Origin of the sequence: Sorangium aterium (assembly GCF_028368935.1) — a bacterium.
Classification (GTDB): Bacteria; Myxococcota_A; Polyangia; order Polyangiales; family Polyangiaceae; genus Sorangium; species Sorangium atrum.
In genome coordinates, this window is sequence record NZ_JAQNDK010000003.1 from 1,383,334 (window position 1) to 1,440,017 (window position 56,684).

The 56,684-nt window shown below is 72.7% G+C and carries 48 protein-coding genes and 1 pseudogene (2 of these 49 only partly in view); 35 read left to right on the forward strand and 14 right to left on the reverse strand.

Annotated elements, in window-relative coordinates; translation table 11 throughout:
- Window positions 1-143 carry the 3' portion of an ABC transporter permease gene (locus POL72_RS29395; RefSeq protein ID WP_272099315.1) on the forward strand. It extends 970 nt beyond the left edge of the window, so only the last 143 of its 1,113 coding nucleotides appear in the window; its start codon lies beyond the left edge, outside the window; the stop codon is at window positions 141-143.
- A 15-nt stretch (window positions 144-158) separates the two neighbouring features.
- On the opposite strand, the gene POL72_RS29400 is transcribed toward POL72_RS29395, so the two are convergent.
- The 3 genes from POL72_RS29400 to POL72_RS29410 form a co-directional block, all read right to left on the reverse strand.
- Entirely contained in the window at window positions 159-3,260 is a 3,102-nt protein-coding gene (locus tag POL72_RS29400; protein ID WP_272099317.1) for a response regulator, read from the reverse strand.
- A 181-nt stretch (window positions 3,261-3,441) separates the two neighbouring features.
- Window positions 3,442-5,499 carry a serine/threonine protein kinase gene (locus POL72_RS29405; RefSeq protein WP_272099318.1) on the reverse strand — a complete coding sequence of 686 codons (2,058 nt, stop codon included), beginning with the start codon at window positions 5,497-5,499 and terminating at the stop codon, window positions 3,442-3,444.
- A 139-nt stretch (window positions 5,500-5,638) separates the two neighbouring features.
- Window positions 5,639-6,874 carry an SPFH domain-containing protein gene (locus POL72_RS29410; RefSeq protein ID WP_272099320.1) on the reverse strand — a complete coding sequence of 412 codons (1,236 nt, stop codon included), beginning with the start codon at window positions 6,872-6,874 and terminating at the stop codon, window positions 5,639-5,641.
- A gap of 298 nt (window positions 6,875-7,172) precedes the next feature.
- On the opposite strand from POL72_RS29410, the gene POL72_RS29415 reads away from it, so the two are divergent.
- Both POL72_RS29415 and nikR read left to right on the forward strand, forming a co-directional pair.
- Complete coding sequence (locus POL72_RS29415) at window positions 7,173-8,291, forward strand: hypothetical protein (protein ID WP_272099322.1); 1,119 nt, start codon at window positions 7,173-7,175, stop codon at window positions 8,289-8,291.
- A gap of 14 nt (window positions 8,292-8,305) precedes the next feature.
- Window positions 8,306-8,728: a nickel-responsive transcriptional regulator NikR gene (nikR, locus tag POL72_RS29420; RefSeq protein WP_272099324.1), complete on the forward strand. Its 423-nt coding sequence runs from the start codon at window positions 8,306-8,308 to the stop codon at window positions 8,726-8,728.
- 138 nt (window positions 8,729-8,866) lie between these two features.
- Here nikR and POL72_RS29425 read toward each other — a convergent pair whose 3' ends face one another.
- Entirely contained in the window at window positions 8,867-9,694 is an 828-nt protein-coding gene (locus POL72_RS29425; RefSeq protein WP_272099326.1) for an SPOR domain-containing protein, read from the reverse strand.
- Window positions 9,695-10,013: 319 nt separating this feature from the next.
- On the opposite strand from POL72_RS29425, the gene POL72_RS29430 reads away from it, so the two are divergent.
- The 9 genes and pseudogenes from POL72_RS29430 to POL72_RS29465 all read left to right on the forward strand — a co-directional run bounded on the left by POL72_RS29430 (window position 10,014) and on the right by POL72_RS29465 (window position 23,065).
- Entirely contained in the window at window positions 10,014-10,637 is a 624-nt protein-coding gene (locus tag POL72_RS29430) for an RNA polymerase sigma factor (protein ID WP_272099328.1), read from the forward strand.
- Window positions 10,634-11,905: a tetratricopeptide repeat protein gene (locus POL72_RS29435; protein WP_272099330.1), complete on the forward strand. Its 1,272-nt coding sequence runs from the start codon at window positions 10,634-10,636 to the stop codon at window positions 11,903-11,905. Before POL72_RS29430 ends, POL72_RS29435 begins: the two co-directional genes overlap by 4 nt.
- Window positions 11,906-13,051: a hypothetical protein gene (locus POL72_RS29440; protein ID WP_272099332.1), complete on the forward strand. Its 1,146-nt coding sequence runs from the start codon at window positions 11,906-11,908 to the stop codon at window positions 13,049-13,051.
- Between the two features lie 79 nt (window positions 13,052-13,130).
- A complete protein-coding gene (locus POL72_RS29445) occupies window positions 13,131-13,634 on the forward strand; it encodes a hypothetical protein (RefSeq protein WP_272099334.1) in 504 nt (167 codons plus the stop codon).
- Window positions 13,635-13,882: 248 nt separating this feature from the next.
- The gene (locus POL72_RS29450) at window positions 13,883-18,019 is read left to right on the forward strand and encodes a hypothetical protein (RefSeq protein WP_272099336.1); all 4,137 of its coding nucleotides are present in this window, start codon (window positions 13,883-13,885) and stop codon (window positions 18,017-18,019) included.
- A 366-nt stretch (window positions 18,020-18,385) separates the two neighbouring features.
- Window positions 18,386-20,404 carry a potassium transporter Kup gene (locus POL72_RS29455; RefSeq protein WP_272099337.1) on the forward strand — a complete coding sequence of 673 codons (2,019 nt, stop codon included), beginning with the start codon at window positions 18,386-18,388 and terminating at the stop codon, window positions 20,402-20,404.
- A gap of 83 nt (window positions 20,405-20,487) precedes the next feature.
- Window positions 20,488-21,891, forward strand: coding sequence for a Kelch repeat-containing protein (locus POL72_RS29460; protein ID WP_272099338.1), 1,404 nt, complete (start codon window positions 20,488-20,490; stop codon window positions 21,889-21,891).
- A gap of 361 nt (window positions 21,892-22,252) precedes the next feature.
- Window positions 22,253-22,585, forward strand: a pseudogene (locus POL72_RS51895) (putative quinol monooxygenase); the annotation flags it as partial.
- 33 nt (window positions 22,586-22,618) lie between these two features.
- Window positions 22,619-23,065 (forward strand): hypothetical protein, encoded by a 447-nt coding sequence (locus POL72_RS29465; RefSeq protein ID WP_272099339.1) that lies wholly within the window; start codon window positions 22,619-22,621, stop codon window positions 23,063-23,065.
- A 130-nt stretch (window positions 23,066-23,195) separates the two neighbouring features.
- Here the strand turns inward: POL72_RS29465 and POL72_RS52330 are convergent, their stop codons facing one another.
- Complete coding sequence (locus POL72_RS52330; protein ID WP_272099341.1) at window positions 23,196-23,360, reverse strand: SUMF1/EgtB/PvdO family nonheme iron enzyme; 165 nt, start codon at window positions 23,358-23,360, stop codon at window positions 23,196-23,198.
- Between the two features lie 169 nt (window positions 23,361-23,529).
- Window positions 23,530-24,540, reverse strand: coding sequence for a helix-turn-helix transcriptional regulator (locus tag POL72_RS29475; RefSeq protein ID WP_272099343.1), 1,011 nt, complete (start codon window positions 24,538-24,540; stop codon window positions 23,530-23,532).
- Between the two features lie 188 nt (window positions 24,541-24,728).
- Between POL72_RS29475 and POL72_RS29480 the strand changes: the two genes are divergently transcribed.
- Complete coding sequence (locus POL72_RS29480; RefSeq protein WP_272099345.1) at window positions 24,729-25,682, forward strand: SDR family oxidoreductase; 954 nt, start codon at window positions 24,729-24,731, stop codon at window positions 25,680-25,682.
- Between the two features lie 13 nt (window positions 25,683-25,695).
- On the opposite strand, the gene POL72_RS29485 is transcribed toward POL72_RS29480, so the two are convergent.
- Genes POL72_RS29485 through POL72_RS29495 form a run of 3 tightly spaced genes read right to left on the reverse strand, consistent with a single transcriptional unit; the run spans window position 25,696 to window position 28,371 of the window.
- On the reverse strand, window positions 25,696-26,133 hold the full coding sequence (locus tag POL72_RS29485) for a 23S rRNA (pseudouridine(1915)-N(3))-methyltransferase RlmH (RefSeq protein ID WP_272099347.1): 438 nt from the start codon (window positions 26,131-26,133) through the stop codon (window positions 25,696-25,698).
- Between the two features lie 7 nt (window positions 26,134-26,140).
- Window positions 26,141-27,034: a ribosome silencing factor gene (rsfS, locus tag POL72_RS29490; protein WP_272099349.1), complete on the reverse strand. Its 894-nt coding sequence runs from the start codon at window positions 27,032-27,034 to the stop codon at window positions 26,141-26,143.
- A gap of 56 nt (window positions 27,035-27,090) precedes the next feature.
- On the reverse strand, window positions 27,091-28,371 hold the full coding sequence (locus POL72_RS29495) for a glutamate-5-semialdehyde dehydrogenase (RefSeq protein ID WP_272099351.1): 1,281 nt from the start codon (window positions 28,369-28,371) through the stop codon (window positions 27,091-27,093).
- A 447-nt stretch (window positions 28,372-28,818) separates the two neighbouring features.
- On the opposite strand from POL72_RS29495, the gene POL72_RS29500 reads away from it, so the two are divergent.
- The 12 genes from POL72_RS29500 (at window position 28,819) to POL72_RS29555 (ending at window position 40,115) form a co-directional block, all read left to right on the forward strand.
- Entirely contained in the window at window positions 28,819-29,115 is a 297-nt protein-coding gene (locus POL72_RS29500) for a hypothetical protein (protein ID WP_272099352.1), read from the forward strand.
- Between the two features lie 69 nt (window positions 29,116-29,184).
- Entirely contained in the window at window positions 29,185-30,759 is a 1,575-nt protein-coding gene (gene guaA / locus POL72_RS29505; RefSeq protein ID WP_272099353.1) for a glutamine-hydrolyzing GMP synthase, read from the forward strand.
- Between the two features lie 2 nt (window positions 30,760-30,761).
- Window positions 30,762-31,079 carry a PEGA domain-containing protein gene (locus POL72_RS29510; RefSeq protein ID WP_272100034.1) on the forward strand — a complete coding sequence of 106 codons (318 nt, stop codon included), beginning with the start codon at window positions 30,762-30,764 and terminating at the stop codon, window positions 31,077-31,079.
- 217 nt (window positions 31,080-31,296) lie between these two features.
- Window positions 31,297-31,674 (forward strand): hypothetical protein, encoded by a 378-nt coding sequence (locus POL72_RS29515; protein ID WP_272099355.1) that lies wholly within the window; start codon window positions 31,297-31,299, stop codon window positions 31,672-31,674.
- Window positions 31,671-32,489: an RNA polymerase sigma factor gene (locus POL72_RS29520; RefSeq protein ID WP_272099357.1), complete on the forward strand. Its 819-nt coding sequence runs from the start codon at window positions 31,671-31,673 to the stop codon at window positions 32,487-32,489. Before POL72_RS29515 ends, POL72_RS29520 begins: the two co-directional genes overlap by 4 nt.
- Window positions 32,490-32,684: 195 nt before the next feature.
- Window positions 32,685-32,855: a hypothetical protein gene (locus tag POL72_RS29525; RefSeq protein ID WP_012236312.1), complete on the forward strand. Its 171-nt coding sequence runs from the start codon at window positions 32,685-32,687 to the stop codon at window positions 32,853-32,855.
- A gap of 324 nt (window positions 32,856-33,179) precedes the next feature.
- Window positions 33,180-34,886, forward strand: coding sequence for a serine/threonine-protein kinase (locus POL72_RS29530; RefSeq protein ID WP_272099360.1), 1,707 nt, complete (start codon window positions 33,180-33,182; stop codon window positions 34,884-34,886).
- Window positions 34,887-34,953: 67 nt separating this feature from the next.
- Window positions 34,954-35,937, forward strand: coding sequence for a hypothetical protein (locus POL72_RS29535; RefSeq protein WP_272099362.1), 984 nt, complete (start codon window positions 34,954-34,956; stop codon window positions 35,935-35,937).
- 272 nt (window positions 35,938-36,209) lie between these two features.
- Window positions 36,210-37,583: a 3-deoxy-7-phosphoheptulonate synthase class II gene (locus POL72_RS29540; protein WP_272099365.1), complete on the forward strand. Its 1,374-nt coding sequence runs from the start codon at window positions 36,210-36,212 to the stop codon at window positions 37,581-37,583.
- Between the two features lie 73 nt (window positions 37,584-37,656).
- Window positions 37,657-38,367: a hypothetical protein gene (locus POL72_RS29545; protein WP_272099367.1), complete on the forward strand. Its 711-nt coding sequence runs from the start codon at window positions 37,657-37,659 to the stop codon at window positions 38,365-38,367.
- Window positions 38,368-38,667: 300 nt separating this feature from the next.
- A complete protein-coding gene (locus tag POL72_RS29550; protein WP_272099368.1) occupies window positions 38,668-38,991 on the forward strand; it encodes a ribosome-binding factor A in 324 nt (107 codons plus the stop codon).
- Entirely contained in the window at window positions 38,988-40,115 is a 1,128-nt protein-coding gene (locus POL72_RS29555) for an RtcB family protein (protein WP_272099370.1), read from the forward strand. Before POL72_RS29550 ends, POL72_RS29555 begins: the two co-directional genes overlap by 4 nt.
- 9 nt (window positions 40,116-40,124) lie before the next feature.
- On the opposite strand, the gene POL72_RS29560 is transcribed toward POL72_RS29555, so the two are convergent.
- Window positions 40,125-42,566 (reverse strand): S8 family serine peptidase, encoded by a 2,442-nt coding sequence (locus POL72_RS29560; RefSeq protein ID WP_272099372.1) that lies wholly within the window; start codon window positions 42,564-42,566, stop codon window positions 40,125-40,127.
- Between the two features lie 613 nt (window positions 42,567-43,179).
- Between POL72_RS29560 and POL72_RS29565 the strand changes: the two genes are divergently transcribed.
- The 4 genes from POL72_RS29565 (at window position 43,180) to POL72_RS29580 (ending at window position 47,364) form a co-directional block, all read left to right on the forward strand.
- A complete protein-coding gene (locus tag POL72_RS29565) occupies window positions 43,180-43,827 on the forward strand; it encodes a class I SAM-dependent methyltransferase (protein WP_272099374.1) in 648 nt (215 codons plus the stop codon).
- A complete protein-coding gene (locus POL72_RS29570) occupies window positions 43,827-44,789 on the forward strand; it encodes an NAD-dependent epimerase/dehydratase family protein (RefSeq protein ID WP_272099376.1) in 963 nt (320 codons plus the stop codon). The genes POL72_RS29565 and POL72_RS29570 overlap by 1 nt, the downstream gene beginning before the upstream one ends.
- Before the next feature lie 57 nt (window positions 44,790-44,846).
- Window positions 44,847-45,521, forward strand: a complete 675-nt coding sequence (locus POL72_RS29575) for a glutathione S-transferase family protein (RefSeq protein WP_272099377.1) — start codon at window positions 44,847-44,849, stop codon at window positions 45,519-45,521.
- A gap of 106 nt (window positions 45,522-45,627) precedes the next feature.
- Complete coding sequence (locus tag POL72_RS29580; RefSeq protein ID WP_272099379.1) at window positions 45,628-47,364, forward strand: cation:proton antiporter; 1,737 nt, start codon at window positions 45,628-45,630, stop codon at window positions 47,362-47,364.
- Between the two features lie 59 nt (window positions 47,365-47,423).
- Here the strand turns inward: POL72_RS29580 and POL72_RS29585 are convergent, their stop codons facing one another.
- Window positions 47,424-48,362 carry a DMT family transporter gene (locus tag POL72_RS29585; RefSeq protein ID WP_272099381.1) on the reverse strand — a complete coding sequence of 313 codons (939 nt, stop codon included), beginning with the start codon at window positions 48,360-48,362 and terminating at the stop codon, window positions 47,424-47,426.
- A 287-nt stretch (window positions 48,363-48,649) separates the two neighbouring features.
- Here POL72_RS29585 and POL72_RS29590 point away from each other — a divergent pair, with 287 nt between their 5' ends.
- Both POL72_RS29590 and POL72_RS29595 read left to right on the forward strand, forming a co-directional pair.
- On the forward strand, window positions 48,650-49,540 hold the full coding sequence (locus tag POL72_RS29590) for an MlaE family ABC transporter permease (RefSeq protein WP_272099383.1): 891 nt from the start codon (window positions 48,650-48,652) through the stop codon (window positions 49,538-49,540).
- A gap of 15 nt (window positions 49,541-49,555) precedes the next feature.
- Window positions 49,556-50,413 carry an MlaE family ABC transporter permease gene (locus tag POL72_RS29595; RefSeq protein WP_272099385.1) on the forward strand — a complete coding sequence of 286 codons (858 nt, stop codon included), beginning with the start codon at window positions 49,556-49,558 and terminating at the stop codon, window positions 50,411-50,413.
- Between the two features lie 27 nt (window positions 50,414-50,440).
- Here the strand turns inward: POL72_RS29595 and POL72_RS29600 are convergent, their stop codons facing one another.
- Window positions 50,441-51,181, reverse strand: coding sequence for an ABC transporter ATP-binding protein (locus tag POL72_RS29600; protein WP_272099386.1), 741 nt, complete (start codon window positions 51,179-51,181; stop codon window positions 50,441-50,443).
- 199 nt (window positions 51,182-51,380) lie between these two features.
- On the opposite strand from POL72_RS29600, the gene POL72_RS29605 reads away from it, so the two are divergent.
- Complete coding sequence (locus POL72_RS29605) at window positions 51,381-52,403, forward strand: MlaD family protein (protein ID WP_272099388.1); 1,023 nt, start codon at window positions 51,381-51,383, stop codon at window positions 52,401-52,403.
- Between the two features lie 126 nt (window positions 52,404-52,529).
- Here POL72_RS29605 and POL72_RS29610 read toward each other — a convergent pair whose 3' ends face one another.
- Entirely contained in the window at window positions 52,530-52,745 is a 216-nt protein-coding gene (locus POL72_RS29610; RefSeq protein WP_272099390.1) for a biotin/lipoyl-binding carrier protein, read from the reverse strand.
- Window positions 52,746-53,230: 485 nt separating this feature from the next.
- Between POL72_RS29610 and POL72_RS29615 the strand changes: the two genes are divergently transcribed.
- From POL72_RS29615 to POL72_RS29625, 3 genes are read left to right on the forward strand one after another with little or no spacing between them, the layout of a single operon-like run.
- Complete coding sequence (locus tag POL72_RS29615) at window positions 53,231-53,995, forward strand: hypothetical protein (protein ID WP_272099391.1); 765 nt, start codon at window positions 53,231-53,233, stop codon at window positions 53,993-53,995.
- A gap of 19 nt (window positions 53,996-54,014) precedes the next feature.
- Complete coding sequence (gene pyrF / locus POL72_RS29620; RefSeq protein ID WP_272099393.1) at window positions 54,015-54,794, forward strand: orotidine-5'-phosphate decarboxylase; 780 nt, start codon at window positions 54,015-54,017, stop codon at window positions 54,792-54,794.
- Window position 54,795: 1 nt separating this feature from the next.
- Window positions 54,796-55,542, forward strand: coding sequence for a TrmH family RNA methyltransferase (locus tag POL72_RS29625; protein ID WP_272099394.1), 747 nt, complete (start codon window positions 54,796-54,798; stop codon window positions 55,540-55,542).
- A 474-nt stretch (window positions 55,543-56,016) separates the two neighbouring features.
- Here the strand turns inward: POL72_RS29625 and POL72_RS29630 are convergent, their stop codons facing one another.
- Window positions 56,017-56,684: the 3' portion of a cysteine desulfurase family protein gene (locus tag POL72_RS29630; RefSeq protein WP_272099396.1), read on the reverse strand. The gene runs 505 nt beyond the window's last position; the window shows 668 of its 1,173 coding nt (coding positions 506-1,173); its start codon lies beyond the right edge, outside the window; the stop codon is at window positions 56,017-56,019.

Genomic DNA, 56,684 nt, shown 5'->3' on the forward strand with positions numbered 1-56,684 from the left:
CGGTCGAGGCGCTCCAGAACCGGGACGGCCCGCTGATCGTGGGGACGGTGCTCTTCTCCGCGGCCACGATCGTGCTCGCCACCGTCGCGCTCGATCTCGCGGCCCTGGCGCTCGATCCCCGGCTCAGGTCGCGGTCGCGCTGAGCGCGGGCCGCACGCTCACTGCATGCCGGCGAGCGCGCGGCACTCGGCGCCGAGCGAGGACTCGGGCGAGGAGAGCTCGGCGCACTTGCGGAACGAGGCCCGCCCACCGCGCCCGGCTGCCTGCTCTGCAGCGCCGCGCAGGTGCCACGCCGCGGCGCTCCCCGGGGAGGCGGCCGTGAGCTGCTGCGCGAGCTGCACCGCCCTGCCGGTCTGCCCCGACTCCAGGGCGCGCATCACGCGCGCCGAGAGCGGCCCGCCTTCCTCGTCCGGCGCGGCTGGCGCGGGCGCGGCCGACGCGGACGCGGGCGGGGCAGCCGTGCGCTCCGGCTCCCGCGCCGGTGCGGCGGCCTGGCTCGCGGTCGCCGCCGCGCTCGGCGGCGCCGCGTGGGCGGCCGGCGCGTGCTCGGAAGGCGCTCCGACCGGCGCGATGGGTTTCGCCCGTGCGCTCGCCGAGGCTGGCGCGGCCGGCTGGCCCGCCGGAATGTCGGCAGGGGTCGTCGTGGAGAGCCCCGCCGCCGAAGCGGCGGCCGGCTCTCCCTCCGGCTCCGGCGCGGCCGGAGCCGCCGCGGTCGCGGCCGCGGAGCGCTGCCCGACCAGCACCTCCTCGGGCGAGGGCGCATGGACCGGCGCCGCTGGCACGGGGCGCCCCGTCTGGCCGACCAGCCACACGCCGGCGGCCCCGAGCGCGAGCGCCGTGACCAGGCCGGCGGCGATCCGCGCGATGCGGGCCCGGCGCTCTTCGTGGTGGGGCCCGAAGAGCGTGGCCTCGACGGCGCCGGCGGTCGTATCGGCGTCCTCGCCCGAGCGATGGTCCTGCGCCGCCATCCCCTCCGGCGCGACGGCCCCGCTGCCGAGGAAGAAGCGCTCGCTCTCGCTGATCGGCCCGGGATCGCCCGGGGGCGCGTCGTCCTGCGCCGCCGCGAGGCTCGCCGCCGGGGCGGCGCCGGCCGGCGCGGCGTTCGGCAGCGGCGGAGGCACTGCGATCGGGCGCGCCTCCGCGGCTTTCGCTTCGACGGGCGGCGGCGCCTGCGCCCGCTCCGCCCCGCGCGGGACGGCGACGGGCGGCGGCGCATCGCTCGGCGGGCGGGGGCGCAGCGTGGGGCTCGTCGAGGCCGCCGCGGCGCGCTCCTCGCCGGCGGGCGGCGCAACGCCTGTCGCCGCCGCTGGCGCGGACGGCGCCGACGCAAGCGCAGTCGGCGCCGCGGGCTCGGGCTGCGCCGCTGCAGGCGCCTCGGGCGCCGCTGCAGGCGCCGCGGGGGGCATAGAGCGAACGCGCTGCTCGGCGGGAGCGGCCGCGGCAACGGGCCTGTCGCTCCTCGTGGAGCGCTGCTTCTGCGCGAAGCTGCGCGGCGTCACGAGCGGTCGCGTGAGCGGGGCCTCATCGCTGCTCGCGAGCGTGGTGTCCTTCTCGAGATCGATCTCCGCGCGCGACCGCGTAACCCGCGCGGCCTCGGCACCCGATGCGGCGTTCCGCGGCGGCTCCGACGGCGCTCGGCCACCCGCCGCACCGGGGTGCGCCACGGCGTTCCGCGGCGGCTCCGACGGCGCTCGGCCACCCGCCGCACCGGGACGCACCACAGCGTTCTGCGGCGGCTCCGACGGCGCGCGGCCACCCGCCGCGCCGGGGCGCGCCACGGCGTTCCGCGGCGGCTCCGACGGCGCGCGGCCCGCTGTCGCACCGGCGCGCGCCGCCGCGGCCGACACGGTGCTCCGCGGCGGCTCCGACGGCGCGCGGCCACCCGCCGCGCCGGAGCGCGCCGTCGCGGCCGACACGGCGCTCCGCGGCGGCTCCGACGGCGCACGCGCCCCCTCCGGCGCGGACCGCGCCACGGCGGCGCTCGCGCTGGCCGCTCGGCCGACCGCCCCTGGCCCGTGCACCGCGCTGCGGGTCGTCACGGGGCGCCCGGGGGCCTCCGCGTCCGGGTCCCCCGCCGGCGAGTGCAGCTCGTGACCGGGCCGGGAGCGCGGGAGCACCGCGGGGGAGACCCGGGTCGAGAGCGGCGCCGGGACCACGGCGGCGTCCTCGAGGTCGTCCGAGCCGGCGTTCCCCGGGCTCCCGTCGGGGTAGTTGGAGCGCCGCGCGCTCGACGGCGACGAGAGCGGCGAGAACTCGTCGTGGAACGCCGTCTCCGGCTCGCTCGGCACCACGTCGTCGGGCGGGAGCGCCGCCGCGGGCACCAGCAGCCCCTCGAAATAGAGCTTCGAGATGGTCGAGAGCGTCGAGAGATCCTCGAACGGGGACGCGTCGACCACCTGCATCAGCGTGCGCTTGCCGTCGAACAGGCGCAGGATCCCGTTCAACTCGTCGGGGATCTCGTTCAGCCGCTCCAGGAGCTCTTCGCTGTCGACCTCGAAGACGGTCGCGAGCGACGGCAGCGCCTCGAGGAGGCGGCCCCACTCGTCGACGCGGCGCATCCCCTCCATGAGGAGGCCCTGCGTCGACGTCTCGATCCCGTCGGGGTTGTCGACCTTGCAGAACTCGACCTCGAACGTCCCCTCGTTCCACAGCAGCGCGCGGTAGACGGCCTCCTCGCCGCAGAGCCGGCCGAGCGTCGCGTCGACGACCTTGCCCTCGCGGAAATAGACCTGCGCCTCGTTGTCCGCGTGCGACAGGTGGACGATCCCGCTCTTCCGGCTCACCTCGAACGTCTGCAGCAGATCCACGACGTTCATGTCGAGGATCGACCCGGAGAACCTCGTCCGCCCCGTCGTCGAGAAGTGGCGCGTCGTGATCCCCTCGCGCGTCCGCCGCGCGAGGAGCAGCGTCACGCGCGCGATGAGCTCGCGCACGAAGATCGGCTTGGTGAGGTAGTCCTCGACGCCGAGCTCCAGCCCGCGGATCTTGTCCTCGATGGACCGCTGGCTCGTGAGGAAGACGACAGGGATCGAGGCCCAGTCGGCGTGCTCCTTCATCTTGCGGACGAGGGCATATCCGTCCACGTTGGGGAGGCGCGTGTCGCTGAGGACGAGGTCCGGCGTGGAGACCTCGAGCTTCGCGAGAGCGTCCGCTCCGTCCTTCGCGGTGGTCACGCTGTAACCGGCCTTTTTCAGGCTGACCTCGAGGACCCGAACGCTGCGCGGATCCGCGTCGACCAGGAGGAGCTGTTGCTTGGCCACTAGAGGTTTCCGCCTCGCGAAGGATGGCGAGCCAGAACGGACGCTGTCAAGCGCTCCGCCCTGAGCGTCGCCGCTGCCGTCGATCGCTTGTCCCGCGGCCGCGGGCCCGGCGCTCGACGTCGTCCATCGTGCACACAGGACGGCGGGGAAGGCCAGGTTTCGTCGCGCGCCGATCGGGCGATCAGCGCTTCCAGGGATCGACGATATCGCCGGTTGCTTGCGGCCTTACCATGGAGGCCGTGGGCGCCGTGGTCGCCGCCGGACGGCCCGTCGCCGCGGTCGGCTTCGCCGGGATCGGGACGGCTGTGCCCTGGGTGCGGGGCGGCTCCTGCGCGAGCGGCGCGGGCGCAGCCGTCGCGGCCGCGGTCGCGACCGCGGGCGGCTCGTCGATCGCCCTGGCAGGCGCTGTCTCCGCCGGGAGGGCGCCGGGAGCGCCGGCGGAGGCAGCCTCGGGCGGCTCCTCGGCCGCCGCCTCGGGCGCCGAGGCGCGCAAGGCGCGGACGCCGAGGGCGATGACGATGGGCACGAGGACCGCCGCGAGCGCGATCGCCACGCGCGCGGCCATCGAGAGCGGCTCGGACGGCTCCGCGGGCGCCTGGACCGGGGCGAGCATCTCCTCGTGCGCGCGCGGCCGTATCGACTCGTGCGCTCGCGGCCGGATCGACTCGTGCGCGCGCGGCCGGATCGACTCGTGGCGAGGCAGCTCGCCCGGGGGCGCGACGGAGACCCCGCGGCCCGGCGGATCGAGGGCGAGCTCGATGGCCTCGACGAGGTCGGCCATCGAGGAGAAGCGCTCCTCGGGGTTCTTGGCGAGGCAGCGCATGACGATCGGGCCGAACGCGCCGAGCGTGGTGGCGTCGGGCATCACCTGCTCGAGCGGCTCGGGCGACATGTACATGTGCTTGGTCAGCACGCCCATGTACGTGTCCGCCTCGAAGGGGACGCGCCCCGCGAAGCACTCGTACATGAGGACCCCGAGCGCATAGATGTCGGCGCGGGCGTCGATGCGCTTCCCCTCCGCCTGCTCCGGGCTCATGTAGTGCGGCGTCCCGAACACCATGCCGATGCGCGTGAGCCGCTTGCCGCCGGTCACCTTCGCCACGCCGAAATCGAGCAGCTTGACGAACTCCTGATCGCCGTTGCGGACGAGGTACACGTTGTCGGGCTTCAGGTCGCGGTGGATGACGCCCGCGGCGTGCGCAGCCCCGAGCGCCGCGGCGCACTGGAGCATGATCTGCCCGACCCTGTCGGCCGGCAGCGTCTTCTCGGTGCGCAGCAGCGACGCGAGGGAGGTCCCGGAGAGGAACTCCATGACGAAGAACGGCAGCTCTGCCTGCCCCGTCTCGACCTCGATCGCGCCGAAGTCGCTCACGGCGACGATGTTGGGGTGGCCGATCGCCGCGGCCGCCTTGGCCTCCTGGATGAAGCGGGCGACGAGCTCGGCGTCCTGCGCGATGTCGTGCCGGAGCACCTTGAGGGCGAAGAGGCGGCCGAGCGACTTGTGGCGCACCTCGTACACCGTCCCCATCCCCCCTTCACCCACGACCGCCTGCACCTCGTAGCGGCCGTCGATGGTGCGCCCGAGCATCGGATCGGCCGACGGGTTCCAGTCGGGCGCGTCGGCGAGCGGGTCGCCGTCGAACGGGCAGAAGCGGGAATCGCCGGAGAAGGTCTGCTTGCAGGTCGGGCAGCGCCGCGCGCGCGGGGTCTGCTTCGCCCTCCCCCGGCGCGCCGGCCCGTCGAAGCGCGCCGGCAGCGGCGGGATCGCCGGGCGCGCGTCGACGGGCGCTCGCAGCGTATCCGCGCGCGGCGGCACGTCGCTGCGGAACGCCGCATCGCTGCGCGGCGGCACGTCGCTGCGGAACGCCGCATCGCTGCGGAACGGCACATCGCTGCGCGGCGGCACGTCGCCGCGCGGCGGCACATCGCTGCGGAACGGCACCTCGCTGCGGAACGGCGCATCGCTGCGCGGCGGCACGTCGCCGCGCGGCGGCACATCGCTGCGGAACGGCACCTCGCTGCGGGGCGGCACATCGCTGCGCAGCGGCGCGTCGCTTCGGGCTGGCGGCACATCGCTGCGCGCCGGAGGCAAATCGCTTCGGGCTGGCGGCACATCGCTGCGCGCCGGAGCCTCGGCAAATGGCTCGTCTCCGTGCAGCCGCGGGATGTCTTCCCGATGGAACAGCTCGGCAGCCTCGGACTCGCCGGCGGTCATCTCGGGCTGAGCATCCCCGGCCATGCGGAGCGTCACTGGCACCCCATCGAGTCTAGCCGAAAGCGCGCTCAGTGGTTCGGATCAGATGGCGCCAGTTTGGCGACCGCCGTGGAGCGCCCCCCCGAGGGTCGCCGCGCGCGGCGGACAGCGCGCCTGGAAGGACTCAGATCTCTTCCAGAATCTTCGCCTTGCGGGCCTGGAACTCCTCGTCGGTGATGAGGCCCTTGCTCTTGAGCTCCCCGAGGCGCTCCAGGCGCTGCTCGATCGACGGCGCTGCGGCGGGGGCAGCCTGCGGCGCGCCCGGATAGCCCTGCGGCGCGCCCGGATAGCCCTGCGGCGCGCCCGGATAGCCCTGCGGCGCGCCCGGGTAACCCTGCGGCGCACCCGGCTGCTGCATGTGCGGCGGCACGAACTGAGGCTGGCCCTGCGCCGCGAGCGCGGGGTTCATCGCCTGCGCCAGGCCGGCGCCGATCGCCACCTGGGCGCCCAGCCCGGCGACGCCGCTGCCGTCGCCGCCCTGCGCCATGCCCTGGCCGGCGCCCATCATGGCCTGGCCGGCGGCGTAGTTCTGCCAGTTGCCCGCCAGCTGCTGCACGTACCGAGCGTCCTGCTGGAACCGCTGGTCGAGCTCGAACTGCTTCGCGCGGGCGGTGTCCTGCGCGACGCCGACGCCGCGGCGCGCATCGCCGCGCGCCTTGTTCGCCTCGCGGAGGAGCTTCTGCTCTTCGGCCGAGAAGTTGATGTTGAAGTTGCCGATCTCGAGGATCTTGCAGCCGATCTCCTCGAGGTTCGGCGCGGACTGCACGATGCGGGCGCCGAGCTCCAGGCTCATGCCGCCGAGGTTGAGCAGGCTCTTCTGCTGCTGCGCGCAGACCTGGCCGATCACGGTCTTCACGCTCATGAAGAACTTGCCCTTGATCCAGCTCAGGACGACATCGTTGTCGCCGCTGCCGCCGCACTGCCCGTGGTACCCGACGACGAACCGCACCGGATCGACCACGACCAGCGAGAACTCACCGAAGATGCGCGGCGTCACGAACTCGAAGAGGACGGGGTCCTCCATCGACTCCAGCGGCCCGCCGAACGGCACGCCGCGGACCGGCTGCGTCTTGACGAAGAAGATCTCGGCGATGAAGACGTCCCCGCCCGTGAACTTGTTGACGAGGTTGTTCAGGAACGGGATGTTCTGGGTCTGGAGGGTGTGGCGCCCTGTGGGCAGGTAACCCATGTACCTGCCGTCCTTGAAGAAGAGGGCACACTCATCGCTGTCGACCGTCAGCTGCGACCAGAAGGGGACGTTCTGATCCGGGTGCTTGTAGACGATGAGATGCTTCGCCGCGTCCGGGCGCGCGATCATCATCTCGCGGACGCCGCTCTTCACGAAATCGAAAATCCCCATGTCGCGCTCCTCTTCGGTGTGCTCGGTGTGCTGGGTGTAACGGACCTGCCGGTCCCCTGCCCCCCGGGACCTCGGGCTTCATTCCGGCAGGCGGCGCGCAGGGCCCGCGCCGTTCATTCTCCGTTGACGATCGCCGCGCCTTTCAGGCACACAGCGGCCTCAGGATAATCCGCAGATCGCAGGGCAGCAATGCCCGCCGGGAGGACCGTATGCCCGTTGCTCCGCTTGCTCTGCCAGCTCTGCTTGCTCTGCTCGAGCCGCTGGGGCCACATGGGGCCGCGCCGGCGAGGGCGCCTCGATGACCGCGCCGATCGACGTCGGCGCCCTCTCGGCGCCCGCGCAGAAGCTGGCGCAGCCGAGCGCGCCGCAGAAGCTCAGGGAGATGGCGGCGCGCGGCATCGCCCCCGGGCTCAAGCCGGGCGAGGTCGTGACGGTGCTCGTGCTGCTCGCCTCGCGCGAGGAGGAGCCGGCCCGCGAGGCCGCGGAGAAGACGCTGGCGGCGCTCCCCGAGCCGCTGCTCCAGGGCGCGCTCGGCGCGGATCTGCAGCCGCCGGTCATCGATCGGCTGGCCCGCGCGTACGCGGACCGCCTCCCGGTCGTCGAGAGGCTCTGCGCGATGCCGGGCATCGCCGCGGAGACGCTCGAGGAGCTCGCGCGGACCGGGGGCGAGGCGGTGACGGAGCTCATCGCCGTCAACGAGGAGCGGCTGCTCAAGAACCCGCGCGTCATCGAGAAGCTCTACCTCAACAAGAACACGCGGATGTCGACCGCAGACCGCCTCGTCGATCTCGCCTCCCGCAACGGGGTCGAGCTCACGGGCATCCCGGCGTGGCGCGAGGTCAGCGTCGCGATCAAGGACGAGCTCATCGCGGAGCCGTCGCCCGAGCCCACGCCGGACGACGTGCTGTTCAGCGAGACGCAGGCGCTCGCGGAGGCCCTCGCGGCGGACGAGCCGGTCGACACCCACGTCGAGGACGAGGAGGGCAAGGAGGAGATCAAGGAGCAGTACGTCCCGCTCTACAAGCGGCTCGCCGACATGACCATGTCGCAGCGGATCCGGCGGGCGATGCTCGGCTCGCGCGAGGAGCGCATGCTGCTCGTGCGCGACTCGAACCGCCTCGTGGCCAGCGCCGCCGTGCGCAGCCCGCAGATGCAGGAGGAGGAGGTCGTCCTCATCAGCCGCAACCGGAACATCTCGGACGAGGTGCTGCGGATCATCTCGACGACGCCCGAGTGGCTGAAGAGCTACACGGTGAAGCGGAACCTCGTGGAGAACCCGAGGACGCCGGTGCTCGTCGCGACCCGGCTGGTCCAGCACCTGCGCGAGTCCGATCTCCGGGGCATCGCGAAGAGCAAGAACGTGACGTCGCCGGTGAAGGACGCCGCGAGGCGGCACCTCGAGCGGCGCAAGAGCTGAACGGGGGACGAGCGATGAGCGACCTGGTCCGCTTCGGCGTGGCGATGGATCGCGCGCTGCTGGCCGACTTCGATCGGCGCATCACCGCGCAGGGCTACGAGAACCGCTCGGAGGCGCTGCGGGATCTGGTCCGCGCCGACCTGACGCGCGCCGCCCTGGACGAGGGGGCCGAGGTGGCGGCCACGCTGACGCTCGTCTACGAGCCCGAGGTGCGCGAGCTCGTGCTGCGGATCTCCGAGCTGGAGGAGCGGCGCGCGGGTCTGGTGGTCTCCAGCCTGCTGGTCCGCCTCGACGCGGACCGGCTGCTCCAGGTGATGGTGCTGAAGGGCCGCGGGCAGGAGCTGTCCGAGCTCGCCGGGCAGCTCGCCGGGGCCAAGGGGGTGCTGTCCTGCGCGCTCACGCCGGCCGCGGCGCTGCCGGGGGCGGCGCGCCGGTAACAGGGGCCGGCGGCCGGCAGCAGGGCCGACGCGGCGGGGCGAAGGCCGTCACTTGCGCAGCTCCACCACCGTACCGGCCCCCTGGTTCGCGCAGCAGACGTCGCCGTCGTCGACCGCGATGGACCTGGAGCCGCTGATTTACGCGTCGTCGCCGGGGCTTTCAGCCACCTTCACCGTGGTCTTGGGCGGGTCGACGATGAACGTCACGAGGCGCTCCTTGGCCTCGAACTCCTGCCGGTAGATCACGGCCGAGCGCTTGTACTTGAAGGGGCCGACGCGCACCCGGTGCCAGAGGCCGCGGCCCTTCACGTACGCCGGCTCGACGTACGCCTTGTGCCCGCGCCGGCGCAGGGCCGCCGCGAAGTTCTCGGCGTCGGTGGGGTCCTTGAACGAGCTCACCTGGAGCTGGTAGCTGCCAGGCCCTCCCCGCTCGGTCTCGGGCCCCTCCTCGCGCGACACGTGGCGGGCCATCGCCGTGAGCGTGTCGTTCGGGGCGACCTCGCCCCCGGAGGGCCCGAGCACGTGCTGCGCCGGCAGCGGGACCACGGGCAGCCGGTCCGCGGCAAGCGGCGGGGCGGGCGCGGCAGCGGGCGCCTCGGCGGAGGCGGCCGCCTTGGCCGCCCGCGGATCGCGCACGGCCTCGAGCGCTGTCGTCGGGTGCTCCGCGTCCGAGAGGACCGCGGGGAACGTCACGTCCTCCCCGATCGTGGCGGGGCGCGGGGCCGGCTTCACGCCGGCCGGGTGGGCGCGCGCGACCAGATCGCCGAGCGGATCGGCGTTGACCGGCCGCTCGCGGTGCGGGGCGCGCAGGAGCGCCACCGCCGCGAAGACGATGCACGCCCCGCCGAGCGAGGCCAGCACCAGCGCGCCCGCGCGCGACGGGCGAGCCCCGGGATCCTCTTCCTGGATCTCCTCGAGGTTCCGCACCGCCCCGGTGTCCATGCTCTCGCCCTTGCTGCGCCTCATGCGTCCTCCTCGCCCCGTCTACCCTGCCCCGCCGCCGACCAACAACTTTCGTGTGCTACTTTATCCTACATCCCCCGGACGGGTCCGGTCTCTGCGAGCGCTCTCGGGCGAGCGCGCGCTTCGGCGGGGCCGGGCAGCCTCGCATGCGCGGCGCGCGCGAGGAAAGTTCTCGGCCGGCGCCGGGCGCGCGCTGCCCGCCCTGTTCCCCCGGGCTTCGTCCGCGGTGAGCCGTCCCGCGACGCTGCCGTGACTCAAGGGGGCCGATCGGATCACGAGGCGGCAGGAGGCGTTCGGTCATTCTCAGCGGAGCCCCACGACCATGGTGATGCGCGCCGGCGCGCTCGCCCCCCCGCGACGGCTCGGCGTGGTCGCCTACGCGAGCGACGAGGCGCTCGTGGAGGGCCTCCGCGCGAGGCATCCCGCCGCGCTCTCCGCCTTCCACGAGCGCTTCTCCGGGCACGTGCTCCGCGTCCTCGGCCGGCTGCTCGGCGGCAGCCGCGACCTCTCCGACGCTCATCACGACGCCTTCGTCCGCGCGCTGTCCTCCCTCGACACCTTGCGCGATCCGGCAGCGTTGAAGGCGTGGATCACCTCGGTCGCCGTGTTCACGGCGCGGACCTGCATCCAGCGGCGCGCGCGCCGAAAATGGCTCCTCTTCTTCGCCCCCGACGAGCTCCCACCCCTCGTGGAGCCCCCGTACCAAGGTGAGGCCCACGAGGCGCTGCGCGCTACCTATCGCGCGCTGGAGCGGCTCCCGGCCGACGAGCGCATCGCGTTCGCGCTGCGGCGCATCGAGGGGATGAACCTCCAGGAGGTCGCCGACGCGTGCGGCGTCTCGCTCGCGACCATCAAGCGGAGGCTGGCCCGCGCCGAGGTCCATTTCCTCGAGGCGGCGCGGGACCAACCCGCCCTCGAGGAGTGGCTGAAGGGAGGCGCGCCATGAGCGATCCTCCGTCGCTCGATCGTCTTCGTGAGCTCCGCCGGGCCCAGGATGAGGAGCTCGCGGCGCAGGATCTCGATGGTGCGCGCCAGCGGTTCCTGGAGGTGGCGGCCGGCGGCTCGTCCCGTCCCGGGGCTGCCCGCCTCGGCCCCGCGCGTGCTCGGTGGATCGCGCCCGCGGCCCTCGTGGCGCTGGCAGGAGCTTGCGCCGCGCTGCTCCTCGTCCTGCTCCCGTCGTCGCGGTCGCTCTCGTTCGCGGTCGGCTCGGCGCAAGGTCAGGTCGGGGCGTGGATCGCCGCCGGCGCGGACGCTCCTCTGGCGGTCGCCTTCTCGGACGGCACGTCCCTGGCGCTGGACGCGAACGCCCGGGCGCGCGTGGTGGCCGCCGACGCGCGTGGCGCGCGCGTGCTGCTGGAAGGCGGCCGGCTCACGGCGACGGTGACCCACACCGCGACGAGCGCATGGAACTTCGACGTCGGCCCGTTCGACGTGCTGGTCACCGGCACGCGCTTCGAGCTGAGCTGGTCCCCGGTGAGCGAGGAGCTCAAGCTGGTGCTGCGGGAGGGCTCGGTCGCCGTGTCGGGGCCGCTCGTTGGGGGGCGACGCACCGTCGCTGCGGGCGAGACGCTCGATGTCTTCTGCAAGGAGCAGCGCTTCGAGCTCACGCGCGGGGAGCTGCCCGCCGCCGCCCCACCTCCGCCGCCTTCCACGCGCGTCGATCAGGCAGCCTCCGAGCCGGCCCCCGCGGCGACCGGCACCAGCGAACGAGCGAGGACCGCGAAGGCCGCGGACGCCTCCCCGCGCCCGCCGAGCTGGCGCGATCTCGTGGCCGGCGACAGGTACCGAGAGGCCATGACCGCGGCCGAGGCCGAGGGCTTCGACGGGCTCGTCGCCCGCGCGAGCGCGGCGGATCTGCTGATGCTCGCGGACGTCGCGCGCTTCTCCGGGAAGCCGGATCGCGCCGCGGCGGCGCTCACCGCGGCGCGGAGCCGGTTCGCGGGCTCGGGCGAGGCGGCGAAGGCCGCCTTCCACCTCGGCCGGATGGCGTTCGACCAGCGGCGATCGTACGCCGAGGCCGAGCGCTGGTTCCTCGTGTACCTCGAGGAGCAGCCGGGCGGCTCCTTTGCGCAGGAGGCGCTCGGGAGGGTCATCGAATGCCGGGAGTCGATGGGCTCGGCCGGCGAGGCCCGCGAGGCCGCGCGCCGCTACCTGGCGCGGTATCCGGCGGGGCCGCACGCCGCGCACGCCAGGGATCTCCTCGAGGGAGAGTGAGTGCGGTCTCGAAGGCCGGCTCGCGCGGCGCACGGCCGAGCCTGGGCGCTCGGGCTCTGCCTCCTCGTCGCCCCCGAAGCGCGCGCAGCGCCGCCAGAGCCGCCGCCGAAGCCGCCGCGCCCGAAGGTCGTCCTGATCGCCGATCGCCGCTCGGACCCCATCATGGCGCGCGTCTACGCCGAGCTCGCGACGCTCGGCTTCACGGTGGAGGTCGTGAGGGTGCGAGGCGCCGATGCGCCCTCCCACGGACCCATCGAGACGAGCGCGCGCGAGGCCGGAGCGGCGGTGGCGCTCCGCGTGGCGGAGGTGCCGGGCGGCGTCGAGGTCTCGATCGACCAGGGTGCGACGGGCAAGTCGGTCCAGCGCACCGTGATGGCCGACGATCCCGCCACGGTCGCGATCCGCGCGGTGGAGCTCCTGCGCGCGAGCCTCCTGGAGGTGCGCTCTCCCCCGCCCTCGCGGGGCGAGGTTGAAGCCGATCCGGCGGCCCCCGCCGTCGTCGACGCGCGAGAGCCGCCGCCGGCCAGGCCCGCGCCCGTCGCCGCCCCCCTCCCGCGAGCCGACGGCGCCTCCCAGGCGCGCCCTCCTCCGCCATCCAGGCCAGGCGCGACCGCGAGCGCACCGGCGACGTTCGGCGTCGGGGCGGCGCCGGCGGTCCTGTGGAGCCCCGGCGGCGTGCCCGCCACCCCGATGCTGGACGTGTCGGGGTACGCGATGATCCGGCCTCGACTGGGGCTCTCCACCTTCGCCCAGATCCCGCTCGCCACCGCGAGCCGCGAGGGCAAAGAGGGCACGCGGCGCGTGTGGGTGGCCCTCGCCTCCCTGGGGGTGCGCGTCCCGCTCGGCCCCACCGACGCCGCGTGGCAGCCTTCGATCGGCGCGGGGCTCGCCGCCGCCTGGCTGCACGTCGAGGGCGAAGGCCGCTCGCCGGGGTACGTCGGCAGGTCGAAGGACGCGTACGCGGTCGCGCCGTACCTGCGCGCGGGGCTCTCGTTCGCGCCGACTCCACACCTGCGGATCAGCGAGCACCTGCTCGCCGGGATCGCGGCGCCGCGCATCGTGATCGACGCCGCAGGCCGCGCGACCGACACGTGGGGTCGCCCGTTCCTTGGCGCATCTCTCGGGGTGGAGCTCGTGCTGCCATGAGCCGAATTGGGCAGCTTCCGTGACCTCAGCGCAGACCATCTGGACGCCGGGCGCCTCGGCGCTCGGCGTGGAGGACCGAATGAAGATCACGGCTACGAAGCTCTGGGCCCTTGGCCTGTCGGCGGCCTTCGCGTCCGCGCAGGCGGCGTGCGGCGACCGCCATATCGATTCGATCGTCGAAGTCCACCTGGCCACCTCCGTCGAGGGCGCCACCGAAGGGCCGTGGGCTGCCTGCGTGGCCCCGCCCGGGGATGAGGGCGACTTCTCCCTCCCCCATGTCTGTCCGGATCCCGAGGCGAACGGGGAAGAGCGCACGTGCATGGTGTCGTACGTGGCCGAGCGGCAAGAGGATGGATCGATGTGGTGCGACGTGGCGGCGCTCTGCAACTACGCGTGCGAAACGGCGGAGGACTGCCCGCGGCCGCCGAGCGGAACCGCCACGCCCATGTGCAACACGGTCTGCTGGTTGCCCTGCGACGAGAACACCACGTGTCCGCGTGGGATGGAGTGCTGGCACCAGTACCACGGGCCTGGCCTCACGGACGAACAGGGCGTCTGCATGTGGAAGTACGAATGTGACTGAAGGCCGAGGTCGACGAACCCGGCCCCGTCGGGGAGAGCCCGCTCGTTATCGTTTCTTCCGGGCGTCGTCTCCATGGCGCATTGGATGCGCTGGCCCACTGGCGTGATTTTTCTCACAAGCCGGCCTCCAACGATCCCCGAGTGAAGAGCACGCTCGGGGCGTCCCAACGCCAGACGCGGCGACTTTCTCCGGGATGGTCGGCGGCTTTCCATGGGCGAGCGAGCTCGAGCGTGAGAAATTGCGGGCACATGCCTTCTTGCGCTCGCACCTCGCCCCCTGCGACCAGGCCTTCGCACCCCGGGCTCGGCGCGAGCCGCTGGGTGACCAGCGCGCTGCTGCTGACGACCTTGGCGGCGCTCGGCGGGGCGGCCTGCTCCGATTCTTCCGCGCCGCAGCCGGGAGCCGAGGCGAAGGCCTCGAAGGCTGTCCAGAGCGGCGCCAGGTCGCCTCATGCCGTGCCTTTCGACCTCGAGAAGACGATGCGTCGAGCGCGCCTCGCCTTTCGCCGGACGCCCGGAGGCACCTTCAGCGGCGGCTTCGGCGCCTACCGGGCGCGTGTCTCCGAGGAGCGCGTAGAGCTGGGCCTTGCCGGCAAAGCCGCTCGAGGCGCGGCCCCGTCGGTCCCGGTCGCGTTCGAGACGTCTGGCTTCTCGTGCGGCGGAGGCGAGCTCGCGTCGCCCGAGCGGCGCGGCGCGGAGGTGGTCGCCGACGGTCACCTCGCGCTCGATCGCGGTTGGGCCGTCGAGCACCTCGCGAACACGGAAGAAGGCCTTCATCAGAGCTTCTCCTTCGCGGAGGCGCCGTGCGCGGGGGCGATCGAGGTGCGGCTCCGCGTGACGGGGGCCACGTACCGCGGGTACTCCGCGGGCTCGGGGCATTCGTTCGTGACCGAGGACGGTCGCGTGGTGAGCTACGGCGACGCGACATGGCGCGACGCGACGGACAACGTCGCCTCGCTGGCCGTCGAGCACCTGGGCGAGGGCGCGCTGCGCATCGTGGTGCCGGAGGAGGTCCTGGCGAGCTCCATCTTCCCCGCCGAGATCGATCCGCTCCTCACCTTGCGCATCCCGCTGAACGAGCCGGTGCTCGGCTTTGCGCGCCTCGATCAGTCGATGCCGGCGATCGGCTTCGACGGCTCCAACTACCTGGTGATCTGGAACGACCACCGGGCCATCGACGAGAACTACCGCAAGCTCTTTGCCACGCGCGTCACGCCGGCCGGAGAGGTCCTCGATCCGGGGGGCATCCCCGTGCTCGAGAACGGCACGGCGGAGCACCCTCCCGCCATCGCCTTCGACGGCACCAACTACCTCGTGGCGTTCGTCGACATCAGCGGCTGGGTCCGATTCAACCGCGTCACGCCGGCGGGCGTACCGCTCCACGGCCAGGGCGGGGTGGCGATCGAGAAGGCCCTCGGGCGGGACGTCGCGGTCGCCTTCGACGGCAAGAACTACCTCGTGGCGTGGCCGACGCACACGGACTCGAGCTCGAACATCAAGGCGCGGCTGGTGAGCGCCAGCGGCACCTTCGTGGGCGCCTCCTTCGACGTCGCCACCCAGGCTCAGGCTCAGCTCGAGCCGCGCCTCCTCTTCGATGGCACGAACTACTTCGCGACCTGGTCGGATCGTCGGGGCGGCGTCGGCTTCGACATCTACGGCGCGCACATCTCGCCTGCGGGCGTGGTCCTCGAGCCGAACCACATCGCGATCGCGGCCGGCGCCTACGATCAGATCAAGCCGTCCGTCGCCTTCGACGGCACGCGCTACCTGGTCGCCTACCAGAACGGGACCGATCGCCCGCAAGTCGAATCCGTGCGCGTGAGCCAGGCCGGCGTGGTGGAGGACGCGGTGAGCCAGAAGCTCTCTGCTGGGCCCGGCGCCCCCTCGGTGGCGTTCGACGGGACGAGCTTCGTCGTCGTCTGGAGCGCCGGCAGCGCTCAGGACGTGTTCGTGAACCGGGTGAGCCCCGACGGCGCGGTCCTGGGCGGCGCCGGGAGCGCGCTCGTCACGGCCAGCGGGAGAAAGGCGCTACCCACCGTCTTCTGCGGCGCGGCCGGGTGTCTCGCCGCGTGGGAGGATGGGCGCTTTGGCAATGGAAGCTTTGCTGGCGACGACGACGGGGAGGTCTTTGGCACCCGCATCGCGGACGGCGCCGCCCTCGACGCCGGAGGCCTGCACCTGAGCCGGGCAGCGAGCGAGCAGTCGATGCCCGCCATCGCCTACAGGGATGGAAACTATTTCGTGGTTTGGCAGGACTACCGCGAGGGGACGCGCACCGACCTCTATGGCGCGCGCGTCAGCGAGGCGGGCACCGTCCTGGATCCAGCCGGAATCCTGATCAACAGCGCGCCGTACGATCAGCTCGAGCCTCGCCTCGCGGCGAGCGAGAGCGGCTATTTCGTGGTGTGGATCGACGGACGCAGGAGCGGCAGCAACTACACCCGCCGCGACGTGGTTGGAGCGCGCGTGACGCCGGGCGGACAGGTGCTCGATCCGGACGGCATCGCGATCTCGGTGGGCGGCTCCGATCAGACTCCGGCGGTCTCCTCGGATGGCTCTGGGTACCTCGTCGCCTGGCAAGATACGGCTGGCGGTGACAACGACAAGCTCGAAGCGTCGCGTATCGGCGCGGACGGCGCGGTGCTCGACGACCCGCCGCTACTCGTGGCGCAGCGGACGGGCGCGAGCCACGTCACGGTGGCCCATGGGGCAGGTCAATATTTCATCGTCTGGCACACGCCTGGAACGAGCCTCCTGCCGAGCGGGACGCGAGGCGCGCGCGTCCTGCCCGACGGCACGCGCCTCGATCCGAGCCCAGGTCTCAGCCTGGGTACGGGCATGTTCCCCGCGGTCGCCTACGACGGCACGTCCTTCGTGGTCGCGGCTCGCCGGGTCGCCAGCAGCAGCGTCAGCTCGTCGACGTACCGGATGTGGGCGACCCGCGTGTCGCCGGGCACGGGCAACGTCCTGGATCCGAGCTGGATTCAGCTCTCCGCGACGAGCATCGCAGGGTACTCCGGCGCGTGGTACCGGCAGGGACCGGAGCTCGCCTTCGACGGCGTCGACACGCTCATCGTGTGGCCCGGAGGCATCACAGAGAAGAAGATCCACGGGGCGTGGCTCTCACCGGCGGGCGATGTGGTCCTCGGCACGACGCTCCTGTCGTCGTCGACCGGGGCGTACCACTCCCCGACCGTGGCAGCGGTCGGGGACGGACGCAGCTCGCTCGTCACGTACGTCTTCGGTGACCAGACGACTGGCGTTCAGAACTATCGTGTCAATGCCAATCAGATGGACGCCGCGTCGCAAGGACAGGAGTGCGAGCTCGACATCCAGTGCAAGAGCGGGCACTGCGTCGATGGCGTCTGTTGCCGAACGACTTGTAGCGCGGCGACCGATGACTGCTCCGCGTGCAGCGTGGCGGCGGGCGCTGCCGTCGACGGGATCTGTGGTTCCACGAACGGCAACAGCTGCGGCGCAAGCGGTATCTGTATCGAGGGCTCGTGTGACGTCGCAGGGACGGGCGTCACGAGCACCGGAGGTGCAGCCGGCAGCGGCGGCACGAGCGTCACGGCAGGGGCCGCGAGCAGCGGCGGCAGCGGCGGCAGCGGCGGCAGCGGCGGAGAGAGCGGTGCGGGCGCCGCCGGCACCGGAGGTGCGAACACCGGCGGCGCCGGCGGAGAGAACGGCGCCGGGGGCGCCAGCAGCACGAGCACGAGCGCCACGGCAGGCGCGGTGACCAGCGCAGGCGCAGGCGGTGAGAACGGCGCTGGGGGCGCCAGCACGAGCGCCACGGCAGGCGCGGTGACCAGCGCGGGCGCAGGCGGTGAGAACGGCGCTGGGGGCGCCAGCACAAGCGCCACGGCAGGCGTGGTGACCAGCAGCGCAGGCGCAGGCGGTGAGAACGGCGCTGGGGGCGCCAGCAGCACGAGCACGAGCGCCACGGCAGGCGCGGTGACCAGCGCAGGCGCAGGCGGTGAGAACGGCGCTGGGGGCGCCAGCACAAGCGCCACGGCAGGCGCGGTGACCAGCGGCGGCGCCGGTGGCGCGAGCAGCGGGGGCGGAAGCGCGGGCAGCGGCGCTTCGAGCACGGGTGGCGCTGGAACGTCTGCGGAAGGCGCCTCGACGAGCGGCGGCGCCACAACGGATGGGTCGAACAGCTCGGCTGGTGGTGGCGGAGCTTCTACAGGCGGCGCGCCCCCCGATTCGAGCGGCTCTGGCTCAGCCGACGCGGACCCGTCGGACGATGGAGGATGCTCGTGCGCTCACATCGGAACGACGAGGTCGAGCGCATCGACCTCCCTCTGGCTGCTCGCACCGCTGGCCCTCGGCGTGCTCCGAAAGCGGCGCGCTCTACGCGCCGGCCATCGCTTGCCCTCTGGCTGAGCCCACCGCCTGACCCGCGCGGAGCGCGACCGTCCTGGAGGGGGCCTCTCCCGGTCCGGCGCCGGTGGATTCAACAGTTCCTGGTCTTCGTGCGCCGCGCGATGTCACCGCGCCCGGACGAAGAACGTCGAGCGCGGTGGCAGCTTCAACCACGATCGCAGCTTGAGCCAAGATGACCGGCTCCGTCTCGCGACGAGCGCTTCACCTCAATGCATCGCGCGGAGCTGGTCGACCAGGCGCTGCAGGAGGTCCCGATCCAAGTTCTCACCAAGCCGCAGCGGGTGCCAGGCCAGGATTCCCAGCATCGGGGCCGAGCACGCGCGCGGCGGTGGGCTTTCACGACGACGAGCGCTATGACTCCGCCCCATGAACGACCGGGCCTCTGCCGAGCCTCCCCCCGGCGCTCTGCCGGCCCCTCCTGGAGCGACGCAGCGGGCGGTGACCCGCGCGGACGATGGTCCCACGCAGCACGGCGCTGCTCGCCGTGACGCCGACGCTACCGCGCCGCACGGCCACCACGGCGGCAAGGCAGCGCTCGCCCTGGCCGCGCTGGGGGTCGTCTTCGGCGACATCGGCACGAGCCCGCTCTACGCGCTCAAGGAGTGCGTGAGCGGCACGCACGGCGTCCCGCCGACGCCCGACAACGTCCTCGGGCTGCTCTCGCTCCTCTTCTGGTCGCTGATGATGGTCGTCACGGTCAAGTACGTCACCTTCATCACCCGGGCCGACAACGACGGCGAGGGCGGCATCCTCGCCCTGCTCGCGCTGGTGCCGGAGCGGCTGCGCGCCAGCGGGACGCAGGGCGTCGGCTGGCTCGCCGGGCTCGTGGTGCTCGGCGCCGCGCTCCTCTACGGCGACGGCGTGATCACGCCCGCCATCTCGGTGCTGAGCGCCATGGAGGGCCTCGAGGTGGCGACGACCGCGCTCAAGCCGTTCGTCGTGCCGCTCACCTGCGCGATCCTCGTCGGGCTCTTCAGCGTGCAGCGCTGGGGGACGGCGCGCGTCGGCAAGGTCTTCGGCCCCATCATGGTCCTCTGGTTCACCGCGCTCGCCGCGCTCGGGCTCGTGTTCATCGCCAGGAACCCGGCGGTGCTCGCCGCGCTGAGCCCCGTGCACGCGGCGCGCTTCTTCGCCGCCCACGGCCTCCACGGGGTCGCGATCCTCGGGTCGGTCGTGCTCGTCATCACGGGGGGCGAGGCGCTCTACGCGGACATGGGGCACTTCGGGCGCGGCCCGATCCGGCTCGCCTGGTACGCGATCGCGCTGCCGGCGCTCGTGCTCAACTACTTCGGCCAAGGGGCGCTCCTGCTGCAAACGCCCGAGGCCGCCGCGAACCCGTTCTTCGCGATGGTGCCGAAGGGCCCCCTCACCTACGCGCTGGTCGCGCTCGCCGCCATGGCCACCGTGATCGCGTCGCAGGCGCTGATCTCGGGCGCCTACTCGCTCACGCACCAGGCGATCCAGCTCGGGTACCTGCCGAGGACCCAGGTGCGCCACACCTCGAGCGAGGCCGCGGGGCAGATCTACATCCCCCTGACGAACTGGGCCCTCGCGGCCGGGTGCCTCGCGCTCGTGCTGATCTTCCAGCAGTCGAGCCGGCTGGCCGCGGCGTACGGCATCGCGGTGACCGGCACGATGGGGATCACGTCGATCGTCTTCTTCATCGTCATGCGCCACACGTGGCGAGCCCCGCTCGCGAAGGCCCTGCCGCTGCTGATCCTGTTCCTCTCGTTCGATCTGCCGTTCTTCGGGGCCAACCTGATCAAGTTCCTCGACGGCGGGTACGTGCCGGCGGTCATCGCCGCTGTCCTGTTCATCATGATGGTGATCTGGAAGCGAGGCCGCGCGATCCTCGCCGAGCGCTTCACGCGGGCGGCCCCCTCGGTCTCTGCCTTCGTGCGCGAGCTCGACGCGAAGTGCCGCGCGCGGGTCCCCGGCACGGCGGTGTTCCTGAGCTCGCGCGCAGGCAAGACGCCGTATGCGCTGACGCACCACCTCAGGCACAACAAGGTGCTCCACGAGACGGTGGTGATCTTGACGGTGGTGACGGAGCACGTCCCGCGGGTCGCCGACAGGGAGCGTCTCGACGTGACGAGCCTCGACAAGGGGGTTCACCAGGTCGTCGTCCGCTCGGGCTTCATGCAGTCGACCGACGTGCCGGCGCTCTTGCGGCGCGCCGCGGCCACGCACGGACTCCCCATCGATTTCGCGGACGTGGCGTATTACCTCGGCCGCGAGACGATCCTCGCCACCGACAGGGGCCGGATGGGCAGGATCACGGAGACGATCTTCGCGGTGATGGCGCGGAACGCCGGCGCCGTGCCCGACTACTTCAGGCTTCCGCCGGAGCGGGTCGTGGAGATCGGCGTGCAGGTCGACCTGTAGCGGGTGGTGGAGATCGGCGCGCGGCGCGATCGGCCCACCTCCGCTGGGCTTTCGCGCGCCCGAGGCGCTATGACTCGGCCCTCATGAAGATCCCGCCCCTGGGCCGTGTCCTGCCCGCGCTCGGCCTGTCGCTCCTGGGCTGCGCGTCCGAGCCGTGGACGCTCACGATCGAGGTCATGCCGGGGCACGAGGCGACCGCCTTCCAGGAAGATCCGCCCGTCGCCCGGATCGAGGTGACCGCGACGGCGGCCGAGGGGGACGTCACCGTATCGGCGGCGGCGGCACCGGGCGGCGAGCTCGATTTCGGCGAGATCCCGGCGCAGCGGGCGTACACGTTCGAGGTGCGCGGCCTCGACGCGGGCGGCGCGACGGTGGTGCGAGGCCGCTCCGCGGCGGGCATCTACCTCGCCGCGCTGACGGGCGACGTGCTGCCGCTCTTCGCCCAGCGGACCGGCCGGTGGGCGCGGCCGCCGGGCGAGCTCGCGGCGTCGCGCGTCGGCGCGCCCGGGGCGGCGCTGGCAGAGCGTTACCTGGTCCTCACCGGCGGGGCCGCGGCCGGGGGCGCCGCGGCGGGCGACGTGGACCCGGCGCGGCTCGACGCGTACGACCTCGCGACGTGGGGCGGGAGCGCCTCCAGCGGCGCGCTCCCGCGGGCGGCGCGGTCGCTCGTGGTCCGGGGAGACCTGCTGCTCACGCTGGACGACGAGGGCGCGACCTGGACCGACCTCGCGGCGGGGCAGAGCGCCGAGGCGTCGCTGCCCGAGGGGCTCGGCTCGTTCGCGGAGGTGGCGGGCGGCCGGACGATCGAGGCCTCGGACGGGCGCTCGTTCGTCGTCGGCGCGACGCGCTCGGGCGCGGCCGCGGGGGCGCCGGGCGAGCCCTCGGACAAGGTGCTCGTCGTCGGCGCGGACGGGGCGCTCTCGGTGGCGAAGCTCCGTCATGCGCGGGCCGGCGCCGCGGCCGTGTGGGTGGAGGGGCTGGGCCTGGTCGTCGCCGGCGGGAGCGCGGACGGCGCGGGGCTGGAGGTGCTCGGCGACGGCGCCACCGCGTTCTCGCCGAGGCCGTTTCCGCCGGACCCCTCCGAGGGGGCGGGCGCCGCGGTGACCGGTCCCGGGGAGATCGCGCTCGTCGGCGGGGTCCAGGGCGGCGCCGCGGCGCCGACCCGGCGGCTCGCGCCGGGGTGCGCCGTGACCTGCGCGGCGGTGGAGGTCGAGGGGGCAGCGCTGACCGCGGCCCTCGGGGGCGTCGCCGCGTTCGCGCTGCCCGGCGGGCGCATCCTCGCGGTGGGGTCCGAGGCGGGCGAGGACGGGCTGACGCGGAGCTTCATCGTCGACGTCGCGGCGGCGCAGGTCGAGGAGCTGCCGCTGAGGGAGCCGCGGCGCGGCGCGGCCGTGGTGCCCGCGCCGAACGGGACGCTCGCGGTGCTCGGCGGGATCCACGCGGATGGGACGCCGGCGCTGACGATCGAGACGTTCTTCCCGGAGTGAGCGGTCCGCCGGAGGCTGTCGACAGCCTCCGGATTGAGTTTTTTCTCTCCCCGGAGGCTGTCGACAGCCTCCGGGTTGAGTTTTTTCTCTCCCCGGAGGCTGTCGACAGCCTCCGGATTGAGTTTTTTCTCTCCCCGGAGGCTGTCGACAGCCTCCGGTTGAGTTTTTTCTCTCCCCGGAGGCTATCGACAGCCTCCGGGTTGAATTCCCCAGGCACGACGCGCGCTGCGCCGGAAGCGGCGCGCCCCGCCCGACCATCGCCCAGGGCCTGCTCGGCCGGCCCTGGGCCGCGGTGGCCGACCGTGAGTGGGCTGGCTGCCACCTCGGCGGTCCTTGGTTCTTTTGGGCAGCCATTTCACCGATGGATTTCACCGGGAGATCGGGGGCAATCCGTTGGCCGTCCGGCGCCTCCGAGGACGGCCACCGACCGATCGCAAGATCCTCCAAGTCGGCCGGCCTGCCGGTGCGTAACTTCCGCGAGGTCGGAAGGAGGGCTCATGATCGGTGGTATCAAGCGCGCGCAGGCCAAGGCGGGTTCCGAGGCGGAGTTCGAGGCGATCTTCAGGACCCACGCGGCTGCGGTCCGGGCCCAGGAGCCGGGCAGCTCAGCTACGACCTGTTCAGGGACGGCGCGCCCGGGCGCTATGTGGTCCTGGACCGCTATCAAGACGGAGAGGCGCTGGCGGCCCACTGCGGCTCGCCCCACGGAGCCGCCTTGTTTCCGCGCATGCGTGCGCTGCTGGAGCGCCTGGAGGTGAGCTACTATCCGGGACACGAGCCCGGGGACACGCGATATACAGCCCTCGCCCTGACGCGCGCTCCCCTGGACACGGCGTTCCGTCTGGCCGCGGACATCCGCCTCCTGCCCCGCTGGGGCACGCGCTTCTGCCAGGGATTGCGACAGGAGGGGGAGCGCTGGATCGTGAGCTCCCCCCAGGGCGACGTGCGCTTCCGCTACGAGGCAGACCCGTCCGCGGGCGTGGTCTGGCACTGCGTGGATCCAGGCAGCGGGGAGCTGCGGATGCCCATGCGCATCGTGCGGCACGGCCCCGGGAGCCTGCTCCTCTTCACCATCCAGCGGCCGCCGGGGTGCTCCGAGGCGGCTTTCGACGAGCAGAGAGAATGGGTGGATCGGGAGCTGACTCAGCTTCGAGATCTGGTCGAGGGGTCTTAAGTACTACCCCCGGGACTCTGCAGTCTCTCTCCCGCTCGCTCGATCGCCCTCGCACAGCTCCTCGCCGGTGCGGCCCATCGGCGCGGACGGCAACCGGCCCGATGCGCCCCCGCGGGCGCCTCGCCGCCCGTCACCGCCCCGGCGGCACGAGCCGGTCGAGCGGCGGCTCATCACCCCAGGGATAGAGGCGTCCATCGACGCCCCGCGCGGCGTACTCCCACTCTGCCTCCGGGGGGAGCCGATAGCCGTTCGCCTCGCGGTGCCAGATCACGCCCTTCCCGTCGTGCTCATGCAAACAATTGAAAACAATTCGACGATGAACGAGCTGCCAGGTGTCGGCATCCTATGTCCGCACCGCCGAATCGTCTTCTTCACGACTTGACATGCATGTGACTGGGAGATCGGGTATTCGTGTCCCGGCGCGGAATGAGCCTGGGCACGTTCGCGATCCCTCCGGCGTCGGATCACCTCTTCCTGCCCGCGCGTCGAGGCGCCGCCGCGCCGCGCGCGCCGTAAACCGCTCGTAGATCCTCCGCTATCTCCCGGAGCCGCGCCCGCAGCGCCGCCGGCTCGACCACCTCGACGCCCCTGCCCAGCGCGACGATCTGCGAGATCGCTATCGACTCCCGCTCGAAGTCGACCGTCACAACGCTCTTCCCGTCACGCCCGCACGTTCCCCGCCCCCACCGCTCGTGCTCGCCGCCGGGCCGGACCCGCCGGAGCGCCTCTTCCCCGTCCCCGGTCACGCGCAAACTCACCACGTAGCTCGCCCTGCGCTCCGCGAACCGCCCGCTCAAGGCCTTCCAGCACGCCGCCAGGTCGAACCCCTCCGGCCGCGCAAACGCGGCTTCGAGGAGCCGCGCCCCCGCCACCCGCGCTCCCCGGAAGATGCTCGGCCCCCGCTCGGTGCCGGCGACGAGGTACCAGCGGTCGGCCTTGATCACGAGCCCGTACGGCTCCACCACCCGCTCGCTCGCCTCCCCGTCGAAGTCCCGGTACGCGAGCCACACCTTGCGATCCTGCCAGACCCCCTCCCGCAGGACGTCGAGGTGCGGCACCACCTCCCTGCCCTGGAACCACCCCGACGCGTCCACGTGGAGCCGCTGCCGCGCGTGCTCGGCCAGCGACCTGTGCACGGCCGGCAGCGCCGCCGACAGCTTGATCAGCCCGCTCTCCAGCGCCGCCGAGAGCCCGATGTCGGCCAGCGCTCCGGGCGCGGCGACCGCGGCGAGCGCCTGCACCTCGGGCTGCGTCAGCCCGGTCAGCGTCGTCTGCCACCCCTCCGCCAGCGCGATCCCGCCGCTCGGGCCGCGCTGCGCATAGACGGGCACGCCCGCGGACGACAGCGCGTCGAGGTCCCGGTAGATCGTCCGCGCCGAGACCTCCAGGCGACGCGCCAGGTCCTCGGCCGTCAGCTGCCGGCTCTTCGCCCGCTGCAAGAGCAACATCAAGCTGAGCAGCCGATCCGCGCGCATGACCGTCCGTGGCTCCCGACCCCGAAATGACCCACCCGAGAGGCTACGCGCAATTCATGACAGGAGACGTCAGGAATTCTCCCGTAGCGTCGCAGGACGACCGGAACAGGCCGGAACGCAAGGGCGCGCGCGCCGCAGGAGCCCGCGCGCGTCCGCGACGACGCCGGTCGCCAAGGAGGAGACATCGTATGAGACCACTCGAAGGACAGGTCGCCCTCGTCGCCGGAGCCACGCGCGGCGCGGGGCGCGCCATCGCACGCTCGCTCGGCGAGGCCGGCGCCACGGTCTATTGCACAGGGCGCAGCGTCCGCGGCCGGCCCGCCACGGGCCAGCGCCCCGAGACCATCGAGGAGACCGCCGAGCTCGTGGCCGCGGCGGGAGGGCGCGGCGTCGCCGCGCAGGTCGACCACACCGTCGAGGAGCAGGTCGAGGCGCTCTGCGCCCGGATCCGGCAGGAGCAAGGGAGGCTCGACGTCCTGGTCAACGACGTGTGGGGCGGCGACGAGCTCACCGAGTTCGGCCAGCCGTTCTGGAAGCTCTCCCTGCCCAGCGGGAGGATCCTGCTCGAGCGGGCCGTCACCTCGCACATCATCACGAGCCGCCACGCGGTGCCGCTCATGCTCGAGCGCGATCGCGGCCTCATCGTCGAGATCACCGACGGCGACCACTTCGGTTACCGCGGCAACCTCTTCTACGATCTGGCGAAGATGTCGGTCATCCGCCTGGCCTTCGCCATGGCCTGGGAGCTGCGCCGCCACCCCGCCGTGACGGCGCTCGCGGTGACGCCCGGCTTCCTGCGCTCGGAGGCCATGCTCGACCACTTCGGCGTCACGGAGGCGAACTGGCGAGACGCCGCCGAGAAGGAGCCGCACTTCATCGAATCGGAGACGCCGTTCTACGTGGGCCGCGCCGTCGCGGCGCTCGCCGCCGATCCGCGCGTCGCGGCGAAGTCCGGCCGCGTGTTCAGCTCGTGGGATCTCGCGAGGGAGTACGGGTTCACCGACGTCGATGGCCGGAAGCCCCACTGGGGCGAGTACTTCGAGCGGAACCTCGGCAGGTACAACAGGGCCGGCGAGGCGGCCTATGCGAGCTGGTTCAATGGACCGATGGAGCTCGCGTGCCCCGACTGGCCCAAGGAGTGACCGGCGCTCCGCCTCAGTGGGCGTAGGGCTCGCCGCGCAGCAGGGTCATCGCGCGGTAGAGCTGCTCGATCAGCACGAGCCGGGCGAGGCGGTGCGGGAACGTGAGCGGCGACAGGCTCCACCGGTCGTCCGCCGCGGCGGACACGTCGGGCGGCAGCCCGTCCGCGCCCCCGATCAGGAACGTGACCACGCCCTTGCCGCGCGAGCCCCAGCGCTCGACGCCGGCCGCGAACGCCTCGCTGCCGAGCGCCTTGCCGCCCACCTCCATGGCGATGACGCTCGCCCCCGCCGACGCGCGAGCGAGCAACGGCCCGACCTTCGCCGGCGGGCCGTCCTGGATCTCGATCTCGTCGCACGCCACGTAGCGGCGGATGCGGCCGAGGTACTCGTCCATCGCCGCGCGCAGCGGCTTGTCCTTCACGCGCCCGACGGCGGCGACGACGAGTCGCACGGCGCGCTCAGCTCGGATCGAACCGCGGGGCGGGCTGCGCCCCCGGCGGCAGGCTCTCCTCCGGGACCGGGACGCGCCCCGCGTCGATCCAGAGCCCCTCGATGTCGTAGATGCGGCGCGTCTCCTCCTGGAACACGTGCACCACCACGTCGCCGAAATCGATGAGCACCCAGGTCGCCGCGGCGAGGCCCTCCATCGAGAGCGGCGCGAGCTTCTGCTTGCGCACCGCCTCCTCCAGCCCCGTCGCGATCGCGTGGACGTGCCGGTCGGAGCGGCCGGTCATGATCACGAGGTAGTCCGCGTAGTCGACGCGCCCCACGACCTCCAGGATCTCGACGCCGATCGCCTTCTTGTCGAGCCCCGCCGCGGCCAGCGTCAGCGCGAGCTCGCGCGCGGGCGCCGAGGGCTCGGGGACGGGCGGCGGCGTGCTCCGGCGCGAGCCGGCGCGCTTCGGGCCGGTGAGCGGCGACTTGGCGCGCGCGGGCGACCGCCCCGCGAGCGGCAGCACCGCCTTCGCGCCCTCGCCGCCGCCACGCGCGGGCCGCGGGGCCGGCGCGTCGCCTTCGTCGCGCGCCGGACGCCGCGCCCTCGAAGCCGGCCGATCCGCCGGGATCGGCCGCTCCGCGCGCTCCAGCGGCTCCGCCTCGCCGCCCGCGCGGCGCGCGCGGACCACCTTCTTCTTCGCGCCGGCCTCGCCGACGCCCGCGTGGGAGGCGCGGATCCGGGGAGACGCCGGCCGCTTCGGCTTGGCCGCGGACGACGCCCGGCCGGCCGCGCCCGCCTTGGCGGTGGTCGCCTTCTTCCGCGCCGGCGCGCGGGGCTCCGCGCCCTCGCCCGCCTTCGACCCCGACTTCGCCCGCGGCTTGCTGCTCCCCTCGCCTGCGTCCTTCTTGCTCGCCAACGTTCTCTCGCTTTCTTGCGCCCGGTCGATGACCGGCGCCCCTCGTCTCGCCCGCGTCAGCGGGTCTGGCCCTCGCCGTACGCGATCCACTTGAGCGTCGTCAGGCTCGCGAGCCCCATCGGGCCGTAGGCGTGGAGCTTCGTCGTGGAGATGCCGATCTCCGCGCCGAGGCCGAGCTCGCCGCCATCGTTGAACCGGGACGACGCGTTCACGAGCACGCAGCTCGCGTCGACCTCGCGCAGGAACCGCTGCGCGTGATCGTAGCGGGGCGTGCAGATGACCTCGGTGTGCATCGAGCCGTAGCGGCCGATGTGCTCGATCGCCTCGTCGAGCGACCTCACCACCCGCACCGCGAGGATGGGCGCGAGGAACTCCCGCCCGTAGTCGTCCTCCGCGGCCTTGCGCGCCGACGGCACGAGCGCGCAGGTGGCGGCGTCGCCGCGCAGCTCGAGCCCGCGCTCCGAGAGGGCGGCCACGCGCCCGAGCAGCGGCGCCGCGACGCCCTCGTGGACGAGCAGGCACTCCAGCGCGTTGCAGACGCCGGGGCGCTGGAGCTTGCCGTTCTCGACGAGGCGGTAGGCCATCTCGACGTCGCAGCCGGCGTCGGCGAAGAGGTGGTTCACGCCCTTGTAGTGCTGGATCACCGGGACGCGCGCGTTCTCGGCCACGAACCGGATGAGCCCCTCGCCGCCGCGCGGGATGGCCAGATCGATCATGCCGGTCAGGCCGAGCAGGATCCGCGTGGCCTCGCGGTCGAGCGAGGGGACCATCTGCACGGCGTCGGCCGGCAGGCCGACCGAGCGCAGCGCGTCCGAGATCAGCTCGCCGAGGGCGGCGTTCGAGCGAGCCGCCTCCTTGCCGCCGCGGAGGACCGCGGCGTTGCCGCTCTTCAGGCAGAGCACCGCGGCGTCGACCGTCACGTTGGGGCGCGACTCGTAGATCATCGCGATCACGCCGAGCGGGACGCGCACCTGCCCGACGAGGAGCCCGTTCGGCCGCCGCTCCATCCCGACGACCTGCCCGACCGGATCGCTGGCGGAGGCGACCTCGAGCACCGCGCCGGCGATCGCCGCGAGCCGCGCCTCGTCGAGCACGAGCCGGTCGACGAGCGCCTCGGAGACGCCGGCGGCGCGCGCCGCGGCCACGTCCTCGGCGTTCGCGGCCAGCACCGCGGAGCGCTTGCCCTCGCCGGCCTCGGCGCGCAGCCGCTCGGCGATCGCGCGCAGCGCGCGGTCCTTCTGGGCCCGGTCCAGCGGGGCGAGGGCCCGGGCAGCCGTCCGGGCGCGCTGGCAGAGCGCGCGAAGCGTGCCCTCTAGATCGATGTTGCTCTGTTCCACAGCGGGAACCTAGCTCGCCTCCCTGCGCGGGCCAACCGTTCTCCTGCGCGTCCATGCTAGCGTACCCGCCGTGTCCGGCGATCTCCGAAGCTCGAGCCAGGCGTCCTTCGCACCCGGATCCCGAGACGCCGGCCGCGCGCCGCGGGCAGGCACCGCGCGGCGCGGCGCGGCGCTCCTCGCGGGGGCGCTCGTCGCCGTGATCGCGCCGGCGTGCCGCGGCTCGGACGCAGGCGCAGACGCGCCCGCCACGGCGAGCACGGGCATCCCCCTCGCGGCGCCGGGCGCGCTGGGGGCGCCGCTCGACGCGCCGCCGGCGGCCCGCTCCGTCCCCTCCTCGCCTTTCGCCGATCCGGAGGGGCTCCAGGTGCCGCCCGATCCGGCCGGCCCTCCCGAAATACCACCGTATCGTGCTCCTCCCGCGAACAGCGGGGGGAGCGGAGTGGAGCTATGACACGCGCCCGCCACGCCTCGCCGATCGCGGCGCTCGCCGCGATCCTCGCCGCGCACCTCGCCGCGGCGTGCTCCTCCGCCGCGCCGAAGCCGCTCCCTCCCGGTCCGCCGCCCGAGTACGAGCGCCCGCGCGTGTACGACGGCGGCGTCGGCGACGCGCCCGCCGCGCCGCCGGACGAGTCGGATGCGACGGATGCGACGCCGGGCGCGCCGCTGCTCGCCCCGTCGCCGGGCGCGCCGCCCGCGTCGACGCAGCCGCCGCCCACCACGCCGCCGCCGCCCACGCAGCCGTAGCGCAGGGCGCTGCGAGCGGGCGTGCGGCGAGCGCCTCGGCCGCGCGACTCTGGCGGATCCAGCCCCGCCATGCTAGCGGCAGCCATGCTCTCACCCCGGCGGGACTTCGTCGTCATCCTCGATTTTGGCTCTCAGTACACGCAGCTCATCGCCCGGCGCGTGCGCGAGTCTGGCGTCTACTGCGAGATCCACCGCTTCGACGTGCCCATCGCCGAGCTGCGCCGGCTCGCCCCGCGGGCGCTCATCCTCTCGGGCGGCCCCGCCAGCGTGTACGGAGACAACGCTCCCCGCTGTTCCCGGGAGGTGCTGGAGCTCGGCGTCCCGACGCTGGGCATCTGCTACGGGCTCCAGCTCATGGCGTATCACCTCGGCGGCAAGGTCGAGCGCGCGCACACGGGGGGCGAGTACGGCCCCGCGGCGGTGCGCGTCGAGCGCCCGACGGGCATCTTCTCGCGCTTCGCCGAGGGCGACTCCCTCGACGTCTGGATGAGCCACGGCGATCGGCTCACCGCGATGCCGGAGGGGTTCGTGTCGCTCGGCACCACGACCGGCAGCCCGCTCTGCGCCGTCGCCCGCGAGCGCGACAAGCTCTACGGCCTCCAGTTCCACCCCGAGGTCGTCCACACGCCGCGCGGCAAAGAGATCCTCCAGTCCTTCCTGTTCGACGTCGCCGGCCTCTCGCCGACCTGGACGCCCGCGTCGTTCGTGGAGGAGGCGATCGCCGCGGTCCGCGAGAAGGCCGGGCCGAGCGACCGCGTCATCCTGGGCCTCTCGGGCGGGGTCGACTCCTCGGTCGCCGCCGTGCTTTGCCAGCGCGCCCTCGGCGACCGGCTGACGTGCATCTTCGTCGACAACGGCCTGCTGCGCGAGGGCGAGGCGGAGAGCGTCGAGCGGACCTTCCGCGGCCACTTCCACATGAACCTCGACGCCGTCGACGCGTCGGCGCGGTTCCTTGAGGGGCTGCGCGGCGTCGTGGATCCGGAGCAGAAGCGCAAGGTGATCGGCCGCCTGTTCATCGAGGTGTTCGAGGAGGAGGCGAAGCGGGTCCAGGGCGCGAAGTGGCTCGTCCAGGGCACGCTCTACCCCGACGTGATCGAGAGCGTCTCGTTCAAGGGTCCGAGCGCCGTCATCAAGAGCCACCACAACGTCGGCGGCCTGCCCGAGCGGATGAACCTCGGCCTGATCGAGCCCCTGCGGGAGCTCTTCAAGGACGAGGTGCGGGCCGCCGGCGAGGCGATGGGCATGCCGCGGGACATCCTGTACCGCCAGCCGTTCCCCGGCCCGGGGCTCGCCGTGCGCTGCCTCGGCGAGGTGACGCCGGAGAAGCTGCGCGTGCTCAAAGCGGCCGACGCCATCTTCGACCAGGAGATCCGCGCCGCCGGGCTCTACGAGTCGCTCTGGCAGAGCTTCTGCGTGCTCCTCCCGGTGCGCTCCGTGGGCGTGATGGGCGACGAGCGCACCTACGACGAGGCGATCGCGCTCCGCGCCGTGCACTCGACCGACGGCATGACGGCCGACTGGGCGCGGCTGCCCTACGACCTCATCGCCCGGGTGAGCTCGCGCATCATCAACGAGGTGCGCGGCGTGAACCGCGTGGTGCTCGACGTGTCCTCGAAGCCGCCCTCGACGATCGAGTGGGAGTGACGATGGCCAGCGCGAGCGCAAAGCGGACGCGCGCCACGGCGGCGCTCCTGATGCTCGGGCTGTCGGCGTGCGTCGCTCGGACTCCGGCGACGGTCTCGCTGCGGGTGAAGGGGAACGTGCCCGACGCGTCGGTCACCATCGACGACCAGTACATCGGCGCGCTCGCCTACGTCGCCGCCCACGGCGTCGCGCTGCCGCCGGGCGCGCACCGGATCACCGTGGAGAAGGCCGGCTACTTCGCCTGGGACCGCCTGGTCGAGGCCAGGAGCGGCGCCCCGCCGATCCACCTCCAGGTGCAGCTCACGCCCGTGCCGGATTGACGATCTCGCGGGGCCGACGCCGGCCGGCCCTGGCGCCGCCGCACATCCACCGGCGCGCAGGCGAGAGGACACAGGACGAAATCATCCGCAGGCGGTCTCCGTAATTCATGCGGTGGATGCACGTGGCATCCATCGCGATCTCGACCTTACGGGGGACCGAATCATGCCGAATCGGAGCAGTCCGAAGGCGCGCGTGACGAAGACGCGCGCGCCTTCCATGCACAAAGCAGCCCGGCGCGCCCGCCGGCGCGCCACCCTCGATGTGTGCGGTCCCGAGAGCTGTCGCCCGGGAGGCCGCCTGTTTCACGCCCTGTGCGATCTCGCCGATCGCTTCCTGCAACGCCGGGGAGATCCGCGGGCGATGCAGCTGGGCACCGTGCTGTTCTATGTCGCGTTCCACAGCGCCCGAGCCGCCGAGGACGACGACTTCCGCCTCTCTCTCCGGACCTCCCTGGACATGCTGGTCGAGCTCGAGCCGGTCGAGCGCTGGCTCCGGCCGCCGCCGGCGTCCGATCTGCCGGCCGGCCGGCCTGCGCCGCGCCCCTACCCCACCTGCGCCGGCGCCGAGCTCCCGGCGCCGCGAGGCTCCGGATGACGCCGCCGCGTTCCTCGCCGTCCGCGCCGCCGTCCGCGCCGGCGCGCCCGTCGTTCGAGACGGTCTATGCCGTGGGCTTGCCGTTCCTTCATCACGCGCTCCGCTGGCTGGGCGTCTCGGTGAACGATCTGGACGACATGCTCCAGGAGGTCTTCCTCGCGGCCTATCGGGGCCTGGCCAGCTACGAGCCATGGCGTTTCCACGCGGCCCCTGCGGGCGGGCTCTCCGCGTCAGGGCCGCCGCCCCTTCGCATCACGCCCGAGGCGGCGCTGCATCGGTGGCTGTTCGGCATCGCATGGCGAAAGACGAGCCACTACCACGCGCGCGCTCACCGGCGCCGCGAGATCCCCTCCGGGGCCGGCGTGTCCTGGCCGTTCGACGGGCGCGCCCCGGCGCCGACGCCGGAGCAGTCGCTCGCGAGCGCGGACCGCGCCGAGATCGTGACGGCGCTGCTGCTGAAGGTCGCGCCCGAGCGGCGCGTGATCCTCGTCATGTACGATCTCCTCGGCGTCGCGGTGGCCGACATCGCCGGCGAGCTTTCGCTCAACGAGAACACGGTCCGCTCCCGCCTGCGCCTCGCCCGCGAGGACTTCCGCGCCGCGGTCGCGCGTCAGTCGGCCGAGCGCCGCAGCGCCCTGTGCGCCCTCACCGCGTCGGAGCGCCCCCTCCACACGAGCGCCACAACCATGCTCCACGCCGTGCGCGCGTTCCCTGCCGTCCCCGCGCCCGCTGCACGCGCGCTCTGGCGCCGCCTCCAGCAGCGGATCGCCGAGCGCTCCGCGATTGCCAGGACCACCCCGCCAGCACTGTGGTAAGTGCCAGCGGGCCAGCGCCACAAACGCAGGGACGATAGGGACAGAACGCAGCGCGCACGGCGCCGCACACAACAACGCGACCACGCGACAGCAAGACGAGAGCGAAAAATACGAAGCGGGCGACCCCACTGGCAGCTTGACGCCCCGGCACGTTTGTGTAGTCTCCGCCGCCCTCGCAGAGAAAGTCCTACGATCATGGCCAATACTCCGAAGTGGAATGTCCGTCTGCGTCACGAATGGCTCGCCACCCCGCTCAAGAAGAAGCGCCTGAAGCGCTGCCAGAAGGCGCGGATCGGCCTGCTCGATGCGGAGCAGCGCAAGGCTGCCAAGCAGAAGCCCGTCCAGGTCGAGCAGCCCGCGAGCTGAAGGGGCGACCACCCGTTACGCACCGCGCGACACTTGCCAGTCCGGCCGCGCGAACACCTCGAAATCACGAGCCGCTCACGGTTCCGCAGGTCGGCGCCCTCGCGCGGCGCGATCCGTGGTAGCGTCGCCTCGCGGTGTTCGCCCGCGCGTTGGCGACGAATCGTCGATCCCCACCTCTGGTGAGGGTCGACCCGGATCCATGGGAGCGAGGCCCTGAGCGTGTCGGATTCGAGCTTTTCGCCCGGTCGCTCGGGCACTCCTGCCGTGCCATCGTCCCGCGCGCCCTCCACGGGAGGCGAGGAGGGCGACGGACCCACCCGCGTCATGAGCGACACGGAGCGGCAGGCCGCGCTTGCCGCCGTGCGCGGAGCGCAGGCCGCGGCCGCCGCCGCTGCCGCCACCTCCACGACCGCGGAGACGGTTCGCCCTCCGCCGCCCCCTCCGCCCGCGGCGGGCGCGGCGGCGCACGAGCTGGCCGCGGAGACGGTCCGCCCCGCTGCCCTCCCCAAGGGGCTGGCAGCGGCGGCGGCGCACGACGCGACCGCCGACACGGTCCGTCCACCCGCTCCTCCCGCGGGGAGCGCGGCGGGCCCCCCGGACAGCGCGGCCGGCGGGCAGCCGGCGGAGGCGGACCCGCTCGTCGGCACCACGGTGGCGGGCGCGTACCACGTCATCCGCCTGCTCGGTGAAGGCGGCATGGGCCGCGTCTACGAGACGCACCACACCCGCATCCCGGGCAAGCGGTTCGCGCTGAAGACGCTCCACCCCGAGCTCGCCCAGCAGCCCACCGTCCTCGCGCGGTTCCAGCGCGAGGCCGAGGCCGCGGCGTCGATCCGGAGCCCGCACGTCGTCGAGATCTTCGACGTGAACCGGCTGAGCGACGGCCGACCGTGCATCATCGCCGAGTACCTGGAGGGCAAGGGCCTCGACGAGCTCCTCGCAGGGTCGGGAGGGCGGCTGCCGGCCGGCGCCGCGGTGCGGATCGCGCGCGAGGTATGCGAAGGCATCGCGGCCGCGCACGCCGCGGGCATCGTGCACCGGGACATCAAGCCGGAGAACATCTTCCTCACGGGCGACCCTGCGTGCCCGACCGTGAAGGTCCTCGATTTCGGCATCTCGAAGACCTCCGCGCCGTCCACGCTCACGAGGACGGGCATGGTGCTCGGAACGCCGGCGTACATGGCCCCGGAGCAGGCGAAGGGGGAAGATATCGACCCTCGAGCCGACATCTACGCCGTGGGGGCGGTCCTCTACCACGCGCTCACGGGGCAGCGCCCCTTCGAGCGCAGCGACCCGACGGCAGTCCTCCTCGCCGTCATGACGGAGGAGCCGCCGCCGCCGCGATCGCTGAACCCGGAGATCCCGCCGGGCCTGGAGGTCATCGTCCAGCGCGCCATGGCGAAGCAGCGAGAGGGCCGCCACGCCTCGATGGGCGAGCTCGCCGGCGAGCTCGCGCCCTACGAGGAAGCGGCCGCGCCCGGGCCGCCCAGCGCTCGCGCGTCGCTCGCGCGCGCGTCCGTCGTGCTCGGGCGGCCTTACGCGCTCTCGCACGCGTTCGGCCTGCCCGGCTCCGCGTCGTCCGAGGCGTACCTGACGCGGCAGATGGTCTTCCTCGTGGTGAGCCTCGGCCTGGGGTGGCTCGGCGCGGGCCTCGTCAGCTGCCTCGCCGGCTTCGCGCGCGCGGCGCGCGGCGACGCCGCCGCGATGTCGGGCCAGGGAGCCACCTTGCTCACGCTCGGGATCCTGTGCGCCCTGTTCGGCGTCGGGCTGCTCGGCGGCTTCTATATCTTTCGCCGCGTCTGGAGGGACGACGCCCGGATGAGCGCGCTCGCGCCGCGGCTCACGACGCCCGTCGTGCTCGCCCTCGTGGCCTACGGGTCCGCGTCGCTGCTCGTGCGGCTCGTCGAGGCCGTGGTCCTGCGGCGCGCCATCGGCATCGCGTGGCCGGTCTGGGACGCGCTGCTCTTCCTCATCAGCGCGCTCGCCGCGGGCGCCGCCGCCCTGTTCCAGTGGCGAGGCCAGCGGCGATGAGCCCGCGGCCGGGCCGCCGGACGTGAGCCATGGGCCGCCGTCCGGGCGTGTGTTAGGGGAGCGGGCCATGCCAGCGCAGGCATCTGGGACGGGCGCCAGCCAGGCCAGCACCCCTGACAGACCGGGCGCACAGGCGGGAACGACCACCGTGCTCGGCGCAGGCGGCAACGCCTCGGGCTCGCGCGCCTCCCTGCTGGCGCGGACGCCGCCCGCTGCGCTGTGGCTTGTCACGGGCGCGGCTGCCCTCGTGGTCGTCGTGATCGCCGCGGCGCTGCTGCGCGACGGCGTCTCCCTCTCCCGGCTCGAGGCGGCCTCGCTCGCCGAGCGCGCGACGCCGTCGAGCTCCGGCCTCCGGCGTCCGGTCGCGCCGAAACCCTCCGATGCCGTCCCCGCCGACGAGCTGGCGACGGCGACCGCGGGCGGCGTGCTCGCGCTCGAGGCGCTCGCCTCGCGCTACCCGAAGGATCCGGCGATCTTCCGCGCGCTGATGCTGCGTCACGCGCTCCCGCCGCCTTACCACGCCGCCGCGCTCGCCGCGGCGAAGCGGCTGCTGGAGCTCGATCCGGGGGCGGCGGCCGACGACGACGTGGAGCGCATCGTCTCGAGCGCCGCCGGAGGACCGCCCGAGGTGGCCTCGGCCGCGCTCGACCTGATGGCGAGCGGCATGGGCAGCCACGGGGCGGATCTGCTCTACGAGCTCGCGGTGGGGACCTCCGCGCTGAAGGAGCGCGCCGCGAAGCGGCTCGCGGAGGCGGCGGTCCAGGGGCGGGCGACGCCCGCGCTGCGCATCGCCCACGAGCTCCGGGTCGCGCCCTCCTGCAAGGCGAGGCAGGCCTTGCTGGCGCGCGCGACGACCGACGGAGATCGGCGCGCCATCGATGTCCTCGCGCCGCTCATCACCAGCAAGGGCAAGGGGTGCGGCTTTCTGGGCATGAGCCGCTGCACGGCGGCGTGCGCCTCGATCGCGGGAGAGATCAAGGCGGCGATCCAGGCGATCGAGGCGCGCACCGGGCCATCGCCCCGAGCGGCGGACGCGCCTGCGAGCCGATGACCGCGCCTGCGAGCCGACGACAGCGTCGGTGAGCCGATGACCGCGCCTGCGAGCCGATGACCGCGCCCGCGAGCCGATGACCGCGCCTGCGAGCCGACGACAGCGTCGGTGAGCCGATGACCGCGCCCGCGAGCCGATGACCGCGCCTGCGAGCCGACGACAGCGTCGGTGAGCCGATGACCGCGCCCGCGAGCCCATCGCCTCACGCTCGAATCGATGACGTTGACCGAGGGTTGCGCAGGTGGGAGCCTTGACATAGTAGGGCTCAACTCATGTACGTTCCTGCTCAACCCTGGTCGCCGGATTCATGGCGTGAACGTTTCAACGCTGCGCCCCTCCCGTATGACGAGCCCGAGGCCGTCCAGGCGGCCGTCGAGAAGCTCCGGGCGTTGCCGCCGCTCGTGACCTCGTGGGAGGTCGAGCGACTCAAAGGCTATCTGGCCGAAGCGCAGCTCGGCCGCCGGTTCGTGCTCCAGGGGGGAGACTGCGCGGAGACGCTCGACGACTGCCGCCCGAACATCGTCACGAACAAGCTGAAGATCCTGCTCCAGATGTCGCTCGTGCTTGTGCACGGCGCCCGCCGGCCGGTGGTGCGCCTCGGGCGCTTTGCCGGGCAGTACGCCAAGCCGCGCTCCAGCCCGGTCGAGACGCGCGACGGCGTGAGCTTGCCCAGCTATTTCGGGGATCTCATCAATCGTGCTCCCTTCGACGCCTCCTCCCGGCGCCCCGATCCGAACCTGATGATCACGGGATATCAGCACGCGGCGATCACCCTGAATTTCATCCGTTCCCTGTCGGAGGGCGGCTTCGCCGATCTGCACCACCCGGAGTACTGGGACCTGAGCTTCCTCGAGCGGGCGGATCTGCCCGGCGAGCTGCGCGAGCGATACCAGCGGATGACGGAGCAGGTCGGGGAGGCCCTTCGGTTCATGGAGGCGCTCGCGGAGGTGCCGGTCGGGGAGCTCTCGCGGGCCGAGTTCTTCACGAGCCATGAAGGGCTCAACCTGCACTACGAGTCCGCGCAGACGCGGAAGGTCGCGCGCCGGCCCGGCTTCTACGACCTGACGACCCACCTGCCCTGGATCGGCGAGCGCACGCGGCAGCCGGACGGCGCGCACGTCGAGTTCTTCAGCGGCGTGGAGAACCCGCTGGGCATCAAGCTCGGCCCGAAGACGCTCCGCGACGACGTGATTCGCCTCCTCGACCGGCTCAACCCGGCGGACGAGCCGGGCAAGATCGTGCTCATCGTGCGCATGGGCGCGGGCCGCGTGCGCGACGGGCTCCCGCCGCTCATCGAGGCGGTGCGGTCCGCCGGGCGCAAGGTGCTCTGGATGTCCGACCCGATGCACGGCAACACACTGACGACGTCCGGCGGGATCAAGACACGGAATTTCGAGGATATCCTCACCGAGATCGAGGGGAGCTTCGAGGTGCACGAGTCCATGGGATCCCACCTCGGCGGCGTTCACTTCGAGCTCACGGGCGACGATGTCACCGAGTGCGTCGGGGCAGGGCTCACGGAGTCCGATCTCGACCAGCGCTACGCGAGCCTGTGCGACCCGAGGCTGAACTACCGCCAGTCCCTCGAGATGGCGTTCCGTATCGCCCACCGCATGACGGAGGCCTCCCGGCGCGCGAAAGGCTGAGTCGAAGGGCAGGAGTCCCCTGCTGGCGTTCCGTCGAGACTGCCCAATGAACACCCGCAGGGGGTAGTTCGCCATGCAGACCATCTCGACGGAACAGGGTGAGAGCCGACAGGGCGGAGAGCAAGCCACGACGGATGCCTCGCACGGGTGTCCGCAGCGCTCCGGCGCCAGCCCCACGCTGCTCGAGCATATCCTGCCGGAAGCCGATATCGTCATGAACCACGCGATCGTGGTGATGGCGCCACCGGAGGTGACGTACGCCACGCTGAAGAGGGTGGATTTCGCGAGGAGCCGCTCTCTCCTGCTGCGCGCGGTCTTCGCGCTCCGCCTGGCCGCCGTGCGGCGCGCCCGGCGCAGGCTCCGCCTCGCGCCGCTTCCGGCGCGCGCGCGGATGTCGCTCCAGAACATCGAGGATTACGGCCAGTCCAAGCTCGCCGAAAAGGAGGGATCCGAGATCGTCATCGGCTCGATCGCGCGCCTGTTGAGCGTGGAGAGCCTGTTCACGAGGCGGACCGCCGCCGAGTTCAAGTCGTTCGACTGCCCCGGTCACTTCAAGGCGGCGGCGAGCTTCGTCGTGATGCCCTACGGACAGCGCCGGACGCTGCTCGCGTACGAGGCGCGCATCCGCGCGACCGACACGCGGACGAGGCGGCGGCTGTTCCTCCTGGACGCGCTGACGGCGCCGCTCGGGAGGCTCGTCATGCGCCGGATGCTCCGCGTCGTCGCCAGGGTCGCCAAGTACCAGTGCGCGGCGCCGGCGCATCATCGCCAGCAGGCCATCTAGCGCGATCATCGGCGATCACCCCGCCGGGAGCGCAGCCGGGGCGCGCCTTGCGCCTCGGCCCTCGCTCGTGCACCCTACGCAGCGAAGGAGGCCCGCCATGCACCCCATTGCATCCACGAGCCTCGGCCTGACGCGCCGCTGAGCGCGCCGGCGAGGCTCACATCCCCGAGCTCATCTCGCGTGTCGCTGGAACCGCGCGGCCGACGCGTAGGTGCGTCGCCGCGCCCTCGGGAGCATGGCATGGGCAAAGATCGATCGCGGAGCCGCGAACGCGCGCGCTCCGTCGTGGATGCAGGTTCGTTGTTCGGTCGGACGGCGGCGCGGAACGCGCAGCGCAAGGAGCGCCAGCTCTGCCGTCAGGTGCAGGAGGCGGTGAGCGACGCGCTCGCCGCGCTCCGCGACGACGTCCTCCAGGGCGTCTGGGTGATGGGTGTGGAGCCGGCGCCGGACGCCAGCCGGCTCGCGGTGGTCGTGCAGGTCAGGCCTGGCACGCCGCCGGAGCTGGCGGCGGCGCGGCTGGAGAAGGTGGCGGGCTACGTGCGCTCGGAGGTCGCAGGGGCGATCACCCGCAAGCGCGCGCCGACGCTCGCGTTTCAGGTGCTGCCGCCGGAGGGAGAGCCGTGAGCGCGCGCATCTCCGCGTGGCTCCCGGAGGGCGCGAGCGCGGCGCTCAGCGCGTCGCTCTCGCGGCTCGCGCGCACCGAAGACGTCGCGCACATCGCGGTCATGCCGGACGCGCACGTGGCCGACGACGTGTGCGTCGGCACGGTGACCGCCACGACCCGTCGCCTCCTGCCGGCGGCGGTCGGCGGCGACATCGGCTGCGGCATGGTCGCGCTGCGGCTCCGCGCGGACGCCGATCTGCTCGCGGATCGCGATCGCGCGGCGCAGCTCCTCTCCGCGCTGGGCCGCCACGTCCCTCACCTGTTGCGCCCCGCCGCCGGCGCCCCGCCGCTGCCCGGCGATCTCGCCGAGGCGCGGCTCGCCGCGCCTCGCCTCGAGGCGATGAAGCACCGCGAGGGCCGGATGGAGCTGGGCACGCTGGGCCGGGGCAACCATTTCCTGGAGGTGCAACGCGACGAGGAGGGCGCGCTGTGGCTGCTCCTCCATAGCGGTTCGCGCGCCATGGGCCCCGCGATCCGGCAGCACCACGAGGCGCTCGCGGCGCGCAACGCGTCGGGCGTCCGCTTCCTCGACGCCGACAGCGAAGCCGGGCGCGCGTACCTCGATGACGCCGCCTGGGCCGCAAGGTACGCGCGGGCGAGCCGCGCACGGATGGTCACCGAGGCCCTCTCGCTCTTCGCCGAGCTGTTCGGCGTCGACGCCGACGCGTCGTCGCGCGTCGAGGTCGATCACAACCACGTCCGGCGCGAGGAGCACGGCGGACGCGCGCTGTGGGTGCACCGCAAGGGCGCCATGGGGCTCCGCGAGGGGGAGCTCGGCGTCGTGCCCGGGTCGATGGGGAGCCCGAGCTTCCACGTCGAGGGGCGCGGCCACCCCGAGGCGCTCGGCTCGTCAGCGCACGGCGCCGGGCGCGCGCTGCCGCGGGGCGAGGCGCGGCGCCGCATCGGCGCGCGGCAGCTGCTGCGAGAGGCCGAGGGCGTGTGGTTCGACCACCGCCTCGCGGACCGGCTGCGCGAGGAGGCGCCCTCGGCGTACAAGGACATCGGCGCGGTCATGCGGGCGCAACGCGACCTCGTGCGCGTCGCGCGCCGGCTCTGGCCGGTGCTCGTCTACAAGGCGCCATGAGCGGACCCGTCACGGCCGATCGAGGGTGACGACAGGCGACGTCCACGTCTCCCAGTGCGCCTCGTTGTCCGGATCGCCGAGCGCACGGAGCGCGCGGAGCTTGATCAGGTAATCCCCGTCCGGGACGACGGTCAGCCTCCCGTCGAGCGTCGTCGTCCCCTTCCATCCGTACCGCGTGACCGACGTCGCGGAAGCGCTCTGACCGACGTGGGACAGCATCAGCGCGCGCCCCCACGGCTTCGCCGTGGTGGCGTCGACGATGTCCAGCGTCATGCGCTCCGCGCCGTGATCGAGGTGGACGACCACATACGGCACGTCGTCCGACTCCAGCGTGTAGGCGGCGCCGCGCGGCTGCTGGGTCAGGCGCGTCCCGCTCAGCTTGCCGAGCCACGGAGCCCCGAGACCCGACGGCTTGAGGACGGGCAGGCTCTGATAATCGCCCTTGAAGCCCGCATACGGCACCCGCAGCAGGCCGTCGGCCGCGCCGCCCCGCGGCGTGAACACGAGGTAGCCGCCGAACAGGCCGCCTTCCGCGAGCGCATCGCTCGCCGTGACCGTGACGGAGACGGTCGCGCTCCCGGCGGCGGGCACCGTGACGCTCGCGGCGCTGAAATCGACGCGCGCGGCGCCGGTCGTGGCGCTCGCCGGCGCCCAGTGGTCACCCGCGGTCGCGCACGCCGCGGGCACGTGCGACAGGTCGTAGGTGACGTCGTGCCCGCTCGAGTTCTCGAGCGTCAGCGTGCGCGCGGCGGGGCCGGCCTCGCTCTCTCCCAGCGAGACCTTTCCCGGGATGATCATGGTGGTCGCGCGGATCGCCCGGTCGACGCGGATCACCCCTGCGCCCTGCCGATGCGCGCTCTCCGGCACGCCGGCGCTCACATCGCCGCTCCACGGCGCGGGGACCGCGGTGTTCTGCAGGACGTCGCGCACGCGCGCCGCGGACAGCTCCGGGCGCGCGGCGAGCAGGAGCGCGACGGCCCCGGCCACGTGCGGCGCCGCCATCGACGTCCCGCTGAGCGTGTCGTACGAGCCTTGCTCGATCGGCACCGTCGAGTAGATCGTGCCGCCGGGCGCCGCGAGATCGGGCTTGAAGGACAGCGCCGCGCTCAGGCCGTACGAGCTGAAGCGGGAGACGAGGCCCGCGGTGCCGTTCCGCGCGGCCACGGCCCGATGGGTCCAGGTCTGGGTCACGGATCCCGCGTCGAGGCGCGCGTTGAGGAGCTCGCCGTCCGCCTGCGCGATCCCCACGACAGGGATGGTGATCGGGTCGTCGCCCTCCACGGACGGGCTCATCGCCCCGGCCCGGTCGTTGTAGAGCACGACGCCGACGGCGCCCGCGGCCTGCGCGCGCGTGGCCTTCAGGTGGAACGAGCAGCCGCCGCGCCGGACGAGCGCGATCTGGCCCGCGAGGCTGCCAGCGGGGAGAGCGGCGCACGCGTCGCGCGCGCTGGTGATCGTCCCCGTGCGCGCGAGAGCGGCGCTCCCCGAGAGCGGCGCGGGCGGGCTCCCGGCGGCGCGAGCGTAGCCGATCACGGCGTCGCCCGGCGAGACGGTGAACGACAGGGTGGTGACGCGGGTGCTGTCGACGGACGCGGTGCCGATGACCGCCTCTCCCACGCCGGGCGCGCCGGCGGCCCAGAGCCCCTTCTCGCCGCTGTTGCCGATCGACGCCACGACCACGACGCCGCGCCCGACGAGCGCGCTCGCCGCCGCCGCCGTCGGGTAGTCAGGCCACTGGAACGGCGTTCCGATGCTGATGTTGATGACGTGCATGCCGTCGCTGGCTGCCCGCTCCATCGCCTTGAGGATGATGTCCGCGCGAGAGCCGCCGCGGCAGCCGAACACGCGGTAAGCGCCGAAGGTCACGTCCGGGGCCACGCCCTGCACGACCCCGTTCGCCCCGATGATGCCGGCGACGTGCGTGCCATGGCCCAGGCAATCGTCGGGCTGTCCGTCGGGCACGGGCGGCTTGCTCGGGTCGCCGGCGACGAAATCGTCGCCGACGAAATCGTAGCCAAACGCCACGCGGCAGCCCGGGCCGAAGCAGCCTCCGAGATCGGGGTGATTGTAGTCGATGCCGCTGTCGATCACGCCGACGCGGATGCCCTCGCCGGTCACGCCGAGCTCTCGGCGCACGACGTCCGCGCCCGACATCTCGCCTGCGACGGCGAGGTCCGGGTCGACCGTCGGCGCCGCGCGCGTGGTGTCGAGCTCCACCGGCACCACGGGGTAGACGGCCTTGACCCCGGGCATGTCCGCGAGCGCGGCGGAGCTCTCCTGCGCGACCCGGACGGAGAGGCCGTTCCAGAGCTCCTCGAACGAGAATCGTTGTTTGTACCGGAGCCCGCGGGCCGCGGCAGCTCGCCGGAAGAGCTCCCGCTCCTCCTCGACAAGGCGCTTGACGCGGTCGCCCCCGCTGTCCCTCGCAGCCGGCGCTCGCTCGAACTCCACGAACCAGAGCTCCGTGGCCTCGGCCGGCGCGAACGTCGCTTCGCCTGGCTCCGAGTCGTCTGGAGGGGCAGTGTCGTGGCCCGCCTCCTTGTCTCCAGTCTCTCCGCTGCACCCTGAAATGGCGAACCAGAGAGATGCCAGAACGAGCCGGCAACCACCGCACCTCACAAGCCCCTTTCCGCGCGCTCCGATCATCGATCAGCTATGTTCGATGACGCGAATCGGTCAAGCGTGAGCGGCGCGAGAACGGAGGGAGGCGCGCGCCGCGGACCGTCATTGTCGCAGACCATGGAAGAGTGGTTGTTTCGGAGCAGCCGCCCATTCGGGTGGGGCGTAACGAGGACCGCGCTGTGCGGCCCTGCCACGCGCAGCGGAGCGCGGCGGCGCGGTGTCCACGAAGCCCGGAGCGCCCAGAGAAGCCCCCTCGAGAGATGTCGTTATCTCGCGATGTCGTCGCTGTCCTGCCATGCCGCGGCGTCCTAGCTCATCGCGCTCACGAGGCCGCCTGGGGCTCCGGCGGCGCGTGTCCGGCCCCGGGCGTTGCCGGTCCTCGGGCGCTCGACTAGCGTGGCGCGGCTCTCCGGCGCGGGCGGCGCCGGGGCTCGGATGCACGATGACGGTCCTAGAGCGCGCCTTGTTCTCCTTGCACCATCGCCTGGTCCACGTGCCGCGCGTGGTCCGCGTCGCGCGGGCGCTGGCCGCGCAGGTGGGCCCTGCGGCGTCGCTGCTCGACGTGGGCGCGGGTGACGGCACGGTCGCGCTGGAGGTCGCGCGCCTGGTCGGGGCGCCCCGCGTCGTCGGCGTGGACGTGAAGGCGCGTCCCGGGGCGGCGCTGCCGGTCATCGGCTATGACGGCGAGCGCCTCCCCTTCCCCGACGCGGCGTTCGAGGCGGTGCTCCTCTCCGACGTGCTGCACCACGCCGCGCGCCCCGGCGCGCTGCTCGCCGAGGCGCTGCGGGTCGCGTCCCGCGTCGTCGCGCTCAAGGATCACTTCCGGTTCGGCCCGGTCTCGGAGCGCGTGCTGCTCTGGATGGATCTCGCCGGGAACGCCGCGCCCGGCGTCGAGGTGCGGGGCACGTATTTCACGCCGGGCGGGCTCGTCGATCTCGTGCGCGGCGCGGGCGGTCGCATCACCGGCCTCGAGTGGCCGCTCCGGATCCACGATCTGCCGTTCCGCCTCGTGACCCAGGATCGCCTCCAGTTCGCGGCGCGGATCGAGCGCCTGGCCTCGGGGATCGCGGGAGCCGCGGGAGACGCGTGATGAAGGAGCTCAGGTCGTTCGTCGTCGGCGGCGCCGGGTTCATCGGGAGCCACCTTGCCGATCGCCTGGTCGAGCGCGGCCCCGTGACGATCTACGACAACCTCTCTGTCGGGCGCCGCGCGTTCGTGGCGTCGCACCTCGCCTCCGGGCGCGCGGCGCTCGTCGAGGCCGACGTCCTCGATCTGGAGCGGCTCACCGAGGCCATGGCGGGCCACGACCTCGTCGTGCACCTCGCGGCGAACCCCGAGGCGCGCTGGGGGCTCGCGCGGACGCGGCTCGACCTCGATCAGGGCACCATCGCGACGTACAACGTGCTCGAGGCGATGCGGCGGACGGCCGTCGGCCGGCTGATCTTCTCGTCCTCCGGGACGGTCTACGGCGACACCGCGCGTCGGTGCGCGGAGGGCGATCTCGGCGCCTTGCCCATCTCGCTCTACGGCGCGAGCAAGCTCGCGGGCGAGGCGCTCATCAGCGCCTATGTCGAGTGCTTCGGCCTCACGGCGTGGATCTACCGCTTCGGCAACGTCGTCGGGCCGCGCGGGACGCACGGCGCGGCGCTCGATTTCCTGAAGAAGCTGCGCGATCGGCGGACGGAGCTCGAGGTGCTCGGCGATGGACGCCAGTCGAAGCCGTACCTCGATGTCCGGGACTGCGCGGAGGGGATCCTGTTCGGCTTCGATCAGGCCAGGGAGCGGCTCAACATCTACAACCTCGCGCCCGAGGACACGACGAGCGTCTCGCGCATCGCGGACCTGTGCGTGGCGGCGTCGCCCTATCCCGACGCGGTGATCCGGTATCAGGGAGGCGAGCGCGGGTGGCCTGGGGACGTGCCGCGATCGCGGATGGATCCTGGCAAGCTGGCGGCGCTGGGCTTCCGGGTGCGCCACACGAGCGACGAGGCGGTCCGGATGGCGGTGGAGGCGCTGGCGAGCGAGGTGTTCGGGGGCGAGCTGGCGCGGTGAGCGCGCCGTCGACGCGGCCGCCGCCGCGCCTGTCGACCGCGGTGGTAGACTCCGCGGATGGCTGAGCTCACCCTCTATATCGGGAACAGGACCTATTCCTCGTGGTCGCTCCGGGCCTGGCTCGTCCTGAAGCAGGCTGGCGCCGATTTCGAAGAGGTGGTGATCCCCCTCAGGGCGCCGGGCACGCGCACGCTCGAGATCCAGCGTTACTCTCCGTCGGGCAAGGTGCCGGCCTTGCAGCACGGGGCGCTCACGATCTGGGAGTCGCTCGCGATCGCCGAGTATGCGGCGGAGATCTTCCCCGCGGCGAAGCTCTGGCCGGAGGCGCGCGACGCGCGCGCCGTCGCGCGATCGGTGAGCGCCGAGATGGCGAGCAGCTTCACGGCGCTCCGCACCGCGCTGCCGATGAACGTGCGGCGGAAGATCCAGGGCGTGGCGATCACCGACGCGGCGTCGGAGGACATCGCGCGCGTCCAGGTGATATGGAACGACTGCCGATCGCGGTTCGGCCAGGGAGGCGAGTTCCTGTTCGGGCGCTTCAGCGTGGCGGACGCCATGTACGCGCCGGTCGCGACGCGGTTCGACACGTACGGCGTCGAGCTCGACGCCGTCTCCCGGCGCTACGTGGCGTCGATCCTCGGGCTGCCCGCGATGCAGGCGTGGGTCGCCAAGGCCAGGGAGGAGCCGCACATCATCGAGGCGTACGAGGCCATCGGCGTCGTGGGCGTGTAATAAGTAAATATGTAAGCAGAAGCGAGCGGTCCAGGCCGCGCTCGCGATCGCCGGCGGCGCCGCACCGCGATGCGGCGGCCGGCGACGGAAAGCGCTAGACCCGGACATGCCGCACGAACTCGACCTCATCCTCACGATCACGGGCGGGCTCACCGCAGCCCTGGCGCTCGGCTTCGTCACCCAGCGCCTGAGGCTCTCTCCCATCGTGGGCTACCTGCTGGCCGGCCTCCTCGTCGGCCCCTTCACCCCGGGGTTCGTGGCGGACAAGCGGCTCGCGGACCAGCTCGCGGAGATCGGGGTCATCCTGCTGATGTTCGGGGTCGGCCTGCAGTTCCACGTCCGCGAGCTCCTCGCCGTGCGCAAGGTCGCCGTGCCCGGCGCGCTCATCCAGATCGCGGTCGCCACGGCGCTCGGCGCCATGGTCGGCCGCGCCGCGGGCTGGACGTGGGGCGCGGCGGTCGTCTTCGGCGTCGCCATCTCGGTGGCGAGCACCGTCGTGCTCACGCGGGTCCTCAGCGACAACGACGTCCTGCACACCCCCGCTGGCCACCTCGCCATCGGCTGGCTCGTGCTCGAGGACGTCTTCACCGTGCTGGTGCTCGTGCTGCTCCCCGCCGTGATGGGCGAAGCCGCGGGCGCGGGCGCGGCGGGCGTCGCCGTGTCCGTGGGGATCGCGGTCCTGAAGCTCGCCGGGCTCGTGGCGTTCATCTTCATCGTCGGACAGCGCGTCATCCCCGCGCTGCTCGGGTACGTGGCGAAGACCGGCTCGCGGGAGCTCTTCACGCTGACGGTGCTCGTCGTCGCGCTCGGCGTCGCCGTGGGCTCGGCCATTCTCTTCGGATCGTCGATGGCGCTCGGCGCCTTCCTCGGCGGCCTGGTCGTCGGCCAGTCCGACTTCAGCTCGCGCGCCGCGTCGGAGGCGCTCCCGATGCGCGACGCGTTCGCCGTGCTGTTCTTCGTCTCGGTGGGGATGCACCTCGACCCGGCGCAGCTCGCCGTGGGCTGGCAGCTGGCCGCGGGGACGCTCGCGGTGGTGCTGATCGGCAAGCCGCTCGCCGCGCTCGCGGTGACGACGCTGCTCCGCCGGCCCCTCCAGACCGGCTTCGCCGTGGCCCTCTCGCTCGCGCAGATCGGGGAGTTCTCGTTCATCCTCGCGGCGCTCGGCAAGAAGCTCGGCGTCCTCCCGGTCGAGGCCGAGCAGGCGCTCGTCGCCGCCGCCATCGTGTCGATCACGCTGAACCCGGTGCTCTTCGGCCTCCGGGATCGCCTCGCGCGATGGACGTCGGCGCTCTTCCTGCGACGCGAGGCAGCAGCCGAGGCCGCTCCGGCGGACGAGCACGCCCACCGCACCGTCGTGGTGGGATACGGCCCTGTCGGGAAGACGCTGACGCGGCTGCTCCGTGAGAACGGCATCGCGCCGACCGTCGTCGAGCTGAACCTCGACACGGTGAAGCAGCTGCAGGACCAGGGCATCCGCGCGATCTACGGCGACGCCACGCAGCGGGAGATCCTCGAGCGGGCCGGGGTCGGGACGGCGGATAGCCTGCTGTTCACGGCGGCGGGCGCGCCCGGGGACGGCGTCATCGAGCAGGCGAAGGGCGTGAACCCGCGGCTGTTCGTCCTCGCCCGCGCCTTCTACCTGCGCGAGGTGACCGCGCTGAAGAAGGCGGGCGCGGACGTCGTGGTGACCGGCGAGGCGGAGGTCGCGTTCTCGATGACCGAGCGCCTCCTCGTGCGGCTGGGCGCGACGTCCGAGCAGCTCGAACGCGAGCGCGATCGCGTCCGGAGCGAGCTCTTCGGCGGCGGCTCACCAGGGCCTCGCCCCGCGGTGCACGACGCCTGACCTCGCGGCGGGCATGCGCCGCGCCCCGCGGCCCCGGCGCTCCCGAGCGGGGTGCAGATTCACTTCGACTTGCCGAGCCAGGTCACGCCGCCCACGACGAGCGCGAGCCCGGCGACCTGCTGCCACGTGGCCGGCTCGCCCAGGATGATCCAGGAGAACGCGATCGTGAGCACCGGGCCGAGCGTCGAGAACGTCGCCGCGCGGCCCGCGCCGAGCCGCCGGATGGCGGCGGCGAGCAGCACGATGGGGAGCACCGTGCTGATCGTCGCCATCGCCGCCGCGTACCCCCACACCGACGCCGGTAGATCGCCCAGCCTGGCCGGGCTCCCCGTCACCGCGTAGTGCGCGAGCACCATCAGGCACGAGGCCGCCCCGCAGTACGCGGCGAGGCGCGTCGAGCCGACCCTGGAGGCGAGCTTGCCGACGCCGATGTAGTAGAGCGCGTAGGTCACCGAGCTCGCGAACACCCACGCTCCGCCGACGGCGACGGCCCGCACGTCTCCGGTTTGCTCGAGATCGTGCCAGACCGCCGCCGCGAGCCCGAGATAACACACGGCGAGCGCTCCCCAGGCCTTCCCGCGCACCGGCTGCTTCAGCCACGCCGCGCCGATCAGGAGGACCAGCGTCGGATACACGAACAGGATCAGCCGCTCGAGGCCGGTGCTGATGTACGTGAGCCCGATGAAGTCGAACAGGCTGGAGAGGTAATATCCGACGAACCCGACGATCAGCACACCTCCCCAGAGGCGGGGCGTCAGGGGCCCTTCGGCGGCGCCGCGCTCCCTCCGGGCGAGCCACAGGAAGAACGGCAGCGCGATGCCCATCCGCAGCGCGAGCAGCGTCACCGCGTCGACGGGGTGCGCCGCGTAGGCGAGCTTCACGAAGATCGCCTTCAGCGCGAACGTCGCGGCCGAGAGGACGGCGAACGTCCGGCCGTCGTCGAGGAGGCCAGCCCGGAGCTCGCCCGTCGACGCGCCCACGCCCTCATGAGGGGACATCGCATCTGCTTCTCTGCTCTTCACCAGACTCGCTCCACCAGGGACCGGACATCGTCGCCGACAGCCCGCCTCCGGGCCGGCGCGCTCCTCCGGCGAGGCGCGCCGGCATTGCGTGCAGGAGCGCGCGTTCGCCATCGCACGGGACGGCCTCGGGGTGAGGCGGGCACATTTCAGGTAGAGGACGATCTCCTGTTTGGGTAGCGGTCTCGACCTCTCGGGCGTCGGCCTCTCGGGGCGCCAGATCGCGCCGCGCTCCCCGGGGGCCTTGGGCTAAGCTCCGGTCTCCCATGACGTCTCCTGCTGGCCCAGGCACCGCCGCGCGCGCTCACGGCGGCGGCGCGCTCGCCTCGTCCGGCGCGCCGCCCGCGCCGCCCGTGAAGCGGCCGCGCGCGCCGCTCGCGCAGGAGCCCTCCGGCGTCCACCAGCTCGGCGGCTCGTTCCTCCAGATCGCCGCCACCGTGGGCGGCATGGCCGTGCTCGCGGGCAAGATCGCGGCGCGCGTGGCCACGCTCCGCGTCGACGGCGCCGAGTTCATGCGCAACCTCTACAGGATGGGCGTCAAGTCGATGCCCATCGTCATCGTGACCGCCCTCTTCACCGGCGCGATCATGGTCATCCAGGCGGCGCCGCTGGTCGAGCGCTTCGGCGCGCACGGCCTGCTCGGCTGGGGCGCCGGCTTCGGCACGCTCCGCGAGATCGCCCCGCTGCTCACGGCGCTCATGATCAACGGCCGCGTCGGCGCCAACAACACCGCCGAGCTCGGGACCATGGTCGTCACCGAGCAGATCGACGCCCTCCGCGTCCTCGCGATCGACCCGGTGAGCTTCCTCATCGCCCCGCGCTTCCTCGCGATGGTGCTGACGCTGCTCCTCTCGGTGATCTTCGCCGACGCGCTCGCCCTGCTCGGCGCCGCGCTGACCGGCGACCTCCTCCTCGGCGTCGCGCCGGCCGTCTTCTACAACGGCCTCACGAGCGGGCTGCTCGACATCGGCGACGTCACGAGCGGCCTCGTCAAGAGCGTCGTCTTCGGCGTCGTCCTCGCGCTCTCGAGCTGCCAGTACGGCCTCGGCGTGACCGGCGGCGCGCCCGGCGTCGGCCGCGCGGTCAACGCGACCGTCGTCGCCTCGGCCGCCGGCATCTTCATCCTCGACTACTTCGTCTCGTTCACGCTCGACTGATCGGCGGCGCCGCGCATGCCCTCCCCGGACAAGAGCTCCCCCGATCGCCCGAGCGCCGGCCCGCCCTCGAGCGAGCTCAGGGATCTCGCGCCGGAGGCGTCCGGCGTCGCCGCGCTCGGCGCCGCCGCGCTGTCCCTCTTCCGGTCGGCGCGCGAGCTCTACTCGGTATTCGTGAGCACGCTTTACTACTGCGTGAAGGGGCGCCGCGAGCCGGGCGCGGTGCTCCTCCAGATGTACGAGATCGGCAACAAGTCGCTGTTCTTCCTGACGGTCGTGATGGGCTTCATCGGGATGATCATGGTCTTCCAGGCCGGCCAGCAGGCGAAGCGGGTCATCCCGGATCTGACCATGCTCGGCGCGACGTACCTCGAGCTGCTCGTCCGCGATCTCGCCGCCTCGATCGCCGCGCTGATGCTCGCCACGCGGGTCGGCGCGGGCATCGCCGCCGAGATCGGCTCGATGGTGGTGACCGAGCAGGTCGACGCGCTCCGCATGTGCGCGGCCGATCCGATCGACTACCTCATCAAGCCGCGGTTCATCGCGAGCGTCCTCATGACCACGTGCCTCATCGTCTGGAGCGCCGCGGTCTCCTTCGCCACCGGGATGATCACCGCGTACAGCATGTTCGACGTCAGCCCCGAGACGTTCATGAACGTCAGCCTCGTCGACGCGGGTGACCTCGCGACCGGCCTCGCGAAGTGCGTCGCCTACGGCGCCGCGATCCCGGTGGTCTCCGGCCACTCCGGCCTGTCGACCTTCGGCGGCAGCGAGGGCGTGGGTTGGGCGACGACGCGCGCGGTCGTGAACTCCTCGCTCGCGGTCATCGTGCTCAACATGCTGATCTCGGCGGCCGCTTTCCTGATCTTCCGCTAGGCGGCCCCGCCGCGCCGCGCCGGCGCCTCACTCGATCGGCCCCTCGGCGCTGCCGGTGATGAACTGCTGCACGACCGGGTCCGGCGAGCCCTGGAATGCCGCGCGATCCCCGAGCAGGCGGACGAGGCCCTGATAGAGCATGACGATGCGGTCGGCGATCGTGAAGATGCTGACGAGGTCGTGGCTCACGACGATGCTCGTCACGCCGAGGGTGTCGCTGAGCTCGCGGATCAGCTTGTCGACGCGCCGCGCGCTCACCGGGTCGAGGCTGGTGGTCGGCTCGTCGAAGAGCACGTAGCGCGGGTCGAGCGTGAGCGCGCGGGCGATGGCGACGCGCTTGCGCATCCCGTCGCCGAGCTCCGGCGGGAAGCGGTCCCCGAACTCGCGCATATGCACCTGCTCGAGCCGCCGCCGCGCCTCCGCGAGCGCCTCCTTCGGCCTGAGCCCCTTGTGCTTGCGGAGCGGGAGCGCAACGTTCTCGGCGCACGTCATCGAGTCGAACAGCGTCGAGTGCTGGAACACCATCGCGCACTTCATCCTCACCGGGTACATCCGGGCTTCGTCGAAGCGGCTCACCTCCTCTCCGTCCAGCCAGATCTCCCCGCCGTCCGGATAGAGCAACCCCACGAGGTGCTTGATGAGCACGCTCTTCCCGACCCCCGACTGCCCGATGATGAAGAACACCTCGCCGTCCTCGACGTCGAACGAGACGTCCTTGAGGACATCTTTGGGGCCAAAGGATTTCCTGACATTCCGGAACGAAATCATCGGGGCCTGGCAATCTGGGAAGGGCGAGAAGGAGCTAGAAGGAGCGGGAAGAAGCGAGAGGAAGCGAGAAGCGCAGTTGCGTCAAAGCAATGGCTGCGCGAAGCGTCACGCCGCCCGCTGGGATATCGCGCCGCGGTAGGCGGATCTTGGCCTATTTCCCTCACCCGGCCGCCGCCAGATCGGAGAAGATAACGAACTCATGGCAAGCCCGCGATCGATCGAGGTCAAGGTCGGGATCCTCATCCTGACGGCGCTCGGGCTCCTCGCCACGTTCATCCTCGTGATGGGCGGGGTCAACTTCCAGCCGAAGTACTCGATCTACGTCGAGTTCGACAACCCGGGCGGCCTTCAGACCGGGGCGCCGGTGAAGATCGCCGGCGTGGAGGTCGGCAAGCTGAGCGAGATCCACTTCAGCGGCGGCAAGCTCGGCAAGGACGGCAAGCGCGAGCCGCTCGTGCGGATCCAGCTGCGCCTCGAGGAACGCTACCAGCAGAGCATCCACGACAACGCCACGTTCTACGTCACCACGCAGGGCGTGCTCGGCGAGCAGTTCCTGGCGATCGAGCCCGGCTCGACCGATCGGCCGGTGATCCCGCCGAACGCTGTCGTCCGGGGGCTCGATCCGCCGCGCCTCGACATGCTCCTCGCCGAGGGCTACGAGCTCCTGCACGCGACGGTCTCCGCGATGCGCGAGCACCGCGAAGAGGTCGGGGAGGCGTTCGACGGGCTCCGGAAGACGCTGAAGGGCACCGGCGACTTCATGCACAGAAACCAGGATCGGCTCGATCGCATCGCCGAGAACGTCGAGCAGATGAGCGTCGACGGCACCGATCTCGTGAAGGACGCCCGGCAGCGGTACGTGAACAACCCGCAGATCGACCGCATCCTCGCGAACACCGATCAGCTGACGGGGACGGCCGCGCGCGATCTGCCGCCGCTCATGGCGGACGCGCGCGAGACGCTGGCGAACGCGCGCCGGCTCTCGACCACGGTCGGCGGGGAGACGGAGCAGGTCAAGATCCGGAAGACGCTCGACGACATCGCCGAGATCGCGGGCAGGGCGAGGGCTGCGACCGCCGACGCCCAGGAGGTCCTCGCCCACGTCAAGCGCGGCAAGGGGACGGTCGGCGCGCTCGTGATGGATGAGCAGCTGTTCGACGACCTGCAGGAGCTCGCGCGAGACCTCAAGCACAACCCCTGGAAGTTCTTCTGGCGCGAGTGAGCGGCGCGCGCGTCCTGAGAGGGAGCGGCGCCGCGCGACCGCGCCCCACGCGCCGAGCGGATGACCCGGGCGTGAGCGCGATGTACGTCCGTGGACGGTCGGGCCCCCGCCGGCCCTGACAGCCGATCAGGCCAGCCTGACCAGCGGGGCACCTTCCGTGACGGCAGCCCCCTCGGTGACGAGGATCTCCTCGACCGTCCCCTCTTCCTCGGCCTCGACGGGCATCTCCATCTTCATGGACTCGAGGATGACGACGACGGTCCCCTCTTCGACCTCGTCGCCCGGCTTGACCTCGATCTTCCAGACCGTACCGGTGATGTGCGCCTTGATGAGCTTCGCCATGGGCGCGCGACGCTACCGGAGAGCCACCGAGAATCCAACGGGGCCGTTGTGAGCGACGGTGCCCTCCGTCGGGCGGCCCCTTCTTCGGTGATGCCCTGGGCGCCCTCCACGACGGACCAGTTCGTCTGGCGGCGCAGGCGCGCGGCGACGACGGGGGGAACGGAGGTGAGCCAAGGAGGACCGAGGGCGCCCGACGTGACCGACGTGACCGACGTGACCGACGTGACCGACGTGGAGGTGAGGTGGAAGGGACGGAGCGCAGCGATTTCCGCTGGTACCTGCGGTGCACCACGGCGATACTCTGGCTGGCGGCTCCGCGGCGCCTCGACATCACGAGGGTCGTGGCGTTCGCGAATAATTGCGTCAAAGCCGCTCTGCGGGTCAGAATCGTCCTGCTCGGTGGCCCTCCGAGGGCGACCTGCAGGTCCCCGCACCGCCCCTTGGTAGCCAAACCGCACGCGCTCGATCGAAGGAGCCACGAGGTCATGTCGGAACAGAAGGAAAGCTCGGTCCTGTTCTCGCTCAAGGAGCTGATGAACCTCGAGGAGGATCGCATCAAGAGCGAAGAGGCCCAGAAGGCCGCCGCCGCCGCCGCCGCCGAGAAGGCGCGCGTCGAGGCGGAGCGCGCCGCGCGCGATGCCGAGGAGCATCGCATCCGCACCGAGGAGGAGCGCCGTCGCAACGAGGAGCGCCGGTCCCGCGAGGAGGCGGCGCGGCTCGAGGCGATCCGGCAGGCCGAGATCGAGAAGGCGCGCGTCGAGGCCGAGCAGAAGGCGCGGCTCGAGGCGATGGCCGCGCAGCAGCACCACGAGCGCTCGCTCGCTGCGCTGCAGCAGGACGAAGGGAAGAAGAAGCTGCGCAAGCTCCTCATCGGCGGCGCCATCGCGAGCGTGCTGGTGATCGGCATCGTCACGGTCGTCGCCGTCGACTCGGCGCAGAAGAACGAGGCGCGCATCCAGGCCGAGGCCGCGAGGGCCCGCGAGCTCGAGGAGGCGAACAAGCGCCTCGAGGCGCAGTTCAAGGAGTCCGAAGGCAAGATGGCCGGGCTGCGCGATCAGCTCGCGACCGCCAAGGACGAGGCGACGCGCCTCGCCCTGCAGAAGCAGCTCGAGGCCGAGCAGCAGAAGCAGGAGCAGCTGCGCCGCGGCGGCGGTGGACGCCCGGCCGCGGGCGGCGCGCCGGCGAGCGGCGGCGGCACCAAGGCGCCCTGCAACTGTGCGCCTGGCGATCCGCTCTGCAGCTGCCTCTGACGCGGAACGGGGTCCCCGCATGGTCAACTTCAGCTCCGTCAGGCAGAGAACGAGCCTCGGCAGCGGTTCGCTCGACGAGGCGCGCCGCAGGCTCGTCTTCCCGCTCGACTACGCGAACCTCGACGACGCCAGGGCGGCGGCGACCCGCATCGCCCCCTCGATCGGCGTGCTCAAGGTCGGTCTGGAGCTGTTCGTCCGCGAGGGGCCGAGGGCGGTCGAGTTCGGCAAGTCGCTCGGGCTCGACGTCTTCCTCGATCTGAAGCTGCACGACATCCCCGAGACGGTGGCGCGGGCGGTGGCGGGCGCCGCCGCGCTCGGGGTCCGGTACCTGACGGTGCACGCGGCCGGCGGCGCCGAGATGCTGAGGCGCGCGGCCCTCGAGGCGGCGCGCTCTCAGGACATGATCCTGCTCGCCGTCACCGTGCTCACGTCGCTCGACGACGGCGATCTCGCCGCGCAGGGCGTGCAGGGCAGCGCGTCCGAGCACGTGGTCCGGCTGGCGCAGCTCGCGCGCGGCGCCGGCGTCCACGGCTTCGTCGCCTCGCCGCACGAGGTGCCCGCGCTGCGGGAGGCGCTCGGGCGGGGCGAGCTCATCGTGACGCCGGGCATCCGCCTCGGCCCAGGCGCGGGCGGCGCGCAAGGCGATGATCAGAAGCGCATCGCCACCCCCTCGGCCGCGATCTCGGCCGGCGCAGATCTCCTCGTGGTCGGCCGCCCGATCCGCGACGCGGCCGATCCGCTCGCCACGGCGCGCTCGATCGTCCAGGAGATCGCGCACACGCTCCACCCCCCGCGCTGACGTGAGCCGCCTCGTCTACGGTCTCCAGCCGGTTCGTGAGGCGATCCGCGCGCACGGCGCGCGGGTCGGGTGGGTCCTCGTCCAACGCGACGGCGGCCCGAAGCTCGACGCGCTCGCGCGCCTCGCGGAGGGCCAGGGCATCCCGACCGAGCGCGCGCCCCGCAACGAGCTCGATCGCCGCAGCGCCGGCGGCCGCCACCAGGGGGCCGTGGCCTCGGCGCCCGAGCTCCGGATCGTCGGTGTCGACGAGATCCCGGTCGTCGAGGAGGGCCAGCCCGGCGCCGGCACGATCACGGTGGCGCTCGACGGCGTCATGGACCCGCAGAACTTCGGCGCTGTGATCCGCAGCGCCGTCGCCCTGGGCGCCCGGGCCATCCTGTGGCCCGAGCACAGCTCGGCGCCGCTCACCCCGGCGACCTTCCGGGCGTCCGCGGGCGCGATCGAGCACGCGAGGCTGTGCCGCGTCCCCTCGTTGCCCGACGCCCTGGAGGCGCTCGCCGCCCGAGGCGTCGCCGCGATAGCGCTCGATGCCCAGGGTCCGGTGGAGCTCGGCGAGCTGCCCCTGACAGGCCCTGTCGCGATCGTCATCGGCGCCGAGGACAAGGGCACGCGCCGCTCGGTCCGCCGCGTCTGCCAGCACGTCGCCCGGCTCCCCATGACCGGCCCCATCGCCTCGCTGAACGCCTCGGTCGCAGGGGCGATAGCGCTCTACGAAGTCGTCCGGCAGCGCCGCGCATCGAGCGCGTAGTTCGGACAGCAAGCTCGGCCTCTCGCGAGGCGCCTCCAGGTGAAGGTGACCCGGGCGCTCGCGCGCCGTGACGTCGCTTGGCAGCGCTGCACGTCGAGCGCGAGCTCACCCGAGGGCTGACCTGGACGCCCCTCGATCGATGCATTCGGAGCCAGCGTGATCGCGCGCCGCGAGCTCGTCGGGCAGCGCCGTAGGCCGCCCCTTTACATCAACAAAATTGACAATAAATTCGAACAGATACAAACGAAACCTGAAGCAAAATCGAGCACCTCGTCGAACGCTGAACAGGTTCACAGCAAGACGACCGATTCGATCCATTCAATGGATCGACCTAAAGAATCCACAGCCCCCTCAAAAAGCTCAATCGCTACGAATAGATACCCCTGTGGACTCATCCTTCTCTGCGCGCTAATCCGGAATGGCTCGAGGGATGGTTCAAGAATCGACGGGTTCCCGGTAAGCGACGGGATCGGCTCAGCTTCCAGCTCGAAGCGATCGCAGGCGGGAGAGCACGCGGGCCACGCGGCGCGTGGCCTCGACGAGGTCGGCCTCGGTCGTGTCCTCGCCGATCGAGAAGCGCACGGCGGACGCCGCGCGCTCTGGTCCGAGCATCGCCGTGACGACCGGGGAAGGCTCGGCGGTCCCGGCGCTGCAGGCCGAGCCGCTGGACACGGCGACGCCCTCGAGGTCGAGCGCGGCGCAGAGCTCGTCGCCGCGCCAGCCGGGCCAGGAGAGGTTCGTGACGTGGGGGGCGCGGTCGCCGTCCCCGTTGCGGATCGGCGCGGCGCCCGCCGCGCGCCCGATCTCGACGAGCTCGGCCTCGAGGCGATCGCGGAGCGGGGCGAGCGCTGCGTAGCGGGCAGGACCGCCGATCGCGCGCCGCGCGGCAACGGCGAAGCCGGCCGCCGCGAGCGGGTCCTGCGTCCCGGGCCGCAGCCCGCGCTCCTGCGCGCCTCCGAGCAGGACGGGGCGGAGCCGGATGCCCGGCCGGACCGCGAGGGCGCCGATCCCCTTCGGCCCGCGGAGCTTGTGGGCCGCGACCGACGCGAGATCCGCCCCGGCCCACGCCTCCGGCGGGAGGCGTCCCACGGCCTGGACGGCGTCCACGTGAAGGCGCGCCCCGCGGGCGTGGACGATCGCCG

Excerpts from the sequence above, each read along its gene's own strand:
- POL72_RS29405 (WP_272099318.1), bottom strand. The coding sequence starts at position 5,499 with ATGGCCGGGGATGCTCAGCCCGAGATGACCGCCGGCGAGTCCGAGGCT.
- POL72_RS29410 (WP_272099320.1), bottom strand. The coding sequence starts at position 6,874 with ATGGGGATTTTCGATTTCGTGAAGAGCGGCGTCCGCGAGATGATGATC.
- POL72_RS29415 (WP_272099322.1), top strand. The coding sequence starts at position 7,173 with ATGACCGCGCCGATCGACGTCGGCGCCCTCTCGGCGCCCGCGCAGAAG.
- nikR (WP_272099324.1), top strand. The coding sequence starts at position 8,306 with ATGAGCGACCTGGTCCGCTTCGGCGTGGCGATGGATCGCGCGCTGCTG.
- POL72_RS29425 (WP_272099326.1), bottom strand. The coding sequence starts at position 9,694 with ATGAGGCGCAGCAAGGGCGAGAGCATGGACACCGGGGCGGTGCGGAAC.
- POL72_RS29430 (WP_272099328.1), top strand. The coding sequence starts at position 10,014 with ATGGTGATGCGCGCCGGCGCGCTCGCCCCCCCGCGACGGCTCGGCGTG.
- POL72_RS29435 (WP_272099330.1), top strand. The coding sequence starts at position 10,634 with ATGAGCGATCCTCCGTCGCTCGATCGTCTTCGTGAGCTCCGCCGGGCC.
- POL72_RS29445 (WP_272099334.1), top strand. The coding sequence starts at position 13,131 with ATGAAGATCACGGCTACGAAGCTCTGGGCCCTTGGCCTGTCGGCGGCC.
- POL72_RS29450 (WP_272099336.1), top strand. The coding sequence starts at position 13,883 with ATGCCTTCTTGCGCTCGCACCTCGCCCCCTGCGACCAGGCCTTCGCAC.
- POL72_RS29455 (WP_272099337.1), top strand. The coding sequence starts at position 18,386 with ATGAACGACCGGGCCTCTGCCGAGCCTCCCCCCGGCGCTCTGCCGGCC.
- POL72_RS29460 (WP_272099338.1), top strand. The coding sequence starts at position 20,488 with ATGAAGATCCCGCCCCTGGGCCGTGTCCTGCCCGCGCTCGGCCTGTCG.
- POL72_RS29465 (WP_272099339.1), top strand. The coding sequence starts at position 22,619 with ATGCGTGCGCTGCTGGAGCGCCTGGAGGTGAGCTACTATCCGGGACAC.
- POL72_RS29475 (WP_272099343.1), bottom strand. The coding sequence starts at position 24,540 with ATGCGCGCGGATCGGCTGCTCAGCTTGATGTTGCTCTTGCAGCGGGCG.
- POL72_RS29480 (WP_272099345.1), top strand. The coding sequence starts at position 24,729 with ATGAGACCACTCGAAGGACAGGTCGCCCTCGTCGCCGGAGCCACGCGC.
- POL72_RS29500 (WP_272099352.1), top strand. The coding sequence starts at position 28,819 with ATGACACGCGCCCGCCACGCCTCGCCGATCGCGGCGCTCGCCGCGATC.
- guaA (WP_272099353.1), top strand. The coding sequence starts at position 29,185 with ATGCTAGCGGCAGCCATGCTCTCACCCCGGCGGGACTTCGTCGTCATC.
- POL72_RS29510 (WP_272100034.1), top strand. The coding sequence starts at position 30,762 with ATGGCCAGCGCGAGCGCAAAGCGGACGCGCGCCACGGCGGCGCTCCTG.
- POL72_RS29515 (WP_272099355.1), top strand. The coding sequence starts at position 31,297 with ATGCACAAAGCAGCCCGGCGCGCCCGCCGGCGCGCCACCCTCGATGTG.
- POL72_RS29520 (WP_272099357.1), top strand. The coding sequence starts at position 31,671 with ATGACGCCGCCGCGTTCCTCGCCGTCCGCGCCGCCGTCCGCGCCGGCG.
- POL72_RS29525 (WP_012236312.1), top strand. The coding sequence starts at position 32,685 with ATGGCCAATACTCCGAAGTGGAATGTCCGTCTGCGTCACGAATGGCTC.
- POL72_RS29530 (WP_272099360.1), top strand. The coding sequence starts at position 33,180 with ATGAGCGACACGGAGCGGCAGGCCGCGCTTGCCGCCGTGCGCGGAGCG.
- POL72_RS29535 (WP_272099362.1), top strand. The coding sequence starts at position 34,954 with ATGCCAGCGCAGGCATCTGGGACGGGCGCCAGCCAGGCCAGCACCCCT.
- POL72_RS29540 (WP_272099365.1), top strand. The coding sequence starts at position 36,210 with ATGTACGTTCCTGCTCAACCCTGGTCGCCGGATTCATGGCGTGAACGT.
- POL72_RS29545 (WP_272099367.1), top strand. The coding sequence starts at position 37,657 with ATGCAGACCATCTCGACGGAACAGGGTGAGAGCCGACAGGGCGGAGAG.
- POL72_RS29565 (WP_272099374.1), top strand. The coding sequence starts at position 43,180 with ATGACGGTCCTAGAGCGCGCCTTGTTCTCCTTGCACCATCGCCTGGTC.
- POL72_RS29570 (WP_272099376.1), top strand. The coding sequence starts at position 43,827 with ATGAAGGAGCTCAGGTCGTTCGTCGTCGGCGGCGCCGGGTTCATCGGG.
- POL72_RS29575 (WP_272099377.1), top strand. The coding sequence starts at position 44,847 with ATGGCTGAGCTCACCCTCTATATCGGGAACAGGACCTATTCCTCGTGG.
- POL72_RS29580 (WP_272099379.1), top strand. The coding sequence starts at position 45,628 with ATGCCGCACGAACTCGACCTCATCCTCACGATCACGGGCGGGCTCACC.
- POL72_RS29585 (WP_272099381.1), bottom strand. The coding sequence starts at position 48,362 with ATGTCCCCTCATGAGGGCGTGGGCGCGTCGACGGGCGAGCTCCGGGCT.
- POL72_RS29590 (WP_272099383.1), top strand. The coding sequence starts at position 48,650 with ATGACGTCTCCTGCTGGCCCAGGCACCGCCGCGCGCGCTCACGGCGGC.
- POL72_RS29595 (WP_272099385.1), top strand. The coding sequence starts at position 49,556 with ATGCCCTCCCCGGACAAGAGCTCCCCCGATCGCCCGAGCGCCGGCCCG.
- POL72_RS29600 (WP_272099386.1), bottom strand. The coding sequence starts at position 51,181 with ATGATTTCGTTCCGGAATGTCAGGAAATCCTTTGGCCCCAAAGATGTC.
- POL72_RS29605 (WP_272099388.1), top strand. The coding sequence starts at position 51,381 with ATGGCAAGCCCGCGATCGATCGAGGTCAAGGTCGGGATCCTCATCCTG.
- POL72_RS29610 (WP_272099390.1), bottom strand. The coding sequence starts at position 52,745 with ATGGCGAAGCTCATCAAGGCGCACATCACCGGTACGGTCTGGAAGATC.
- POL72_RS29615 (WP_272099391.1), top strand. The coding sequence starts at position 53,231 with ATGTCGGAACAGAAGGAAAGCTCGGTCCTGTTCTCGCTCAAGGAGCTG.
- pyrF (WP_272099393.1), top strand. The coding sequence starts at position 54,015 with ATGGTCAACTTCAGCTCCGTCAGGCAGAGAACGAGCCTCGGCAGCGGT.